The sequence below is a fragment of the Acidimicrobiales bacterium genome (assembly GCA_041394265.1).
GTDB lineage: Bacteria > Actinomycetota > Acidimicrobiia > Acidimicrobiales > SZUA-35 > JBBQUN01.
In genome coordinates this window covers 3729797-3787467 of record JAWKIO010000005.1, presented here as the reverse complement: position 1 = coordinate 3787467, position 57671 = coordinate 3729797, and the positions used below count along the sequence as shown (strand labels likewise).

The following is a 57671-nucleotide window of genomic DNA, read 5'->3' as shown; positions in this document are numbered from 1 at the left end:
GGTTCGAAGCGACCGTCCAACGTGCCGACCGGACGACGAACGAATCGGGCCGAAGTGTGATCCGGCTCACAGATCTCGATGACGCGCAGGGTCCACACTGCTGACAGCCCCCCATGGGGCTTGCGAAGCTCCGGAGACGGGCGGCGCAGACGGTGACCCACCGGTCCTCGCGAGGGAACGGACCGGTGGGTCACTCCACCGCTGTCGCCGACGGCACGTGCCCAGTGAGGATCGTTCTGGTTGGTAGCAGAGCGTCCGTGTGACCGGTTGCGGCAGCCGGCCACCCCACACGGGCACGTCGTCGTCGGCGATAGCGACTTTCTGCCGACGGCGGTGCCGATTAGGGTTCGCGACGGGACCGAATCACTGCTTGAACCAGGGGACTGCACATGACTGCCACCGAACCCGTCAACGACTGGGCGACCGACTTCGACATCTTCGACGCCGGTTTCGTGAAAGACCCGTATCCGATCTGGGGCGAGCTCCGGCCCACGTGTCCGGTTCCCCACAGCGAACGCTGGGGTGGGTCGCACATGCCGACCACCTTCGAGACGGTGACGGGCGTCGCTCGCGACGCTGAACACTTCTCGTCATTCTCGGTCAGCGTGGCACCGGTACCGACCAGCTACGACGCCGACGGCAACCGGATTCGCTCGATCATCGCGTCCGACGCCCCCGACCACGCTCCCGAGCGTCGACTCATGCTGCCCTTCTTTGCCCCGCACGCAGTCGAGCGCTTCCGCGAGCCCACTCGTGAGCTGTGCCGCCAACTGTTGCGCGGCGTGGTCGAGAAGGGCACCTTCGACGCCGCGGGCGAGTACGCCCGCCAGATTCCGCCTCGCGTCATCGCCGAGATCCTCGGGATCGACCCCGAGATGGGCGACGAGTTCGCCACCTGGGTCCAGGGCGTACTCGAGCTTGGCCTGCAAGACCCGGAAACCCGCGAGAAGTACCGCGTCATCATCGAGAACTTCTTCCTCGAGGAGATCGCACGTCGCCAGGAAGAGCCGGGCGACGACCTCATCTCGTTCCTGCTCAACGCCGACCTCGATGGTGAACCGGTGCCGATGCACGTCGTGCGAGGGAACATCAGCCTCATGCTCATCGCCGGTATCGACACCACATGGAGCTCGATCGGTTCGGCCATCTGGCACCTGGCGACACACCCCGAAGATCGTCAACGACTCGTCGACGAGCCCGAGCTGATCCCCACCGCCGTCGAGGAGTTCCTGCGGGCCTACTCCCCCGTCACCATGGCCCGCATCGCCAAGGAAGACACCGAGATCAACGGCTGTCCGGTCGCAAAGGGCGATCGCGTCCTGCTGTCGTTCCCTGCGGCAAACCGCGACCCCGAAGCGTTCGAAGATCCGGAGAAGGTGATCATCGATCGTGAGGTGAATCGGCACGTGGCCTTCGGCGCCGGGCCCCACCGTTGCGCCGGATCGAACCTGGCTCGGATGGAGATGGTCGTCGCCATCGAGGAGTTCCTGGCGATGATCCCCGAGTTCGAACTGGCCGACGCCGACGCCGTCACGTGGGCCGGTGGCCAGGTGCGCGGACCACGCAATCTCCCCGTCCGCTTCCCGGTGCAGGGTCTCGACCGAGGTCTGTGATCGGGGGCGAGCCACGACACGAAAGGATGAGCGACTGTTGCTCTTCGAGGGACTGAAGGTGCTCGACGTCGGCACGGTGATTGCCGGGCCGGTGTCGACCACCATGCTCGCCGACTTCGGGGCCGATGTGATCAAGGTGGAACCGCCGGGTGCCGGCGACTTGCTGCGTCACATCGGGCTTGCCACCACCATGCCGGATCACGAGGTCAACTATCTGTGGCATCTCGATGCACGGAACAAGCGCAGCATCCAGCTCGACCTGAAGCGGCCGGAAGCCATCGAGGTGCTGTGGCGACTGATCGACCAGGCCGATGTGTATGTCACCAATCAGCCGTTCCCGGTGCGCCGCTCGCTGGGGCTCGAGTACGCCGATGTCGCCGCCCGCCGGCCGTCGATCATCTACGGCTCGCTGACCGCCAATGGCGAGCACGGGCCTGACCGCGACGACAAGGGTTTCGACCTGGTGTCGTACTGGACGCGCAGCGGGTTGATGGACCTCGTCCGAGGCCCCGGTTCGAATCCCACCCACTCGCTGCCCGGGATGGGAGACCACCCCACGGCCGTGTCGCTGTTTGCCGGTTTGGTGATGGCGCTGCTGCATCGCGAGCGCACGGGCGAAGGCTCGCTCGTTTCGACCTCGCTCCTCGCGAACGGACTGTGGTCGTCGGCCGCGGTCACCCAGGGAGCGCTCACCGGCGCCGACATGGACGCCCACCGTCAACGCCAACAGGAGCCAGGCTTCCTCGGCAAGCTCTACGAAACCCGCGACGGTCGCTGGATCGGCATCACGATGGTCCGAGCCGGCAACGAGATCAAGCAGCTGTTCGCCGCGCTCGATGCCACCGACCTGCTCGACGACGAACGGTTCTCGACCACGCCGGCCCAGTACGAGCATCGCTCGGCGTTGAGCGCCGAGGTGGCGGCACGTTTCTCGCGCCGCACTGCTGCGGAGTGGATGGCGACCTTTGCCCAGCACGGAGTGCCTGCGGCGTTGGCGCCCCGGTCCGAAGACGCCGTCCGCGATCCTCAGCTCGAAGCAAACTCGATGGTGATCGACGGCGACCCCTCCACCGGTGTTGGCAAACTCATCAATCACCCCGTCCAGGTGTCGGCATTGAAGCGCGCCGACGTGCGGCGCGCTCCCGATCCCGGCGAACACACCGAGCAGATCCTGCGAGAGGCCGGCTTCGGGTCCGACGAGATCGATGAGCTGCTCAGCAACGGCGCGGCTTGGGCTGCGCGGACAGCCGCCCCGTAATGTTCATTGCATGCCCCCACTGACACCCGACGCCTCGGCGAACGATGCCGGCACCGCTGACGCCCCGTACTACCGTCCCGTCGCCGACGAGATCGAGATCTTCTCGGCAGCGTTCGCCGCTCGTCTACCGGTCCTGCTGAAGGGGCCGACGGGCTGCGGCAAGACCCGATTCGTCGAGTACATGGCGTGGCGGCTCTCCCAGGATCCAACGCAGCCGACGATCGGGCTCACCACCGTCGCCTGCCACGAAGACTTGACCGCCACCGACCTCGTCGGACGCTACCTGCTGTCGGGCGAAGAGACGGTCTGGATGGACGGGCCTCTCACCCGAGCCGTACGCCAGGGCGACATCTGCTATCTCGACGAGGTGGTCGAAGCCCGCAAGGACACCACCGTGGTCATCCACTCGCTCACCGATCACCGGCGGGTGCTTCCCATCGAGAAGACCTCGGAACAGGTGCACGCACACCCGGACTTCCTGCTCGTCATCTCGTACAACCCCGGCTACCAGTCGGTGGTCAAGGATCTCAAGCCCTCCACCCGCCAACGGTTCGTGAGCATCGAGTTCGACTATCCCGACGTCGACGCAGAGACCGAGATCGTGCGGACCGAATCGGGCACGACCGACGACATCGCTCGCTGCCTGGCAAGGATCGGCAACAAGACCCGCCACCTGCACGAGCGTGGCATCGAGGAAGGCGTCAGCACTCGGCTGCTGGTCTACGCCGGCACGCTCATCGCCGGCGGCATCTCACCTCGGCGGGCGTGCCAGAGTGCGATCGTGGAGGCCATCAGCGACGACCGCGACGTCCAACGGGCGGTGGCCGACATCGTCGACGTCGTGTTCCCGTGACCCTGGCGCTGACCGAGGCGCAGCGCAGCCTCGGTCTGTTCGCCGAAAGTCTCGCTGGTCAGGTCGTGCGAATCGAAGCTCGCGAGGACGATCGGCGGGGCTGGCCGTGGGATCTCGGGCTCCCCGACCCGCTCGTGGTGTCACTGGCGCCGGTCATGGACATCGGGAGCACCGACGAAGCGCAGCGGCGTGTGTACCGGCTCCAGGTGCTGCACCAGCTGTCGCTCGCCGAATTCGGTACCTTCGGCAACGACCATGACCACCTCGACCGGCATGCCGCGCCGAGGCATCCGCTCATCGTCGACTCCGATGTGGCCGAGGCTGCGGCCGCCATTGTCGTCCTGCTCGAACATCTCCGCGTGACCGAGGCCGTCAGAGCGTTCTATCCGGGCGCTCGACACGACCTCGACGACCTCCTGGCACTGGCTCTCGCCGAGGCCGAGAACGACTCGGTAGCGGCGGGCGAGCACGACGTCGCCGACGCGCTTCGCCGCTGCTGCCTCGGCGGCACGGCACTCGCCGGCGCGCCTGCTACGACCTCTCTCGATCCGGTGCTGCTCGCCACCATCGATGCGCATATCGATCCGCTGCGCTCGCCCGCCGCAACGCTGGACGACAGTGCGGCGACGGCGGTGGAGCTCGCAACGTTGCTCCTCTCCCCCAGCGCTCCGACACGACCGAGCGACGGCGAGCCCTTCGTTCCCAGGGTCGATGATCCCGACGAAGCCGACGCCGAGATCGAGTTTCCCGATCTCGAAGGCATCAGCACGAGTCCGCCACCGCTCGACGCCGAGGCCGATCGCACCAGCGACGACCTCGAGGGCTCGATCCAGAGCAGCCCGATCACCATCGCCGCCGAACTCGAGGCCCTCGAACGATCGACGGCAGCGGAGCCCCGCCGACCTCCGAGGGCCAATCGACGCGGCGTCGACCCCGATGACCGCACCTTCGTGTACGACGAGTGGAACCACCTCGAACGCTCGTACGAACGCTCGTGGTGCCGGGTCATCGAGCGGCGACTGGTCGGCGAGGATTCCGGATTCATCGATGAGGTCCGAGATCGCCATGCCCACCTCGGACGCCAGATCCGTCGCCAGTTCGCCATGCTTCGACCGGAGGAACGGGTCCGGGTCTACCGCCGTGACGACGGCGACGAGCTCGATCTCGACGCCGTGATCGAGGCCATCGTCGATCGTCGTTCCGGGGCAGCGGCCGACGACCGACTCAACATCCGCCGAGACCGGGCCGTCCGTGAAGTGGCAACCGCGTTCCTCGTCGACCTGAGCGCCTCGACCAGCTCACCGGCAGAGGAGGTACCGCCACCACTGTTCGACGAGGACGACGACGATCCCTTCGACGACCCGTTCAAGCCACGACCAGTCGCCTACGACGAGACCCCCGTTCGCCGAGTCATCGACGTCGCCAAGGACGCAGTCGCTCTGATGTGTGACGCGCTCGGCCAGCTCGGCGACCGCCACGCCGTCTACGGGTTCTCGGGCCAGAGCCGGCACGAGGTGGAGTTCCGGGTGGGCAAGGAGTTCGACGATCGGACCGCTGGGTCGACCTGGGCCGGCATCGGCGCCATGCAACCGCTGAGCTACACCCGTATGGGTCCGGCCATTCGTCATGCCGCGAGCAAGCTCGCCAAGCAGGAAGCCAGGACGAAGCTGCTGATCGTGATCTCCGATGGGTACCCGCAGGACATCGACTACGGACCCGATCGCCGCGACAAGACCTATGGACTCCACGACACGGCGAAGGCGATCGAAGAGGCGGCACAGCTTGGGGTCGATACGTTCTGCGTCACGATCGATCCCGCCGGTCACGACTACCTCCGAGTGATGTCGCCCGAGCACCGCTATCTGGTGATCGACGATGTCGAGTCACTCCCGGCCGAGCTCGCCAAGCTCTACCTCAGCCTGGCCGGTCCGACCGCTCGCCACTCGTCACCGGTGCCAACGACTGACTGACCGAGGTTTCCCATCGCTGCGTCGGGGTACCGACGCCCGATGCCGACGATCTCGCCCCAACGCTCGACTCGCCAGCGGAATGTGCCGGCCTCGTCACCGGTTCGTGACGAGGTGGACCCCTTCGACGACCTGATCGCCAACTACGAACGAGTCCGAGCGCTCACCGAAGCACTGGCCGCACCACTCTCGGCCGAAGACCAGACCTCACAGTCGATGCCTGACACCAGCCCGACCAAGTGGCACCGGGCGCACGTCACCTGGTTCTTCGAAACCTTCGTGCTCGAGCAGTACGAGCGGGGTTTCGTACCGTTCGACCCCTCGTTTCGCATGCTCTTCAACAGCTATTACGAAGCGGTCGGACCAAAGTACCCGCGGCCCCAACGCGGCTTGGTCACCCGCCCGGGAGCGGCCGAGGTCACCGACTACCGAGCCGACGTCGACCGCCGCATGGTGGCGACACTGCTCGATCACCCCCGCTGCGCTGCAGAAGGCGCCGACACCGCCGACACGCTGCGGGAGCTCGTGACGCTCGGGCTCCATCACGAGCAACAGCATCAAGAACTGCTGCTGATGGACATCAAGCACTTGCTGTCACTCCATCCGAACGGTGAGGCCTATCGGCCGCAGAAGGTTCCCGACTCATCGGTGCCGGAACCGATCCGATGGCTTGCGCTCGACGGTGGTCTGGTGGAGGTCGGTCACGACGGCGCCGGGTTTGCGTTCGACAACGAAGGGCCCCGACACCGTCAGTACCTCGAACCGTTCGCCATCGCCGACCGTCTCGTCTCTGTCGCCGAATGGAAGAAGTTCATCGCCGACGGTGGTTACCGACGACCCGAGCTGTGGCTCTCCGACGGCTGGCACACGGTGCAGTCGAAGGCGTGGGAGCGCCCGATCTACTGGCTCGACGACGCCGCGACGGCCCATACCCTCGGCGGCGTACGTCGCCTGCACGACGCCGAGCCGGTCTCACACATCAGCCTGTACGAGGCCGATGCCTTCGCTCGCTGGGCCGAAGCACGCTTGCCAACCGAGTTCGAGTGGGAGCATGCGGTGGCATCTCGTGGTCTGAGCGGCTGCGACCGGACCAAGCTCGATCTCGACGTTCTCGAGCCGTTGCCCGCCGCCCGGCACGGGGGCGGGCCTGATCTACAGCAGGCCTTTAGCCACTGCTGGCAGTGGACTGCGAGTGCCTACTCGCCCTACCCGGGCTTCGTGGCTCCGGCCGGTGCCGTCGGCGAATACAACGCCAAGTTCATGTCTGGTCAGGTCGTGCTGCGCGGAAGCTCGTCACTGACTCCACCGGGGCACGCCCGTCTCACCTACCGCAACTTCTTCCCACCATCCGCTCGCTGGCCCATGACGGGCCTCCGACTCGCCCGAGGAACCGCTTCGTGATGTCACCCACCGCCGCCATGCCGCCCATCACCATGTCGATCGACGCACCGACCTTCGATGTCCATCTCGATCCCGACTGGGCTGAGCACGCCTTCATCGCCGATGTGCGCGAGGGACTCGGCCATCGTCCGCTCCAACTCCCACCCCGCTGGCTGTACGACGATCGAGGCAGCGAACTGTTCGATCAGATCACCAGGCTCGAGGAGTACTACCCCACCGAGGCGGAACGATCGATTCTCGAGCGTGAGTCCGCCACCATCGCGAACATCACCGGCGCCGACACCATCATCGAGCTGGGGTCCGGCACCTCGGACAAGACCCACACGTTGATCCGGTCCTTCCGCTCGACGGGACAACTGAAACGCTTCGTTCCGTTCGATGTGAGCGAGCAGACCCTACGCGATGCCGCATCGGCGCTGGCCGAGCAGTACCCCGGCCTGTGCCTGCACGGCATCGTCGGCGACTTCTCGCTCCACCTGTCGAAGCTGCCCACCGAAGGCCGCCCGATGGTCGCCTTTCTCGGGTCGACGATCGGCAATCTCTACGTCGACGAACGACGAGCGTTCCTCGAGATGCTCGCCGAGGCGTTGCCGACGGGAGGGTGGCTCCTCCTGGGTGTCGATCTCGTCAAACCTGCCGATCGTCTCGTGTCGGCGTATGACGACCCCCAGGGCGTGACCGCCGAGTTCACCCGCAATCTGCTGGCGGTCGTCAACCACCGTCTTGGCGCCGATTTTCAGCTGGACGGATTTGATCACGTGGCGCTGTGGGATCCGAGCCAGGAGCGAATGGATCTGCGGCTTCGGGCCAACGTCGACCACCACGTCACCATCCCCGGCGCGGCGATGGAGCTCGACATCCGCTCCGGCGAAGAGATCCGGGCGGAGGTCTCCACCAAGTTCCGCATTCCCAAGATCACGGCCGAGGTCGACGACGCCGGCTTCACGGTGCGGCAGGTGTGGACCGACCAGCCGGGCGACGTCGCCGTCATTCTCGCCTCGGTCGATGGACCGGACGTCGCGATCGGGCGTTGACGACGGCAGTCGGCCAAACGCACTGAGCTGATCGGGGAGCTTCTCGGGATCCGACGACTCAGGCCGGGTGAGACGCCCGCCACTGCGTTCGGGCGTCGGCCGCCGCAACCTCGAGGATCTGTGCGATCGTCGGGAAGGCGAAGACCTGCGACGCCGCCTGCTCGATCGTGGCTTCGAGATGTACCCAAGCCGTCACGATGGCGATCAGCTCATCGGCGAGCGGGCCGACGATCGAGCCGCCGACGACCACGCCGGTCTCGGCGTCGATGGTGAGCACCGCCATCCCGCGATCGAGTCGGTCGGTAGCGTGTCGGGCGATGTCGTCCACACGTCCGACGCCTCGAATGGTCTGTCGGCCTTCGGCTTCATGGGCGTCGACGGATCGTCCCACATGAGCGGCCGGGGGATCGGTGAAGACGGCGTGGGGCATGACCGGATCGGCCATCGGAGCCGGGCCACCGAGGATCGATGCTGCGACGATCGCCGCCTCGACGTTGGCGCCGTGCGTCCACGGCGACCGACCGTTCAGGTCGCCGATGAGACGGAGCCACGGGTGGCCAGACACCGCGAAGCTCTCGTCGAGCTCGGGAACCTCATCGGTCGACAGCCCCAAAGCGTCCAGTCCGACATCGCCGAGCCGAGGCGACTGACCAGCGGCGATGAGCACGCGATCGGCGGTGAGCATGGTGCCGTCGCGGAGGTGAATCGTCGCGCTCGCCGTGCCGGCGATGCGGGCAACGCTGACGACATCGGCCGACAGCCGCAACTCGAGTCCGGCCGTGCCGATCGCACTCGCGTAGTGCTCCGCCACCTCGGCGTCGTGGTCCGGGAGCAGTCGATCGCCGGCCTCGAGCAGCGTGACTCGGGATCCGAAACTCCGATACACATCACCCAGTTCGCAGCCGATCGGTCCCGCTCCGACGATCACGATCCGCTCGGGCCGCTCCGACGACGTGAGGGCATCCTCGGAGGTCCAGTAGTCGATCTGATCGAGTCCGGGGATGGGTGGCAGCGATGGTGCGCTGCCGGTGGCGATGATCACGTGGTCGACGGTCCAGATCGTGCCGTCGGCCACCACCTGGCGTGGGCCGGCGAGCGCTGCCCTTTCACGGACCAGCACGAGTCCGCGCTCCACGAGATCGGTGGCGTGCTCGGCGTCGTCTCGATGGTTGGCGACGCGGTCTCGATGGTCGATCGCCAGTCGCCATGCGTCAGCGGAGCGTGCGCCGGGCCGGTGCGCCTGGTGGAGGAGCGCCTTGCTGGGCATGCAGGCGGTGAATGGGCACTCACCTCCGACGAGACCGGGTTCGAAGCCGACAACGGAGCGACCGGCGTCGCGCAGTCGTCCGGCGAGTGCTTCCCCAGCGGAACCCAGACCGATGATGGCGACATCGGCGCTCCGACCGGCCGTGCCGGATGAGGGCGCTGCCATCTATCGCTCGACCAGTTCGGCGAGGCCGTCGTCGGCGAACCCATCGACGTGGAAGATGACGCCCATGCCGTCGGCCAGCCGTTCATCAGGGACCGATGGGACGACCATGACCGGCACACCCTGGCCGATTGCCGACCGGAGCACGACGTCGACGAGACGTCCGCTCTCGATGTGCGGGTGCTCACCACCGATGTCGGGGGTGGCCAGCGCCGCATCGGCGAGGTCGTAGCCGATGTGTGCAGGGTCGGCACCGAACCAGCCGTGGCGTTCGTCGTCGGGATCGTCGTGGACGAGCAGCATCGACGCTCGCCCTGAGCGGAGCGCCTGCACGCTGGCGACGACGCCGTCGGCACCGGCACCGTGGCTCTCGAAGTAGCGGTAGAGCCGCAGGGCCTCGACGACACGTCGGGCGGAGCGGTCGGCAACGTGGCGCACCATTTCCTCCGCCAGCTCCGCATCGGACTGCCGCTCGTCGTCGATGTCGATCCGGAGCACCGGACAGAACAGACGACCGTCCCTCACGACGAGCGGGTGGATGGCGTCGAGCGTGCTGGGGCTGCCGACGATCAGCACCAGCGAGGTATCGGTGAGATGGGCCACCCGAGCGATCAGCTCGGCGGCACCGTCGGGGTTGTGCCCAATCAGGGTTTCCCGCACTACCTCGCCGTGGCGGGGCGACGCGATGAGTGTCATCCCCGACCGATCGAGCACCGCAACGACGTGGTGCAGCAAGGACTGCTCCGACTCGAGGAACGGTCCGATCCGCGGCACCCCGGCAACGTCGACCACGTCGTGGGTCGGCGGGTCGGGAAAGGTCGTGGCAACGAGTGGACCTGCCGACGAAGCGAGGCAGGCGAACAGGGCATCGTCGCTCTTCTGCGCCACCTCGACGAGGTCGGCCACCTGCTCCACCACGGTCGACGGCACCACGTCACGATCCACGGACGCCAGAAACCGCTCACGCGCCGGCACCGTCGGCCCCACGAGGTCGAGGTAGACCGAGAGGTGCGGTCCGTCGCTCAGCACGACCTCTCGAAGCTCGTCGAGGAGCTCGCGGCGGGGCCGACGGGTCGGGAACCCCACGACTCAGATCCGCCCTTCGCCGTTCGTGGTGGCGCCGATTCGAGTCATCTCGCGATACTCGGCTTCCACATCGGGCTGCTGCGGTGCATTGCGCTCGGCAGCTGCGGCCTCCTCCTTGGTGGGGCCACGCCCGGCAACATGGGCAGCCGTCGCGTCCCGATCGGCGGTGCGGTCACGCCCGCCCGCATTCTCGATGTGCGAACGCACGAACCACTGGAACAGTTCGAGCTTGGCGCTCTGGCCGATCAGGAGGTCCTCGGTGATGGGATCGACCGTCCCCGTCCCCTCGATCGCTGCCCGGTGGTCGGCGATGACACCGTCGTAGACCGAGTCGAGTGCATCGAGGTGCTGTTCGACCGAGGCTCGCCCGAGTTGATAGTCGTCCCAGGTACGGGTCTCCACGACATGCCCGGGCGTGCCGTTCGGCGTCCCGCCAAGAATGGCGATGCGCTCGGCGACCTCGTCGGTCATGAGCCGCACGGCGTCGACCTGCTCGTCGAGCATCTCGTGCACAGCGATGAAGTTGGGTCCCATCACATTCCAGTGGATGTGCTTGAGGACGAGCTGGGTGTCGATCAGGCCGACGAGGCGGTCTTCGAGGTGCTGGATTGCCTCCGTCGCCTTCGATGCTTCGAGTCCGGGAACCGATGTGTGTGCCATGAGCGTCACCTTTCGCTATAGGGGATGTGTGAGGGGCCGAACCCTGCCGGGTTCGAGCTGCTCCCGTCCTCCCCCACCCCACCGCACCCCAAACCCGCCTTCCCCGTTCTGTGCGTCACACTCCCCACTCGATCCGTTCTGTGCGTCAAACTTCCCGCCAAGAACCGTTCTGTGCGTCAAACTTCCCGCAGACGACGCGTTTGACGCACAGTTCGGAGATCGCGACGTGTTTGACGCACAGTTCCGGTGGCTCGACCGACCAAGGTCGAGTGTCGAGGTCGGTCGGACATCGACGTCGGGTGGGTGGCGAGCGGCGAGGTCAGCCGGCAGCGAAGGCCAGGACCACCGGCAGGGTGACGAGCGAGGCCAGCGTGGTCATGACGACCGCCGACGTCACTCGCTCGGTCTCGAGGTCGTGCTCCATCGCCAGCACCATGCAGAACACCGCCGGCGGCATGGCCGACTGAATGGCCACCGCCCAGAGCAGATCACCATCGAGGCCGACCAGCCGGGCCACGGTCGTCGCGGCGAGTGGCGCCACCACCAGCTTCGCCACGATCGTGACACCGAGGTCGGGCGTACGGGCGCGCAGGCCAGTTATCGCGAGCTGGAGACCCAGCGTGAACAGCATCACCGGGATCAGGGCGCCGGCAAGAAGGCCGATCGAACGCTCGACGACCAACGGTGGCGCCACGTCGACGGCCCCGGTCAGCATGGCGATGATCGCGGCGATCGCCATCGGCGCGAGCACCGCCCGCCGAACCGCTCCCACCACCCCGACCGTCTGCCCAGCCGCCAGCCCCACCCCGAGGGTGATCCCGAGCACGTTGATCACCAGCATGAGGATGCCGGCCGCCGGTAGCGCGTCGTCGCCGAGCGCGAAGACCGTGATCGCCAAACCGGCGTTGCCGACATTGCCGTAGGCGCTGGTCACCACGGAGGCCGCGGTCACCGACGAGGTCGATCCGATCGCCCGATTCCCAGCGACGGCGGCCAGCACTGCGGCCACCATGCCGACCACACCGGCGATGCACAGGCGAAGCACGGTCGAAGAGTCCAGACCGTTGTCCTGCAACAGCTGGAACACGAATGCCGGGCCGAGGATCCAGTACGCCAACGACGACAGCGAGCCGGCGACGATGCCCAGTCGTGGCCCGGCATACGCACCGACGGCGACGATGAGGACCACTGGCCCGAGGACGTCGATGAGGAGCGAGAGCGTGGACACGAGCCCGCGAGCCTATTCGCCCGCCCCTTCTGTGCGTCAGACTTCCCGCCCGTACCCGTTCTGTGCGTCAAACTTCCCGCTGGCGACGCGAATGACGCACAGTTCGGGATTGGCGGTGATTTTGACGCACAGAACGGGCGGGGTAGAACCTCGGGCATGACCGAGGAACAGGGCACCGCCGAGCGACAGGGCATGGCTGAGCAACAGGGAACGAGCCGACCGCCGGACAGCACCGACTTCGAGGGGCGGGCCGAGCTCGAGGAGCTGCTCGAATCACTGCTGGCGCCGGAGTGGGTGGACGCGGCGCGAAGAAGTGACGAGGGCGCCATGCTCGAGGCCAAGGCCGCAGCCGACAACCCTGCGATCGTGCGGGAGCTCGGCGCCCACGGGTGGGTCGCACCGCACTACGCACCCGAACACGGTGGCCGAGGTCTGTCACGGCCCGACGCCCAGGCGGCGCTCACGTTGCTCGCAGATTGGGAGGTGCCGCACGTTCCCCGCGGCTCCGGGCTGCCGCTGGCCGCGCCCACCATCCAGCAGTGGTCGAGCGACGAGACCAAGCGACGTCTCCTACCCCCACTCCTGCGCGGCGACGAGCGCTGGTGCCAGCTCTTCTCCGAACCCGGCGCCGGCTCTGACATGGCGTCGCTCGCCACCTCGGCCGTCCGCGACGGTGACGAGTGGATCATCAACGGTCAGAAGGTGTGGACCACGTTCGGTCACGAGTCCGAGATGGCGATGCTGCTCGCCCGCACCGATCCCGATCAGCCCAAACACAAAGGCATCACCTACTTCGGACTCGATATGCAGGCCCCCGGCGTGGAGGTCCGGCCGCTGGTGAACATGGCCGGTCAGCTCGAGTTCAACGAGGTGTTCCTCACCGACGTCCGAGTCCACGACCTGCTCCGCATCAGTCCGATTGGCGAGGGCTGGGGGGCGTCGCTCACAACGCTCGGAGCCGAACGCCATGCGTTGTCCGGGACGAAGAAGAAGAAGCGCAAGTCGTCCGACGAGATCCTCGGCGGCAAGCCGTTCGACGAGGTGCGAGCGAGAGCGGTCGAGAACGGCGCCGCACTCGATCCGGTCGCCCGCCAGCGTCTCGTCACCGACTATGCGGCGGGACAGGTCCTGTCGCTGACCAGCGCACGCGCCCGGGCCAAAGCCGCAGCAGGTCAGCAGGTCGGCCCGGAGGGATCGATCTCGAAGATCGCCAAGGCCGCATCGAACCAGGCACTGCAGGAGTCGGCGATGTCGTTCCTCGGCGCCGACGCGACTGCCTGGGAGTCCGACGACACCGACGCCGCCGAGTGGATCGAGCAGTTCCTGCGCACCAGGGCCAACTCGATCGAGGGCGGCACGTCCGAGATCCAGCGGAACATCGTGGGCGAGCGAGTCCTCGGGCTGCCCCGTGAACCCGACCCCTTCAAGGGACAGGACTGGCGCTCGATCCCTCGCTGATCCTGCCCGCCAGCGCCGGGCGGCGAGCGGCAGCCACCGCCGCGATCCGGCCTCGCGCACACGCAGCTGCTACACCATGTCGATGTTCGCTCGTCGACTGCTCCTCCCGATCGAGGCCGGACAAGCGGTGAGGCAGACCATCGGCATCCTCGATGACCACGGCGCCTCCGAGGAACCGGTGCGTGCCACGCTGCTCGAGTACCGGGTCTGGCAGACCTGGAGCAACGAGGAGTGGGAGGCCATGGACGGGCCCGAGCGCGAGATCGAGCTCGAGATCGAAGACGCCGCCCTCCTGTTGGAGGGGCTTGCGTTCACCGAGGCGATGAGCGTCGACCTGCCGTGGTTCGAGATGGTGCAGTGGACCGTCGACTTCATGACCCAACAGCTACGCCCGGCATGGACCGAGGAGGAGTGGACGCTCCTCGCCCGAGGATGACGCACACCGGGTCTGTGTGACCGAGGTACTGTTCGGACGGTGATGCTCGATGACCACCTGCGGGGCACCGACGCCCTGGTAGCGCTCGATGACGCGTACGCTGCTGCCTGGGCGATCCGCGATCGCTCCCTGCTGGAGCTGTGCGCCCGGCGCATGGCCATGCTGCGACGCCACGAGCCGACGCTGGCTGCCATGACCCCGGCCGAACAACGAGCGCTTGCGTCGTGGCCGACCGACGTGCACCTCGACGATGTCGGGCGGGCGGCCCTCGCGTTCACTGAACAGTGGATCGTCGATGTCGCCTCGCTCTCCGACGAGCAGGCTGATGCACTGTGTTCGGTGCTCGGTGATCAGCGGTTCGCCGACTTCGTCACTGCGCTGCTGATCGTCGAGCAACGGATGAGTCTCGAACTGTTCCTGGACCGGGTGCTCTGAGATGGCGACACCACGTCGACCCCGAGTTGCCGCCGGTACCCGCGCCGGCACAGCGTTGAAGGACGCCCTCGCCGACTTCGCCGCGGCTGCGGTGCGCAACGATGCGATCGACCCGGTCACCACCGAACTCGTGCGGCTGCGTTGCGCGACCTACCACGACTGTCACACCTGACTGTCGCTGCGCTCGGCAGTTGCCGAACAGCACGGGTTCGACGAGCACCTCGCCGCACACGTCACCGAAGGACCCCCTCGACTCGATGGTCTGACAGCGGCGCAACGCGTCGCACTCGAATTGGCCGACGCCCTCCTCTCGGACCCGGCCGGAGCAACACCACAACTCCGTGCACGCCTGGCCCAGCACTACCGCCCCGACCAGATCATCGAGCTCACGCTCGACGTGATGAAGTGGAGCTATCAGAAGATCCCTGTCGCACTCGGCACCGATCTCGAGGTCGTGCCAGGCCAGCTGAGTGCCTTGCGCTTCGACGCCGACGGCCGCTACCTCCCTCCGCCCACCACCTGAGGTGTGCGAGACTTCGGCATGGATCTGCAGCCGCTGCCCAACGACGCACTGGCCACGTCGTACCTCCGTCACTGGCAGCTGTCCACCGGCATCGAGACGGGCGAGCCGGACGAGTTGCGGGCGCTACGCCCCGTCGCCGACGAGATCGACGACGCGGCCGACAGCGGCACCCTCCCGATCGGCGTGCTCGACGCGTTGATCCAGCACCCGCACGGTTCGCCGTCCTTCCGGGCCTACGTGGCTGCCGGGCCCGTCGAACAGATCCTCACGACCCACGCCGACCGCTACGCCGACGAACTCGCCGAGCGCTGCCGCCGCGACGAGCGGTGGGCCGAGACCCTGGCAGCCGTCTGGCTCGACAAGAAGCAGTGGCGTCGGCTTCCCGACGACCTGCGTCGGGTCATCCCCCAGCCCAAACGCTGACCGAACGCTCGGCTGCCGAGCCCACCTCTGGCGAACTCTCGGCCCACGGGCCCAGTTCCGGGCTCCCCAGCCGAGAGTTCGCAAAGGGTGGGCTCTGGGGCCGAGCGTTGGCAGAGGGGTGAGCTGTGGGACGGGTGTTCGACGGCGGGATGGGCTCGCTGTCGGCCGCATCAGTGGGTGATCATGCCGCCAGTGACGTTGAAGGCCTGGCCGGTGCAGTACGCCGAAGCGGGCGAGGCGAGGAACATGACCATGTTGGCGACGTCGTCCGGCGTGGCGAGCCGGCCGAGCGGCGACCGTGCCGACCACTCGGCGATCTGCTCGGCGGTACGGGTATCGGCCCCCATCTCGGTGAGCACGTAGCCGGGGCACACTGCGTTCACGTTGATGCCGTGGCGACCGAGCTCGGCGGCGCTGACCTGGGTGAGCGAAATCACTGCGGCCTTCGAGGCGGCATAGTGCGCTTGGCCGGCAGCGCCGACCTTGCCGCCCATGCTCGCCATGTTGACGACGCAGCCACCAGAGCCAGCAGCGATCATGGCCCGAGCCGCAGCCTGGGTGGTGAGCAGCATCGACCGAGTGTTGACCGCGAACATCTCGTCCCATTCGTCGGGTTCGATCTCGAGAAGTGGGGTGATACGGAAGATGCCGGCGTTGTTGACCAGCACGTCGATGCCACCGAGCAGGCCGATCGCTTGGTCCATGGCGACTGCCACCGACGACGGCTCGGACAACTCGACCTCGACTCGGACCACTTCGGCATCGAGCTCGGCGTCGATGAAGGAGCGATCGAGTGCGGCAACTGCGGCGCCCGCCGCCCGGAAGCGGTCGACGATGGCGGCGCCGATGCCGCGTGCACCGCCGGTGACCACGACTCGGGCGTCGCCGATCGACACGGCGGCCTGCTCGCCGCCAATCGACACCGCGGTGGGCTCATCGCCGGACGCACGGGGGTCGCTGACTGGCATCGACACAGCGTAGGTCGTCGGGTCAGCTCCCGGCCGACGGGTCGGTCATCGGCAGCGAGGGATCGGCCGACCATTCCATGAGGCTGCCGTCGTAGACTGCCACGCCCTCATGCCCGAGCAGCGCCAAGCAGAACGCGTCGACGGTCGCAGCGATGGCACCGCCGCAGTACGTGATGATCGAGTCGTGCTGGAGGAGCCCGGCCTCGCTCAGCAGTCGGCGCATCGTGTCGGCATCGACGAAGGCTGCGGTCTCCTCGGTGATCATCGAGCGGAAGGGTACGTTCACCGCACCGGTGATATGGCCACCACGAGGACCGTAGGCCGTGCCGGTGCCATCAAAGCTGTCGGCCGTGAGCGCATCGACGATACAGGTGGGGGCCGTGGTGGCAGCGAGGACGTCGTCCTTGGTCGCTCGCACCCGCTCCCACCCCGAGGCGACGGCGAACGGTGATGTACCGGTGCGAGGCACTGCGTCCTCCGTGCTCAGCGGTCGGCCCTCGGCCTCCCACTGCTCGATCCCTCCGTGCAGGATGGCGCAGTCCACGCCCATGTGGTGCAGAGTCCACCACGCACGGGTGCACCACATCGTGCCCGAATCGATGCCGGCCCGAGGCGTGCGAGCGACGATCACCACCCGGGTGTCGTTCTCGATGCCGAAGCCGGCCATGGTCGCCACGAACGAGGCCTCGCTCAGCCACATCCAGGGCAGCTCGGCCTCGGGGGCGGACAGCACGCCCTTCCCGGCAGCCGAGTCGAAGAACAACGAGCCGGGGATGTGGCCGAGGTCGTAGCACTCGGCCCGTGCGCGGTTCTCGAGCTTCGAGGTCAACTTGGCGGTGACATCGAGCACCACCACCTCATCGAGGTGCGCGGCCAGCCAGTCGGTGGTGACCAGATACTCGGGATGGGCGAAGTCCACGGCCGTTCTCCTCAGCGTGTGGTGGGACGACGGATGAGCCGACCCGGTCGCTCGCCGGTGTCGGCGCCATCGGCCCGCGTCTGGACGCCGTTGACGAACGTGGCGACGTAGCCCGTGACCGGCTGGAGGAACCGCCAACCACCGGCCGGGAGGTCGTTGGTGGCGACCGGACGGTGCACGGCGAGGCGGTCGAGATCGACCACGTTGACGTCGGCCCGCATCCCCGGCTCCAGCGTCCCTCGGTCGGTGAGGCCGTAGAGACGAGCATTGCGCCGAGTCTGTTTCTCGACGAGGAACTCGATCGGCAGCCGTTCACCCCGGGACCGGTCTCGGACCCAGTGGGTCAACTGCGTGGTCGGCGCGGTGCCGTCGCAGATCAGCTTCACGTGGGCGCCTGCATCGGCCAATCCCGTGACGGTGGCGGGGTGCACCAGCATCTCCCGGATGGCATCGAGGTTGCCGTCGACGTAGCCGGCACCCATCAGTGACGCCACATTGGTGCCGTCGCCTTCGGTGAGGAAGTCGTACATGGCCTCTTCGAGGCTGACACCGAGCGCCGCGGCCCGAGCCTCGAAACTCTGGTCGGCATCGGGCTCGTAGTCAGGTCGGTGGTCAGCTGGGAACATGCGACCGATCGAGAGTTGGAGGCTGAGGTACAGGCTCTCCATCGACCCCTCGTTGTGGGGTGCGATGTCGTCGTCGGCCAGGACCGCCGCCTTCACCTCCGGATCTCGCATCGCTGCTGCTCGCTCCGCAACCGGGAGATCGGCGAGCTCGAGATAGCGACGGCGCCGCATGAACGGGTGATAGCCGCCGAGGTTCGACAGCAGCCCGATCGGACGGGACGCGACCTGCGGATACAGCTGCGCGCCGGCGGCGTTCTGCGCCTCGGCAAAGGCCAGGACCTCTCGCCACGCCTCGGGATAGTCACGGCTCTGCACCGTGGTGAACGTGGTCTTGACGCCGCTGGTGCGAGAGATTTCGGCCAGCAGCGCGAGTTCGTGCTCCTGTGAGAACCGCTCACCACCGAAGGCCGCCATGGCACCGATGGATGCCGAGGTGATCGCCTCGAACACCCCGCCGCCACCGTCGACCATGCCCTGCACGAGTTCGGACAACTCCTCGTTGGTGGCGTAGGTGCCGGGGACGGCGGTGCCGTCGATCGAGCGGTGGAAGATCGTCCGAGACGTGGAGAAGCCGAGCACACCGGCTGCTGCCGCCTCGGCGACGACGCGACGCATCTCGGCAATGTCGGCCTCGGTGGCGTCGTCGTTGCGGACGCCTCGCTCCCCCATCACGGCGAAACGAAGCGCACCGTGCGCGAGCTGCGCACCGACGTCGAGGGCGTAGGACCGCTGACCGAGGAAGTCGAGGTACTCCGGGAAACTCGACCACGCGCCCCACGGCACACCCTCGTGCAATGCGCTGCCGGGGATGTCTTCGACCCCCTCCATGAGTTCGATCAGCGTCTGCTCCTCGCCGGGTGGGCACGGGGCAAAGCCGACGCCACAGTTCCCCATCACGAGCGACGTGACGCCGTTGGAGAACGACGGATCGAGGGTGTCGTCCCATGTCGCCTGCCCGTCGAAGTGGGTGTGCACGTCGACCCAGCCGGGAGCAACGATGGCGCCATCGGCATCGACCACTCGGCTGCCGTCGAGTCCGGGACCGACGGCGGTGATCCGTCCACCATCGATGCCCACATCGGCCGACCGCTGCGGCGTGCCGGTGCCGTCGACGACGACACCGCCCTTGATGACCACCTCATGTCCCATACTTCGTCCCCTTGTCGTGCTACTCATGCTCGAGCTGACGTGGCTCGAGTTTGGCACGTTCGGGCCACTGCCACCCCAACGACGGTAAATGTCCGTACAATGCGCTCCATGTTTGCACCTCGCTCGCTCGCCGCCGTCCTCGTCGCTCTCCTCACCCTCGCCTCGGCCTGCGGAGGTTCGTCCTCCGACGCAACGGCCAGTCCCGACGCCGGCACGAGTGCCGCCGCAGCCGACGACAGTGCATCCGAGGGCACACCGGGCGTGCGGGTCGTCAGCGTCGACGACGCACTGGCCATCGCCGAGAACCCGCCTGCCGACCTGGTGATCCTCGACGTGCGCACGGCCGACGAGTTCGCCGAGGGACACCTCGAAGGGGCGATGATGATCGACTTCTACGCCGAGGACTTCGCTGCCCAGCTCGGCGAGCTCGATCCCACCGTGCCCTACTTGCTGTACTGCCGCTCGGGCAATCGCAGCGGTCAGGCCGCCGCCATGATGGCCGACCTCGGTTTCGTCGACGTGGCCGATGTCGACGGTGGGATCAGCGCCTGGACGGGCAAGGGCTTCCCGGTGGTCAAGTGAGCTCGCCGTCCGATCGCCCCGATCCCGCCGCCGTCTGGGAGGCCCGCTACGGCGCCGACGACGACTACTGGTACGGCACCGAACCCAACGACTTCCTCGCGGCGTCGGCTGTCACCCTCCCGATCGGCGACGTCCTGTGTCTGGCCGACGGCGAGGGCCGCAACGGCGTCCACCTGGCCAGGCTCGGTCACCGGGTCACGTCGGTCGACCTGACCTCGTCGGGCATGGCCAAGGCCGCCCGGTTGGCGGCCGACCGTGGCGTGCCGCTCACCACCGTCGTCGCCGACCTTGCCACCTTCGACCTGGGCGTTGCGAGGTGGGACCTGATCGTTTCGATCTTCGCCCACACCCCACCTCCGATCCGGGCTCGAGTCCACGGCGCACTCGCCACCGCCCTGCGGCCCGGCGGCCGCCTCATCCTCGAGGCGTACACGCCGGACCAGATCGGCCGAGGCACCGGCGGTCCACCCGTCCCCGAACTGACGATGACCCTCGCCGGTCTCCGCAACGAACTCGTTGGACTCACGATCGAGCACGGCGAGGAATTCGTCCGGCCGGTGATCGAGGGTCCTGGCCACACCGGTGATGGTGCGGTCGTGCAAGTGCTCGCCAGCCGCCCCGGCTGACTCGATCAGTCCTCGATCTCGACGTCGCTGACCGTGGAGTCCTCGGCATCGATGGTCTGCTCGAAGTCCTCGTTGAACGAGTCCTCGGTGTCGAACGAATCATCGATCGAGTTGTCGGTCTCGAAGCTGTCGACGATGTCGGTCTCGATCTCGACATCGACCGACTCGTCGACATTGAACGAGTCGTTGGTCGAGTTGTCGACAACCGCCGTGCCCTCGACGCTCTCGTCGTTGAACGAATCGTTCACCGAGTTGTCGATCGTGGTGTCGTTGTCCTGATTGGCGTTGGACCCGCCGCCGAAGGCGATCTGGGTGTCGCCGTCGCCCCCGATCGCTGCGTCCTCGGCATCGACCACGTCGCCCGAACCGAAGCCGGCGTTGACATCGTCGGATCCCTGGACGGTCTGATTGCCGTCGCCGATCACGGCGTCGCCGTCGACGTCGATGTCGGAGTCGACGTTGCCATCACCGATCGTGTTGCCACTGCCCTCGATGTTGTTGACGATGTTGTCGTCGCCGACGACCGCGCCCTCGGCCGAACCATCGGCGATGATCCCCTCGTTCACACCGGTCGACACGACACCGTCGTTCGCTCCGTCGAACGCCACGGCGCCATCACCGGTTGCGATGTTGGCATCGTCGATGTCGTCGCCGGCCGCCACTGCGGCGTCGCCGGTGGCGACACCGGTCTGGTCGCCACCCGCTGCTGCCGAACCAGCGCCCTGGGCGCTGACGTTGGTCGACTCGTCGGTGACCTCGAGATCACCATGGACCTCGCCCTCCACGTCGAGGTCGACGTGACGGGCGTTGTCGACGATGTTCTGAGTGATCTCGGTATTGGTCTCGTAGACGGTCGAGACGTAGCGATTGACGGTCTCCTCGACGACGTCCATGGGCGGCGGGGTTGGCGGCACCACCGCAGGCGGAACCGCCACCGGCGTCGAGCCACCAGGTGTGGCGGCGACCGGTATCGCCGACGGCCCGGCGGGCGCCGGGGTCGACCCACCAGGTGCCGACGAGGATACCTCGGGCTTCGGCGCGCTCGGAGCGCCGGGAGCCTGCGGGCTCGAGGGCGACGGCGAAGGTGCCAACGGACGTCCGGCGACCTGCGGCGGCATCATGCCCTTCGCCACATCGAGCACCATCTCACCGAACTCCTGGGTGGCGGCGACCTCGGGGTCGACGTCGTTGAAGGCCAGCCAGCCCTCGGGGTCCTTCGAGTACTCGAGCGCTTCGGACTCGTCGCCGAACAGCTTCTCGAAGGCCTGGACGACCACGTCGCGTGCGGTATCGGGCGCGCTCGAATCGGGTTCGGGTGTGGGCTCGGCCGCCGGTGGCGGCTCCTCGATCACCTCGGCGACCGTGACCGGCGCAGGCTCGGGCGCCTCCACTGGTTCCGGGGCGTCAGTACCGGTGTTGATCACGCCATTGTTCTCGCCGTCGAAGGCGACTGCGCCATCGCCGGTGGCGATGTTCGAGTCTTCGATGGTCCCGCCGGCCGCAACCGCACCATCGCCGGTGGCCACACCGATCTGGTCACCGCCCGCCGCCGAACCGGCGCCGGAGGCGGTCACGTTGACGGACTCATCGCTCACTTCGGTGTCGCCATGAACTTCACCATCGATGTTGAGATTGATGGTCCGGCTGTTGTCGACCTGGTGGTCCTCGACGACGGTGACCTCGTCGATCGCTTCGCCCGCCTCGGGCGCGTCAGCAGTCAGTTCTTCAGCCATGTCGTTCCCTCCGAACACTCCGGCACGTAGCGGCGCTGTCGATCACCGGCACGCTGCTTCCCCCTCGGGATGCCATGTCACTTTGACACGTTCTCCCTGCCCGTACCAGGGGGAGACCCCCGTCGCGTTCGCGCCGATCACGGGGATCATGGCGCAGCGGTCGAACGAGGGAGTCAGAGGGCTCGAGCGGGAACGCCGGCCACGGTCGCACCATCCGGCACGTCCTTTCGCACCAGCGCCCCGGCGCCGACGGTGACGTCGCGTCCGATACGCACGCCAGGCATCACCGTGGCACCAGCAAACACCGTCGACCGGTCACCAATCTCGACACCACCGCAAAGCGTTGCCGACGGGCTGATCGTGACCAGATCGCCGAGGCGGTCGTCGTGACTCAGCACCGCGCCGGTGTGGACAAGGCAGCCCTGGCCGACGATGACGTTCGCCGTGATCCGCACACCCGGCGACACGATGGTGCCAGCTCCCAGCTCGACCCATGGCCCGATCGTGGTGTCGGCGTGAACGAGCGTCGGGCGGTGGTGAAGGTCCTGCAGTGCTTGGGCTCGGTCGGCGATCGAGCCACCGGCAACGACGAGTCCGATCCGTCGCTCATCGAGGTTCGAGCCCGGAGCCAGGCCCGACCGCTCCTCGAGATCGTCGAGCGACGGGGCCACCGGCACACCGACTCGGCGGGCGAGTTCGCCGACCAGATCGACCGATCCCGCGGCAACGACACCCACGATCTCCGTCTGCGTCGAGCCCTCCGCCGGGTTCGCCACGATGGCGATCACCTCACCCAGGTAGCCGGAGGTGGCGACGACGATGACGGGCACGACCATGGGCGGATCGTAGTCATGGTGCGGCCACGGCTCGACCGACCGAGCGAAACCTCCCGCAGGGCTCCCACCAGCGACAGCGAAGGACTATGTTCGGGCGGAACACAGTTGGGATCGACGGACGCTCCCACCTGACCGGGAAAAGGACACCTCGACACATGCTGCGGAATCAGAACGACGCGAAGGCCAACCGCATTCATTCCATCGACCTGTTCAAGGAGGCCGACAAGAAGGCCATCGAACATCTCGAGCAGGCTGCCGACGAGGTCACGGTCAAGGCCGGCACGGTCGTCATCACCCAGGGCCAGCGCCACAACGAGGGCTACCTCCTGCTCGAGGGCACCGTCGCCGTTGAGGTCGACGGTGAGCACGTCGCCGACATCGGCGCCGTCGAGGTCTTCGGCGAAATCGGCCTCTTCGCCAACACCCCAGCGTCGGCCACGATCCGGGCCACCACCGACCTCAGCCTGATGGTCATCCCACACAACCGCTTCGACCAGATCCTCGACGACAACCCGGCCCTCACCAAGGCCGTCGCCAAGAAGCTCGCGATGCGGCTGCACGAGATGGACGCGCACCACGGCGAGGGTCGCCACTAGCGCGAACCTCGACCCGGTCATCGACGTGCCGAGCCCCCAGAGCTCGGGCTTGTTGCTCTACCGCTGGCAAGGCGAACGGGTTCAGCTGCTGATCGCCCACATGGGCGGGCCCTACTGGGCGAAGAAGCATGAACATGCCTGGTCGGTGCCCAAGGGACTCCACGAAGCGGATGAAGTCGATGCACTGGCCGTGGCCGAGCGCGAGTTCGCCGAGGAGATGGGTTCACCACCGCCCAGCGGCCCGACGCTCGACCTCGGGTCGAAGCGAGCCAGCGGCAAGACGCTCACGATCTTCGCCCGAGAGGGCGACTTCGACGAGACGTCGATCGTGAGCAATCACTTCGAACTCGAGTGGCCTCCGCGATCCGGGCAGATCCGGTCGTTCCCCGAGGTCGATCGGGTCGCCTGGGTCGACGACGATGAGGCGAGACAGCTGCTGGTGAAGGGCCAGGTCGAGTTCGTCGACCGGCTCCTCGCTGCTGTCTCGCCCCGATGACCGTCGGGATCAGGTGCGCTCGATGATGATGGCGGGCGCCATGCCGCCTGCGGCGCACATGGTGACCAAGCCGTAGCGCTGATCGCGGCGCTCGAGCTCGTCGAGCACGGTGCCGATGAGGATCGAGCCGGTGGCACCGATCGGATGGCCAAGCGCCATGGCGCCGCCGTTGACGTTGACCTTGTCGCGATCGAGCTTGAGGTCGCGCATGAACTTCTCCGACACGACGGCAAACGCTTCGTTGATCTCGAACAGGTCGATGTCGTCGATCGTGAGCCCGGCCTTCTCCAGGACCTTGCGGGCGGCCGGAACGGGAGCGTTCAACATGAGGGTGGGATCGTCGCCCATGTTGGCCATGGCAACGATGCGGCCCCGGGCCTTGAGGCCGTGCTTGGCTGCGTAGTCGGGGCTGGCCAACAAGATGGCAGCGGCACCGTCGACCACGCCCGACGAGTTCCCGGCGTGATGAACGTGTTCGATCTCGAGGTCGGGGAACTTCTGGGCGACGAGCTGACGGAAGGTGATGCCGTCCTCGCCCATCGGGTGGTCGGCAACGGCACCGAAGACCGGCTGCAGCTGGGCCAGCTTCTCGACCGTGGTGCCCGGGCGTGGGAACTCCTCGTGATCGAGGGCGAGCGAACCATCGAGGTTGTAGACCGGCACCACGCTCTTGTCGAAGCGGCCCTCGGCGATGGCCTTGGCTGCCCGAGCCTGGGACTCGGCGGCGTGGGCGTCGAGCGCCTCACGCGAGATCTTCTCGAGCGTGGCGATGGCGTCGGCGGCGACACCCTGGTGCGGCTGAGGGTGGATGTCGCGCAGATGCTGGTTGTTGGCGCCGAGGCCGAGCGCCCCGGTCTTCGGCAACGACATCAACTCGGTGCCACCGGCGATCACGAGATCTTCCATGCCGCTCATGACCATGCCGGCGGCGAAGTTCACGCTGGTGATGCCGGAACCACAGAACCGGTCGAGCGTTACGCCGCTGGCCTTGGTGTCGTAGCCGGCATCGAGGGCCGCCATCCGACCGATGTCACCACCCTGTTCGGCGACCTGCGCACTGGTGCCCCAGACGATGTCATCGACCTCGGAGGTATCGAGATTGTTGCGGTCGGCAAGTGCTTTGAGCACGGTTGCCGCCACGTGCTGGGGATGCAGATGGGCGAGTGAGCCCTTCCCCTGTTTGCCGATTCCACGCGGGGTTCGGCAGGCATCGATGATCAGGGCCTCAGGCACAACATTCTCCTCGTTCTGGTGCATGCGGCCGTTCGGAGGCCGTTCGCACATGCTTGGAGCAAACCGCGGCGGTGTCAAAACACGCCGACGACGCATCACGGGCCGCCGACGGCCGGCGCTCGCTCCCCCACGATCGGCTGGGCCTCGCTACCGTGGTCATGTCGGGGCCGTCTCGGCCCGTCACCGAATCCGAAGGACTCCCGTGCTCTGCGTCGTCTCGCCTGCAAAATCGCTCGACTACGAATCCCCGCTCGCCACGAAGAAGCGGAGCGAACCGATGATGCTCGAACGGGCCGGCGAGTTGGTGACGATCATGCGCACCAAGTCGGTCGACGACCTGCGCCAGCTCATGTCGATCTCGCAGCCGCTGGCCGAGCTCAACTTCGAGCGGTTCCAGGATTGGGAGCCGCCGTTCACACCCAAGAACGCTCGACCGGCCGTGCTCGCGTTCAACGGCGACACCTACCAGGGCCTCGATGCCGCGAACCGGTTCACCGAGCGGGACTTCACCCACGCTCAGAAAACGCTGCGCATCCTCTCCGGTCTCTACGGCGTGCTGCGCCCGCTCGACCTGATCCAGCCCTACCGGCTCGAGATGGGGTCGAAGGTCGCGAACCGCGCAGGACGTGACCTCTACGCGTACTGGCGACCCACGGTGACCGAGCAGCTCAATAGCGACCTCGCTGCCAGCCCCGGCGCCAACGCGCTCATCAACCTGGCGTCGACCGAGTACTTCGGGGCGGTCGACACGGCTGCGGTCGACGGCAAGGTCGTGACACCCATCTTCCTCGACGCCGATGCCGACGGCGAGTACCGAACCGTCGGCTTCTTCGCCAAGCGGGCACGGGGAACGATGGCCGGATGGATCATCACCGAGCGCATCAAGTCGGTGCGGGCGCTGCGCGAATTCACCGGCATGGGCTACCGCTTCGATCCCGAACGTTCGACGACTGATCAACCGGTCTTCGTGCGCTCGGGTCAGTAGCCCGAGGCGGCGACCGTCGCGTCGGGGCGACCGGGCCTCGCCCAAGGCTCAGAACAGCGACTCCTGCACCACAACCTCGGTCGAGCCGTGGTCGCCCAACTCGAGTTCGAGTCCGAACAATCGCCCGAGGTCGGCGACGAAGACATCCCCGTTGACGCGATTCCCGCCCGGACGACCAAAGGCCACGGCCCGGCCGACCACATCGAGGATCTCGAGCTGGTGGGCATCTTGGTCGAGCGGTAGCGGATAGCGATGCACGCGATCCCAGATCGGATGGTCGTGTGACGGCGCCAGCCAGTCGGTGTCGGCCGCGACGAACCTTGCATCGCCGGCGTGCTCGATGAGCCGATGCACCTTTGCGGCTGCCGCGTCGATGGCAGCCGCCAGTACGTGCTCCCGCTCGGCAGCCTCGAGCGCACTCGAGACGGCGAGTCCATCGAGTTTGCGTGTGATCGAGACCGACTGTGGGATGTCGAGCACCTCGGTGACGGCATCCTCGAGCTGACGGACAGCGACGCCGTCCGTCGCGTCGGCCACGAGGCAAGCTCGCCACGCTCCCTGTTCGGCCAGACGTTGCTGGGCCCGGGACGCCGTGGTGGTGCCCACTTTGAGCGAACCGTCACGAAAGCCTGCCAGGTAGAGGTGGTTCGGTTGCTGGAGGTGTTCGCGCACTGCCGGATCGATCATCGAGAGCTCGCGGGTGTGAGCGTGGTGCAGGCTGGCAGCGAACGTCGCCTCCGCCGCCGAGCACCGATCGCACCGCTTGCTGCCGGGCAGTGGCGGGCGGGTGCAGTCGAGGTAGTCGACCTTTGCGTTCCGGAACGGGACATGACCGAGGCAGACGCGTCGACCGGTCGGGCGGTAGTGCAACGACATCCCGACCAGCGGCTCGAGCACCGATGTCGATGATCGGCCGCGTCGCAGCCGGACTTCGGCCTGGCCCGACCGCCAAGAGACACCGAGGAGTACCGCCACATCGGCGGGTGGCATCGGTCCGAGATCGTTGCCTCCCGGTTCCAGCGAGACGCGGCGGGTCAGGTCGGCGGTCGGGTCGAGGCTGTCGTGATAGTCGGGGCGATCGAGGTGTTTGATGGTTTCGAGTATGGCCCAGGCGACGGGTGGCGCCGCGTTCGCCGAACCGGTCTGGTCGCCTGTTGTAGGGTGCGCTCGTGCCCGAGCAACTGCAGCACTACGAGGTCGGCAACGTCTCGATCACTCAGGTCGTCGAGCGAGTCACGGCGGTGCCTCGCGACGCCATCGTTCCTGACATCACCGACCACCACCTCGACACCGCGCCCTGGACAGCTCCGTATTTCACCGACGATGGGCGCCTGCTGTTGTCGAACCACACGTTCGTCGTGCGCAGTGACGACACCGTCATCGTGGTCGACACCTGTGTCGGTACGGCGCTCCCCCGCCCACTCCCAGGCGACGATACGTTCCTCGATCGCCTTCGCAATGCGATCGACGGGGGCCTCGATGCGGTCGACGTCGTGCTGTGCACGCACCTCCACTTCGATCACGTCGGGTGGAACACGGTGCGGGTTGACGATCGTTGGGTGCCGACGTTCCCGAACGCTCGCTATCTCATCGCCGCCACCGAACTCGACCATGTGCGTCGCGACGATCACATGGGTGTCCTCGAACCGTCGGTCCAACCGCTCCTCGACGCCGGCCTGGTCGATGCCGTAGCCACCGACCACCGGGTGACCTCCGAGGTACGACTGCTACCGACACCGGGGCACACGCCCGGACACGTCTCGGTGACGATCGAGTCGGCAGGCCGGCGTGCGACCATCACGGGCGACGCCGTCCACTCACCGCTGCAGTTCACCTACCCCGAGCTGGCCGCCTCTCGATTCGATCACGACAGCATGCAGTCCACCGAGACCCGACGGGCGTTGATCGAGGCCCACGCCGACGTCGACGTGCTCGTGCTGGGCACGCACTTCGCTCCGCCGGCAGCCGGCCATCTCCACACGGTCGACGGCACCGTCCGGTTCCTCGGCCAGGCCACACCGCCGGCGGGTTGACCGGCTATGCCGAGGCTGCCATCGACTCCGAGCGATGGTGGCCCGACGACCCGGTGAGCACCACCGGCGGAGCCTGCGGTGCAACCGAGTCGGGCAGCGGATCGGAGGCGTAGACGTCGACGTAGGTCTGGCCCGACAGCTCGGCGACCTCAAACATCACCTCGTCGGTGATCTGGCGCAGCACACGACGATCGTCTTGCCGATTGCGATAGCGGCTCACATCGATCGGCCGACCGATGTGGATCTCGCAGGGCACACCGGTGACCGGCTTGACCGTGTCGACCGGCTGGATGCGGTCGGTGCCGCGGATGCCGACCGGGATGATCGGCGCACCGGTGCGCAGGGCGAGACGTGCCGCCCCGGTGCGCCCCTTGTGCAGGTAGCCGGTGCGGGTGCGGGTGCCCTCGGGGTAGATGAGGAACAGGTCGCCACGTTCCAGCGATGCCGCAGCGGCGTCGAGCGCTGCTTGGCTGGCGGACCCGCCGGCGCGATCGATCGGGATCATGCCAGTGGCGGGGAACAGGAACTTGGTCTTCCAGCTGTCCATGTAGTCGGACTTGCCGACCGCAAGGGTGCGCCTCGGCATGAGTGTGGTGATGAACACCGAGTCGATGAACGCCACGTGGTTCGGCGTGATGAGCGCCGGGCCGGTCTTCGGGATGTTCTCCAGCCCGACGACCTTCAGGTCCCACAGCTTGTGCGCGAGCGGCTGCATGACCTTCTTGAACGGGGCCTGGAGCCAGCCCGTCTCGAGACTCATGGCTTCACCTCCGATGCTCCGGTGGCGATCGTTCGTGCGGGTCCCCCTCGACTCGTCATCTCAGATCAGGTCCCTTCGGATCGGCTTGCCACTCGGCGCGATCGGCAACTGATCGACGACATGGAGTTCGCTCGGACACTTGTAGCGAGCGATCTCCATTCGACAGAAGTCGACCACGTCGTCGAGGGTCGGCGCCGTTGCCCCGTTGGCCAACGTGACGTAGGCGACGATGCGTTCGCCGCGTGCGTCGTCGTCGCGTCCGACGACGACGCACTGATCGATCGAGGGGTGCTGCGCCACCACCTCTTCCACTTCGAACGGATAGACGTTGAACCCGGACACGATGATGAGGTCCTTGGCCCGGTCGACGAGGTAGAGGAAGCCGTCTTCGCTCATGACGCCGACGTCACCGGTGCGAAGCCAACCCTCGTCGTCGAGTACGGACTTGGTGGCCTCCTCGTCACCCCAGTAGCCGGCGAACACGTTCGGGCCCCGCACCTTGACGGCTCCGGAGTCGTCGAATGGTGCGACCTTGTCGTCGTAGTCGACGACCACGACCTCGATGCCGGGGAACGCCATCCCCACCGACCCTTGCCGGACCGGGCCGCCGATCGATGCCGTGGCCAACGAAGCCGTCTCGGTGAGGCCGTAGCCCTCTCGCAGTTCGACGCCGAACCGGTTCTTGAAGTCGTTGAACAGCGCCTTGGGCAGCGCCGACGCCCCGCTGGTCATGCGCTGGATGGTCGCGAACGTGGTGCCATCGACCGCTTCGTTGTCGACCAGGGCTCGCCACATGGGCGGCACGCCGGGGAACAGGGTGACACCGTGCTCGACGACGAGGTCGGCGGCCCCCACCGGATCGAACCGGCCCATGAGCACGACCGTACCCCCGGCTCGCAGCGTCGTGAAGAGGCACACGTTGAGCCCGTAGACGTGCGAGAGCGGCAGGGCGACGAGGTTCACCGTCTCGGGACCGACACTGGCGTCGGCGTGGGCCATCAGGGCCTCTTGGACGAAACGCAGGTTGCGATGGGTGAGCATGGCTGCCTTCGGCGGACCGGCGGTGCCGCTCGTGAACAGCGTGATGGCCACATCGTCGGGCGACGAATCGTGGGGTTCGGCGTAGGGCGCATCGGCCAGGGCGTCCACACCGGGAACGATCGTGCCCGCCGGGGTGGCGAGATCGATGGCCAGGCCGGCCGGTGGTTCGCTGCCGACCAGGAGCAACCGGGCGTCGACGGTGGCGATCTGGCGCTCGAGCTCGTGCAGCGGGCTCGAAGGATTGAGCACCGTGGCGATCATCCCGCCGCTGGCGACCGCCAGAAGCGACACCACCGACGACCTGGTGTTGCCGCAGAGAATGGCGACCCGATCACCTGGTGCGACGCCGGCGGCGACGAGGCCGGCTCGGGTCTGATCTCGCAGAACCCGCAGTTCGGCGTAGGTGGTGTGTTGGCCACCCTCGATCAGCGCCGTGGCGTCATCGGGGTGTCCGTCGAGAATTGAGACAATGGTCACATCTGACACGGTACACCACGCTCGGTGAGGCGACGATTCGTTGATCTCGATTTGTCGTCATGCCGGTGTTGTGGTTGCGTCCCACCATGCAGACCCCGCCGCTGACGAACTCGCAGCCCGCCACCGACATCCTCGACCCGGCCTGGTGGCAGTCGAACCCCCAAGACGACTTCCGTGCACTCCGGGCGCACCCCGGACTCTGGCGGGACGAACGGAGCGGGATGTGGCTCGCCGCTCGGCACGCCGACATCCTCGCCGTCGAGCGCGATGCCGAGACCTTCGCCAGCCGTGAAGGCGACGCCGGCCAGTACCGACTCCAGCCGTCGGAGTACGAGGCGACCATGATCTCGAACAACGATCCCGTTCACCTCGAACAGCGCCGCATGATCAATCGCCGCTTCACGCCGCGCGCGGTGCGCACCCACGTCGACCACTACCAGGCCCTGGTCGACGGGCTGGTCGATGCCGCTATCGCCGAGCACGAGCAGTCCGGTTCGGTCGAGGTCGTGGACGCGCTCGCCGCCCAGTTGCCCTGCCGAGTGACCGCCGAGCTGATCGGCTTTGGCGAGGAACGCTGGCCCGAGGTCAAGAGCTGGTCCGAACGCCAGATGCGGATCGACTCCCGCTACGACGATCCGGCGATCTACGAGGATCTCAACAACAGCATCTCGGAGTGGGCCGTCGTCATGCAGGAGTTGCTGCCCGAGCGGGCCGCCGCGCCGGCCGACGATCTGTTCTCCGATTGGCTGGCTGCCGGCATGGCGCCGATGACCATGGTGCAAGAGACCGGGCTCATGATCGCCGGCGGTGCCGAGACGACCCGCACGGTCATCGCCCACGGGCTACGTGCGTTCGTCGATCACCCAGACCAGTGGGAGTACCTCGCCGAGGATCCCTCACGGGTAGCACTGGCCGTCGAGGAACTGATCCGCTGGGTCACCCCGCTGAACAACATGTTCCGCATCGCCACCGTCGACACCGAGATCGCAGGAACACCGATCGCTGCCGGCGACCGGGTCGTATTGGTGTATCCGGCGGCGAATCGTGACGAGACCGTGTTCGACGACCCCTATCGATTCGACGTCACCCGCGACCCCAACCCCCACCTGTCGTTCGGGCACGGCACCCACTTCTGCCTGGGCGCCAACCTGGCCCGCGTCGAGTTGCGGCTGTTGTTCGAGACGCTCGTCCGGCGCGTGACCGGCCTGCGAGTCGTGACCGAGCCCAACGTCGAGCCGAACATCTTCGCCCGGGCCGTCACCCGCTTCGACCTGGCCTTCACCCTCCGCTGACCCCCACCGAACTCGAGCCCCCGCCCCGCCGCGCCCCAAGCGACCCGAACTCGAGACGAGGAGCGACAACCCCCACCGAAGTCGAGACCCAGAGCGACAAACTCCTCCGAACTGGAGACGAGGAGCGACACTTCTGTCGCCGCGGGTCTCGAGAACGATGGGGTGTGTCGCTTGGGGTCTCAGCTACTGACGGAGGACGGCGACGGGGACCTCACCCGAGCGGTCGAGATCGACCGACAGACCGACCAGGTCGTCGGACAGGAGGGCCGTGAGGGTGTCGGCGTCGGTGATGGCAGCGAAGGTACGACTGCCGGTGGGATCGAGTACGGCCACGACCGCTCGCTCGGGCGACCCGTCGTGGGTGAAGACCACCGAGTAGGTCTCGATGGTTCCCTCGGTCGCCGGCTCGACCGGATCGTCCCGCTTCGGAAGGGAATCGACGGCGTCCTGCACTCGTTCGGAGCGGTAGGGACCATCGGACGGATACGACGCAACGACCGCCGCCGAGTGCTTCGTGAAAAAGCCGCCGTTGCCGGTGAGCACCGCGACCTGCTCGCCTTCTGCCGCTCGCAGCAACTCGACCGACCGGGCGAGTGCGTGCAAGCAGTAGCTGTTCAGCGGGCCGCCGAAGAACGTGAGACCACCGGTGATGGTCCAGGCGCGGTCGGGGTCGATGCCGAGCTCGCGCTGGGCCACCTGTACCGCTGCGGGGAAACACGAGTAGAGGTCGAGCAGGTCGGCGTCGTCGACCGTGATCCCTGCGAGTTCGGTCGCCTTGGTGACCGACAGTCGCATGGCCGGCGACTCGGCGAGCGACCACCGACTCGTGAGGTACCAGTGGTCGGCGGCGCCGCTCCCCGACCACGGGAAGACCCAGTGCTCGCGTGGCACGCCAACGGCCTCGGCGACCTCGGCGGAACAGATGACCACTGCGGCCGCCTGGTCGACATTGATGTTCGACGTCATCAGCTTCGGGTAGGGGCTCGACACCATCCGGTTCCCTGGCCCGACGGTGCGAATCTCCTCGGCGGTGCTGGGGTCGGTGAACCACGCCGAGGGGTTGTCGGCTGCGACCGCACTCCCCTTTGCCCAGAGCTCCGCGACACGCTCGATGTGCTCCTGCGGGGCCTCGCCGCGATCGTGGCGCAGCGCCGTCTCGGCCATGGCGTAGAAGCTGACGGCGGAGCTGACGCCGGCGGCCCGCTCGGTCTCGGTCAGCATTTCCTTGCCGGCGACGCCGTACATGTGATCGGGCGCAGCGCCCTCGCGCTCGGTGATGAACTCGGAGTCTCGGCCGGCCGCTCGGTCGGCGCGTCGGGTACGCAAGGTTTCGGCCGAGCAGATCACGGCTACGTCGAGGTCGCCGTTCTGGATGTCTCTCGCCGTGGCGGCCAACAGGTCGTAGACCTCGTTCCCACCGATGGGTGTCATGGTGGTGGTGACCCGCCCCTCACCCTCGACGGGGAGCGACAATCGCTCGGCCACGGCATACCCAGGGTCGACATAGGGCCAGATCCCGCCGACCACCCGGATGGACTGGATCCGCTCTCGGACCGACGGTGTGCCGGTGTCGGCCAACGCCGCCTCGGCGACACGAGTCATGAACTCGACCGGCTCGGCCTTGCCGCTGCGGTCGTTGAGTTGGGCGGCACCGATCAGGACGGGCGTCCGGGGGTCCATCAGGATCTCCGTTGGGTTGATTCGCCGGCGTGGCGGGCGATGGTTCGAACGGTGGGCTGGTTCCCATCGATGGCACAGTGCCGGTGGGAGACAGTGACCGTAGTGAGCGCGCCGCCTGATTACGAGCTGAGCCAGTGCGGGGGCTCCTGCCCACCTGGGCTAGCCTTCCCGGCGTTCGATCCCGGCTGACGACCGTTCGCCGACGACCAATGAAGGTGCCGAGATGTCCACGATCAACGACGAGACCCACGAACTGTTCCGCGACAGCTTCCGCTCGTTCGTCAACGACCGCATGCTCCCCCACTACGACCAATGGGAGGCCGACGGCATCATGGACCGATCCGTCTATGCCGAGGCCGGCAAGCACGGGTTCGTCGGAATGGCGATTCCGGAGCAGTACGGCGGCGGTGGCACCAAGGACTTCCGATTCAACGCTGTCATCAGTGAAGAGCTGGCGAACGCCGGCATCGGGGGCGCCGGGCTGGGCATTGGCCTGCACAACGACATCACGACGCCGTACTTCATCGAGTACTGCAACGAGGAGCAGGCGGCGCGCTGGTTGCCGGGTATCGCGAGCGGCGAGCTCATCACGGCGATCGCCATGACCGAGCCGGGAACCGGCTCCGACCTCGCCTCGATCGCCACCAGCGCCGTACGAGATGGCGACGAGTTCGTCATCAACGGGGCCAAGACCTTCATCACCAACGGCATCAACTCCGACGTCGTCATCGTCGTCTGCCGCACCGGTGAGGGCCGGGCCGGACTGTCGCTGATCGTGGTCGAGCGAGGGATGCCCGGCTTCGAGCGAGGGCGCAACCTCGACAAGATCGGCCAACACTCCGCCGACACTGCCGAGCTGTTCTTCTCCGACGTGCGGGTGCCGGTGGCCAACCTCCTGGGTGAAGAGGGCCGGGGCCTCGAGTATCTGTCGTCGAACCTGGCCCAGGAGCGGTTGTCGATCGGGGTCAACGGGCTCCATACCGCCCGGGCCGCGTTCCGATGGACGGTGGACTACGTGAAGGAACGCACGGCGTTCGGCAAGGCGATCGGGTCGTTTCAGAACACCAAGTTCGTGCTGGCCGAGGTGAAGACCGAGATCGACGTCACCGTGCCGTTCATCGAGCAGTGCATCACGAAGCTCAACGCCGGGGAGCTGTCGGCCGCCGAGGCCGCCCAGGCCAAGCTGTGGGCCTCGGAGCTGCAGGGCCGCACGCTCGATCGCTGCCTCCAGTTCTTCGGCGGCTACGGCTACACCTCGGAATACCCGATCGGTCGGGCCTACGCCGATGCCCGGGTCACCCGCATCTACGGCGGCACGTCCGAGATCATGAAGACGATCATCGCCAAGGAAATCCTCTAACCCAGCCCCGACGGCCACCCGCCCAACCTCAGGGCCTCGCAACATCTCCAGAAAACCTCAGGGGCTGCCAGCAGCCGGCTGCTGGTAGCCCCTGAGGTTTTCTGTGATTGCTGGCAGCCCCTGCACCTTTCGCAGGGCCTCGTGCCGGGGGCAGTGGGCCGGACGCTAGGAGGCGGGGGCGACCCAGAACGAGGTGCTGTGGGCGACGAGGGTGCCGTCGGCGTCGAAGATGCAGGAGCCGGCGCCCCGTTTGCGACCGTCCCAGTCGTCGGGATGGAGGCCGTTCCACGACACGACGGCGTACGACGCCTCGACTCGGACATCATCGAGGATTTCGACTTCGTACTGGACCGTCACTGCGCCGGAGCGATCGGGGTCCTGGCCGACATAGAAGCCCGACGAGCAATCGAGTACCGCCCAGATGGTCGGGGCATCGACGACACCGTCGGCATCTCCGACCCACGACGGCGGCGTCCAGTCGGTGGCATAGCGACCGGTGCCGTCGAGCAGCGGTCCGCTGTGGACACACATCGACTCGGGATGCGTTCCACACGAGAAGCAGAGCGGCGCCGGGTGGTCGGCCGAGCGGTACCGCGAACGAGCGTCGGCGGCGCCCTCGATCGACACCGGTTCGGTGGTGGCGAACTGCCGCGGCGCCGGGCGACCTTCGGAGACCACCCGCCACTCCCCCGCCTCATCGAGGCCAACCTGCCAGTGATCGTGGCCGACCTCGACCACCGACAGTTCCGTCTCGAGCGGAGCCGGTGAGCGAAGGCTCACCGTGAGCGCCCGGCCCACCGACGCTTCGAAGCGCGCCGAGGTCCATCCACCCTGACCGATCCCGGTCTGACCCTGAGCCCAGGTCGGGATCACGAACGAATCGAGCGGTGGGGCCGGCGGCGTCATGGACGACGATCCTGGTGCCGCCAACCGTGGCGCGCAAGTACCGACCACCGGGCGCGATCGATGCCCGGCGTTGCCGGCATCACGAGCCGAGGGCGTCACACGGGGCGCCCGACCGGCGGACGTGTCGACCGTACCGATCGACGGCGGGCCGCCGATCGCGTTGGGCGCTGCGCTTGCGTCAGCCGAAGCGCTCGGATCAGTACAGCCGCTTGGCGATCTCTTCGAGCATGACCTCGGTGGCCCCACCACCGATCGGCAGGATCCGGGCATCGCGGGTCATGCGCTCGATCGTCGACTCCCGCATGTAGCCGATGCCGCCGTGGAACTGGAGGCAGTCGTACATGACGTCGTTGACGACCTCGCATCCCCACGCCTTCACTCCCGACATGGCCCGCACGTTGTCGACGCCCTGATCACCCATCCACGCCGCGTGATACATCGACGCCCGCACGGCATCGACCTTGGCCTGGTTCATGGCCAACCGCTGACGGATCGCACCGAGGTCGAACAGCCGCCCACCGAACGCGGCCCGGTCCTGGCAGTACGACGCGGTCATGTCGATCGCGGCCTGGGCTGCGCCGACGCCCATGCCGACCAGCACCATCCGCTCGTTCTGGAAGTTCTTCATGGTCTCGTAGAAGCCGCGGTGCACGGTGCCGAGCACGGCGGTGTCGGGCACCCACACGTCATCGAGGACCAACTCGGCGGTGTCGGAACAACGCCACCCGTGCTTGTCGAGCTTGGTCGCCACGGAGAATCCTTCGGTGCCCTTGGGCACGAGGAACATCGTGATGCCGTAGCGGTTGTCGGGATCGGTCTTGGCCGCGACGATCGTGAGGTCGCCGTAGACGCCATTGGTGATGTAGGTCTTGGTGCCGTTGATCCGCCAGCCATCGCCGTCCTTCACGGCCGAGGTGCGGATGCCGGCGACGTCGGATCCGGCATCGGGCTCCGTGACGCCGATCGAAAGAATCGTCTCACCCGCCAGCACGCTGGGCGCCCACTCGGCGAGCTGGTCGTCATTGGCCGAGTTGAACAGGTGCGGGCCGGCCATGTCGGTATGGACGAGCACGGTCACGTCGAACCCGGCATACGTCGAAGCCCCGAGTGCCTCCGAGAACGTGGCCGACGCGAGCATGCCCATACCGAGGCCACCAACGGATTCGGGAACCCGAAGGCCGAGCATGCCGAGACCGCCCATCTTCGTGAGCACCTCGCGAGGCACCTTGCCCGCCTCTTCCCAGGCGTCGCCGTTGGGGACGACCTCCTTGGTGACGAACTCGACGGTCTGGTCGTAGATCGCCTCGAGCTCGTCGGTCATGTAGGCGTTGCGCTTGGCGATCGGGCGTTGGCTGGTGGAGCTCATGAGTGGACCTCTTCGAAGGTGACGAGAACTTGGTGGGACACGGTCTGATCGCCCGGCTTCACCCGGACCTCGGCGACGACGCCGGGCCCGGTGGCCTTCAGCGAGTGGAGCATCTTCATGGCTTCCACCACCACGACGACGTCGCCACCGTTGACGTGGTCGCCGGGAGCGACCGGGGCCTCGGTGACCACGGCCGGGAACGGTGAGGTGATGGCGCCGGCGTGGCCGTGACCGACCTCGGCCGATGGCGCCCAGAAGTCGGTGCGGGGCACGACACGGAAGGTGTGGGTCATGCCATCGACGTTGACCGCAACCGACGACTGCCCGAGCGCATCGACCCGATGCGTACTGGCTGCGCTGCGTGACGCTGCAGCAGCGTCGACAAGAGCCTCCGACGGCTCGACGCTGAACGTCTCGCCGGACTGATGCTCGAGGTGGAGCGGGCGCCGAGTGCGATGCGGGGTGAGCGAGAAGTCGGGCAGTTGGGTCCACGGACCCGAGGCCGCCTTGGACCGTTCGTGCGCTCGCCACACATCGGCGGCACGCTGCGCCGCGGCGGCGATGTCGACGTCGGTCGGGATGTCGGTGTCGTCGAGGAAACGAGTGGTGACCCGTCCGTCGACGACCGGCGGTTGGTCGATCAGCCAACGATGGAAACCGGCATTCGTGACGAGCCCGCCCACGATCAGACCGTCGAGACAGCGTCGCAGGCGGGCCAGTGCGGTGGCTCGATCGGCACCGTCGACGATCAGCTTGGCCACCATGGCGTCGTAGTGCGGCGACACCACCGACCCCTCGACCACACCGGCGTCCCAGCGGGCTTCGCCCGGAACAACCAGATGTGTGATGGTGCCGGTCTGGGGGAAGAAGCCGGCCGCTGGGTCCTCGGCGTTGATGCGGGCCTCGATGGCATGGCCGGTGAGCACCACGTCGTCCTGTGACAGCGACAGCGGCTCGCCGGCGGCGGAACGGATCTGCAGTTCGACGAGATCGAGACCGGTGACGAACTCGGTGACGGGATGTTCGACCTGGAGACGAGTGTTCATCTCGAGGAAGAAGTAGTCGCCGGTCTCGTCGTCGACGATGAACTCGACCGTGCCGGCAGAGTCGTAGCCGATCGACGCTGCCAGCGCCGTGGCACTCGCTCGCAGTCCGGCTCGGGTGTCGTCGGGCAAGTTCGGCGCCGGCGCCTCCTCGAGCAGCTTCTGATAGCGACGCTGCACCGAGCACTCGCGGGTGCCGAGGTTGATCTGGTGCCCGTGCTTGTCACCGACGACCTGCACCTCGACGTGCCGGGGCCGCTGGATGTAGCGCTCCACGATCATGGCGGCGTCGCCGAACGAGCGCTCGGCTTCGGTCATGGCCTCACCGAGCGCCTCGCCGAACCCGGCCGGTTCGTGCACGATTCGGATGCCCTTGCCGCCACCTCCGGCCGCAGCCTTGACCAAGACCGGGAACCCGATGCGTTCGGCCGCTGCGGCGAGATCGGCGGGATCCTGCGATTCGTCGAAGCCGGGAATGATCGGTACCCCGGCGTCGGCGGCGAGACGGCGGGCCTCGATCTTGGAACCCATGCGTTCGACGGCGTCGGGGTGCGGTCCGATCCAGATCATGCCGGCCTCGGCGACGGCTCGGGCGAAGCCGGTGTTCTCCGACAGGAACCCATAGCCGGGGTGGACGGCGGTGGCGCCGGTGTCGGCGGCTGCAGCCAGGAGACGCTCGATCGACAGGTACGAGGAGGCAAGATCGGCCGGCCCGATCCGGACGGCGAGACTCGCCTCGGCGACGAACGGCGCGTTGGCATCGGGATCGGCGTAGACGGCGACGGTCTCGTGACCGAGCCGATGGGCGGTGCGGATGACCCGGCGAGCGATCTCGCCCCGGTTGGCAATGAGGATTCTCACGTCGTCACATCCTGTACACGAGGCCGCGGCCTGGGCCCGGTTCGTCTTGTCGGGCGGCAAGCGCCAGGCACAGGCCGAGCGTGTCGCGGGTGTGGATCGGGTCGATCAGGCCGTCGTCCCAGAGTCGTGAGGTGGCGTAGTACGGGTCGGACTGCATCTCGTACTGGCCGCGGATCTCGGCCCGGATGGCGGCGATCTCTTCCTCGGTGGTCTCGGCCCCCTTGAGACCGCCGAGCCGAATGTCGACCAGCACCGTCTCGGCGGTGTCGGCAGCCATCGTGGCGATCCGGGAGTTCGGCCAGGCAAACAGGAACCGGGGCTGGAAGCCGCGACCGCACATGCCGTAGTTGCCGGCGCCGTAGGCGCCACCGGTCAGCACCGTGTAGCGGGGCACGGTGGCGTTTGCGACCGCTGCCACCATCTTCGCCCCGTTCTTGGCGATGCCGCCGGACTCGGAGTCCTTGCCGACCATGTAGCCGGAGGTGTTCTGCAGGAAGAGCAACGGGATCCGACGCTGCTCGCACATCTCGATGAAGTGGGTGGCCTTCAGGGCCGACTCCGAGAAGATGATTCCGTTGTTGGCAATGATCCCGACCTGGTGGCCCCAGATCCGGGCGAAGCCGCACACGATCGATTCGCCCCACTCCGGCTTGAACTCGGCGAAGCGGGAACCATCGACCAGTCGAGCGATGATGTCGCGGGCGTCGAACGGAATCCGGTCGTCGGCCGAGATGATCCCGTAGAGGTCCTCGGCCGGGTAGAGCGGCGGTTCCGGCTCGATCCAGTCGAGCCAGTCCTGGCGTTCGTCGATGCGCCGCTGGTTCGTGGTCTCGCAGATCTCACGCAACTTGGCGTAGGCCTCGGCCTCGGTATCGGTGCGGTAGTCGCTCACTCCCGAGATGCGGGTGTGGAGCTCGGCACCGCCCAGGTCGTCGGGTTCGACGATCTCGCCGAGTGCCGCCTTCACGATCGGGGGACCGCCGAGGAAGATGCGACCGATGCCTTCGACCATGATCACTTCGTCGGACAGCGCTGGTACATAGGCTCCGCCGGCGGTGCAGCCGCCGAGGACCACCGAGAGTTGGGGCAGCCCCTGGGCCGACAGTCGCGCTTGCCGATAGAACGAGCCGCCGAAGTGGTCCTTGTCGGGGAAGATCTCGTCTTGCAGCGGGAGGAAGGCGCCACCGGAATCCACCAGGTAGATCACGCCGAGTTCGTTCTCCTCGGCGATCTGCTGCGCTCGCACGTGCTTCTTGATCGACACCGGAAGGAGTGAGCCACCCTTCACGGTCGCATCGTTGGCGATGAACACGTACGGCACACCGTGGACGAGTCCGATGCCGGTGACGAGCCCGCCGCCCGGCGCCGAGTCGTCGTACTGGCCGTAGCCACTCAACGTCGAGAACTCCATGAATGGCGTGCCGTGATCGGTGACCATGGCGATGCGGTCGCGCACCATCACCTTCCCGCGAGCAAGATGGCGCTCGATGCTGCGATCGCGCCCGTGACCGCCGTCGATGGCCCACTGCATCCGCTCGGCGAGCGTGTCGGCAAGGGCCCGGTAGGCCTCGGTGTTGGCGGCGAAAGCGGCGGCATCGCGATCGACTCGGCTGACAACAGGCTGCATCACTGCACCTGCCTTTCCTGACGGGTGACACCGAACCAGAACTGGTCGGTGACCACGTTGGCGAAGTGGTCGAGGTTGCCTCGACCGGCATCGAACCATTCGATCGATGAATTCATGGCGCCGAACAGCACGAGGCGGAGGATGCTGATCTCGTCGGCCGGGCGTTCGGGCAGTAGTTCGGCCAACAGCGCCGTCCACTTCGCCTCGTAGGCGTCTCGGAACGGCACGACGGCGACCCGCACCGCTTCCGGAGCGGTCCGGAAGGTGGTGATGTGCAGCGAGGTGTAGGGGTAGTGACCGTGCAGCACCTCGAGGTGACCGACGACGTGGGCAAGGAGCCGAGACCGGTGCGCCGCCTCGTCGGACGCCGACGAGACGGCCGACCACTCGAGTTCGACGAGCTCGAACCGGTCGGTCATCAACTCGATCCCTCGCTCCAACACGCTGACCAACAGGTCGTCCTTGGAGGCGAAGTGGTAGTAGAGCGAACCGGCCTTCATGTCGATGTCGGCGGCAATGACTCGCAGCGAGGTCTCGGCGAAGCCGCGTTCGGCGAACAAACGCGCCGACGAGTCGAGAATCCGTTCCCTCCCACTGGCGGCGCTTCCGTCGATCACGGCGACAACCTACCTAACGACTGTTAGGTTGTCCAGTCGTATCCGGAGGCCGGGCGTCCTCCCTGTTCAGCGACTCAGTGGTTGTTGCGGGGAACGCCTCGGGCGGCGATCCGCTGGTAGGCGACCGCCGGTTTCAGCACCATGCCGCGGTCGAGTCGGTCGACCATGCTCCGCTGGATCTCCTGCCACGGCGTCTGATGGTCGGGATAGGCGAAGCCTCCGGCCGCTTCGAGGTCAGTCAGCCGCGCCGCCAGTTCGGCGTCGTCGACCAGCAGGTCGACGCGCCGCTTTGCGAGGTCGATCCGCACCCGGTCACCGCTGCGCAGCACGGCGAGTCCGGAGTTCTCGGCGGCTTCAGGCGAAGCGTTGAGGATCGACGGCGAACCGGAGGTGCCCGACTGGCGACCGTCGCCGACGCACGGCAGGGCGGTCACTCCCCGCTTGAGCAGTGACGCCGGCGCCCGCATGTTCACGACCTCGGCCGAACCCGGGTAGCCGATGGGCCCGGTGCCCCGCATGAACAGGATCGAGTATTCGTCGGCGCCGAGCGCCTCGTCGTCGATCCGCTCGTGGAAGTCCTCGGGCCCGTCGAACACGATCGCATTGCCGACGAACGCCTCGGGATCGTCGGGGTTGCTCAGGTAGCGATCCCGGAACTCGGGCGAGATCACCGACGTCTTCATGATCGCGGTCTCGAACAGGTTGCCGGTCATCACAAGGAAGCCTGCGTCGCCCACCAGCGGCTGGTCGAACGGCCGGATCGCGTCGGTGTCCCCGGAGCGGGCGTCGGCACAGTTCTCGGCGAGCGTTCGCCCGTTGACGGTCATGGCGTCGGTGCGGATGAGGTCGTGCGCCAGCAACTCGTGGACGACCGCCGGCAGACCTCCGGCCCGGTGGTACTCCTCACCCAGATAGACCCCGGCGGGTTGCATGTTCACCAACAGCGGCACGTGATGCCCGATGGTCTCCCAATCGGCGAGATCGAGCTCGACACCGACGTGCCGAGCGATGGCGTTGACGTGGATGGGAGCGTTGGTCGAGCCCCCGATCGCGGAGCAGACCACGATCGCGTTCTCGAACGACGACCGGGTCATGACATCCGACGGCTTGAGGTCGTCCCGCACCATGTCGACGATCCGGCGGCCGGTCGCGTAGGCGCACTGGCCGCGCTCTCGGTAGGGGCCTGGAATCGACGCGGCGCCCGGCAGGGTCATGCCCAGCGCCTCGGCCAGCGCGTTCATCGTCGACGCCGTGCCCATGGTGTTGCAGTGCCCGACCGACGGCGCCGATGACGCCACCAACTCCATGAACCCGTCGTAGTCGACCTCGCCCCGAGCGAGGAGCTCTCGTGCCTTCCAAACGATGGTGCCCGATCCGGTCCGCTCGCCGTCGTGCCAGCCGTTGAGCATCGGCCCACCCGGCAGCGCAATGGCCGGGATGTCGACCGTCGCCGCCGCCATCAGCATGGCCGGCGTGGTCTTGTCACAGCCGGTCGTGAGGACCACTCCGTCGAGCGGATACCCGTGCAGCACCTCGACCAGCGAGAGGTAGGCGAGGTTGCGGTCGACCGCTGCCGTCGGGCGCTTGCCGGTCTCCTGGATCGGGTGGGTGGGGAACTCGAACGCGATGCCACCGTTGGCCGTGATGCCGTCGCGGACCCGCTTCGCCAGTTCGAGGTGATGCCGGTTGCAGGGCGAGAGATCCGACCCGGACTGGGCGATCCCGATGATCGGGCGACCCGACTGAAGCTCGTCTCGGGTCAGGCCGAAATTCAGGTAGCGCTCGATGTAGAGCGCCGTCATCGGCGGATCGTCGGGGTTGTCGAACCACGCCTGCGATCGCAATCTCGTCGTCATCGACGCGACCGTAGCCCGCACCGGCCGAACGTGACGGCGATCACCAGCGCGACCGGAGTTGACGAACCGCGGATAGAACCAGGGTGATGAGTGCCTTCGGCGATGCGATCACCGCACTCGGTCTCACGGTCCTCTCCGAGACCGGCGACAAGAGCCAGCTCCTGCTCATTGCCCTGGCCGCTCGATGGCGGCGCGCTCCGGTCGCCGTTGGTGGCGTTCTCGGCATCACCGGCGTCCAACTCCTGGCCGTCGCTGCCGGTGGTCTTCTGAGTTCTCGTGCCGATGGGCAGCTGGCGACGACCATCGCCGTCGTCGTCGGTATCGTCTTCGTCGTTCTCGGCCTGGTTGCGCTCGCATCCGCTCGTGCCCCCGAACAAGCGGAGCCGGACGACGAGGCCCTCGTCAACGAACGGCGGTCGGCGTCGTGGCTCTCGACGGTCGGCCTCACGGCGGGATTGCTGTTCGCGGCCGAGCTCGGCGACAAGACGATGTTCACCACTGCGGCGCTCTCGGCGGTCCGTTCACCGGTCGCTGTGCTCGTCGGGGCCAGCGCAGCGTTTGCGATCCTGGCCACGATCGCCGTGCTGATCGGTGGCGCCTTCGCCGACCGGGTGCCCGAACGCGCTCTCAAGGTGCTTGCCGGAGGCGCGTTTCTGGTGACCGGCGTGGTCACGATCATCACCGCCTGATCGCTCGGTCGGGCGCACCGCCCTGCGCCGACGGATGCGTTGGCCCCGAGTCGGGGCGTACGCTCCGACGATGACCGAAGGATCGAGCCACATCTTCACCCGGGCGACGGATCGGCCCCTGGCCGTTCACGCCACCGGGCGCACCGTTCTGGCCAGCGACGGCAAGCACTACCTCGACGGAGCGGGCGGGGCGATCGCGAACTCGATCGGTCACGGCCACCCCGCCGTCGTCGCGGCGATGGCGGAACAGGCGGCCTCGGTCGACTACGTCCACGCCACCCAGTTCGGGTCGCTGGCCCTCGAGCGCTACACCGATGCGGTCGCTCCGCTCGTGCCGATTGACGACGTCAGGATCTTTCCGGTGAGCGGCGGCAGTGAGGCCAACGAGACGGCGTTCAAACTGGCTCGCGCCTACCACCTTGCCCGCGGCGAGGACCGCCACCTCATCGCTGCCCGCCACGGCGCGTATCACGGCAACACCCGAGGCGTCCTCGATGCCTCGGACCGACCGGCATTGAGCAGTGGCTACGAACCGTGGATCGGCCAGACCGTCCGGGTCCCGATGGCCAACCCCTATCGAGACACACGGTCGGGAGCGGAGATCGTCGCCGAGACCGAGGACACGCTGAGGTCCGTCGGGATCGAGTCGGTCGCCGCCTTCATCGCCGAGCCAGTGAGCGGCGCAACGCTCGGCGCGATGGTGCCTCCCGACGACTACTGGCCCGCTCTCGCCGACATGTGCCGCCGCCACGGCATCCTCCTCATCGCCGACGAGGTGATGACCGGCTTCGGTCGCACCGGCAAGTGGTTCGCCTGCGAGCACTGGGGGGTGCGTCCCGACATCATCACCGCGGGCAAGGGCGCGTCGAGCGGCTATTGGCCACTCGGGCTGTGCATGGCCTCCGGCGAGATCTTCGACACCGTCGAACGAGCGGCCAACTTCGTCCATGGCTTCACCTGGTCACATCATCCGATCGGCGCCGCTGTCGCCAACGCCGTCCTCGGCGTGCTCAAGCAGGAGTACCTCGTCGACACCGCCGGCCCGAAGGGCGAGCATCTCCGCTCACTGCTGACCAACCGGCTCGGCGATCACCCGAACGTGGGTGACATCCGCGGCCTCGGTCTGTTGTGCGCGGTCGAGTTCGTCGCCGATCGGGCAACAAAGGCGCCGTTCGACCAGCCCGGTACGGCACAACGGGTCACCGACGCCTGCTTCGACCATGCCCTCACGGTCTACCCCTGCGGCTCGGCGGTTGACGGCGCAATTGGCGACGCCGTATTGATCGGACCACCCCTGTCGGTCACCACCGACGAACTCACCGAGATGGCCGACCGCCTGGCCGCCGGGGTGGCCGACGCGCTCCCGATCGTCTGAGCACCTCAGCACTCACTCGATCCCACGCGCCACTCACACGACGGTGGTGAACGACATTCCGGCGTGGTCCTCGAGTCGCTCGACGAGCCGTTCCCCAATCGCGGTCGACGGTGTCCAGAAGCCGCCACCGGCGTCGTCCTCGTCGTCTTCGACCAGGCAGAACGCGACCTCGGCCAGCATCCGCGCCGTGGCGCCGTAGCCCGGATCTCGGTCACCGGTGACAGAGATCTGGAGCTGCTCGCCAGCTGCGGTCTCGCCGAAGAACCGAAGGTCGAATGAGCCAGCTTCCTGTTGCTCGAGGCTCGGTCCTTCGCCCGGCTTCGGCAGCACCCGATCGTTCAGCAGCTGTCGGACGGGACCGATCGCAGTGAGAGCGAACAGGCTGGCGAGTCCGCCCGAGACGGCCACCGCCTTGGCCATGCCGATCGGACCGTCGCCCATCAACATGGCCTCGTCGTAGCGGAAGTCGTCACCCCAGGGGCGCCCTTGCAAGGCATGGCTCCGGTGGACGACCCGGGTGTTGATGCCCGCCATCACGAAGGGGGCCACCCACTGCCCGGACGCATCGTCGTGCACCGGCGTGATCACGTTCGGCTGTTCGACACCGTCGCGCATTCCCTCGGGCGCCAGCGCATAGGGATTGGCCATCAGCTTGCGGAGCTCGGGATCGTGGGAGGTCTCCTCGACCACGTTCATCAGACTGGCGATGGTGCCGCCACTCGCTCCGCCCGCCATGTGCTTCACGCGCATCGCCACCGTCGTGCACGGCGCACCGAAGCGCTCCTCAGCCTCGGCCTGGAGGACCGCAACGCCGAGATCGGAGGGGATCGAGTCGAACCCGCACGAATGGACGATGCGGGCACCGCTGGCCTCGGCCGTCGCCTGGTGTGCGTCGATCATGCGACGCATCCACTGCGGCTCGCCGGTGAGATCGCAATAGTCGGTACCGGCCGCCGCACACGCCGCCACCAGCTCCGAGCCGTACAACGCATAGGGCCCGACGGTCGACACCACCACGTGCGCCGATGCGGCGAGTGCCGCCATGTCAGTGGGACTCGTGGCGTCGGCCACGATGCGTTCGACCGACGCGCCAGTCGCCTCGGCCACCTCGGCCAGCTTCTTCGCACTGCGCCCAGCGATGGCCCACTGGAGCTGATCGGGATCGGACTCGGGTCCGCCGACGCCGTGTCGCTCGACCAGCACCCGGCACAGGATCTGTCCGACGAAGCTGGTGGCGCCGAACACGATCAGGTCGAGGCGCCGATCGTCGTCTCGGGTCACGGGCACCGGCGTGGCATCATCCTTCGCCATGCACCGATTCTAGATCGCACGTGCGCTGGGTCGAGACCGCTCGTGTGCCGGTCCACCTGGTCGGGTGCCGTCAGGCAGCAGCGGCGACGAGGGCTTCGAGCACGGGCACCTTGGCCTTGCACCGCGCCACGTCTCGATCCGACAGCAGGCCACGTTCGTTCCATCCCAGCAGCACCTGCACGGACTGAGCGGTCCAGAGGGGGTCGTCAAGCGCTTCGAGGAGGGCGTCGAGCACGAAGGTCGGCTCGTTGCAGATCTCGCTCAACGGCTCGAGGACGTCGTGCGGCGGCGCGGCGTGTTGCGGCTGAGACAGTTCGAGATGCAGCACGCGGCGCAGCGCAAGCCATGACTCGGGACGGCGCTGGCGGGCCAGGGCAGCAATCACCAGCGGTCCGAGCTCAGAGGGAAGGTAGGGGTAGATCCGCTCGAATCGTGACGCCGAGAGGCCCCCGAGATCGGTCTGGAGCAGCGTCAGTGCCTGGCGGCCGGCGTCCGGTCCGCCGGCGTCGATGAGGTCGGGGATGAACGTCACGAGCGTTCCGAGGTCGGCGAGTGACATCGTCTCAGGGTCGAGCTCGCACAATTCGGCCAACGCCCGCCTGCGGGTCTCGACGAACGGCGAACGACAACGGAGGAGCAGGCGGAGAAGCGATGACGTGGCCATTGCCGGAAGGCATCGGCACGGTGGAGCCCCGGCTTGACACGAATCGACGAAGTCGATCGCATGACACCGACTCGACGCAGTCGATCGCATGACACTGAACTGACGGCGAGCGCCTACGCTGCGCCGATGGACGGCGTGGCAGCGGATGTGGAGATGGAGAAGACCGTTCTGCCTGCAGTGATTCTGGCGTACGACGGGATCGCCGCCGACGAGGCGGGTGTCGTCGCCGAGGTCCTGACGAATGCCGGCACCCCCGTGATCGTTGCTGCCGTGCAGGTGCACGACGTCACCAGCTTTCACGGAAAGGTCCGGGCGTCCCGCTCGGCTGACGAGCTCGGTCCGTGCTCCGCCCTCATCGTTCCCGGCGGGATGGGTGTCCGAACGGCGGCCGCCGACGAGCGGTTGCTCGAGTCGGTTCGCAATCTCGCATCGCAGAGCACCTGGTTGGGTGCCACCTCGACCGGTTCGGTGTTGCTGGCTGCTGCTGGCCTGGCCAACGGGGCGCGAGCGACGACGCACTGGCTGGCGCAGGATCTCCTCGAGATGTGGGGCATCACACCCGTCGACCAGCCGTTCGTCGAGCACGGCCGGCTGCTCACCGCCTCCGGTCTGGGTTCGTCGGCAACGCTTGCGTTCCGGCTCGTCGGCGCGCTACACGGCGTCGAAGCCGAGCAACGAGCGAGGGACCGCTACCGGTCGTCATCGACGCCAACGCCGCCGCGCGGCCAGCGATTCTGGGGTTGGGGCAAGCGCCGCCATCGCATCGTCGAGCGGCCGGAGCCGGCCTTCGTCGATCGGGCGAGCGAGGTGGTACTGCTCGACCTGGACGCACGATCCGAGCGCTGACCTGAGCATGGTCCCGCCAACCGAGGCGGCAACGGCGTCAGTTGCGGCGCCCGCGCGCTGGCTTGGCGTCGCCGCTCGCCCGCTTCTGGATGTTGGCCCACTCATCCTTGAGTCCGACCGTCTGGTGGAAACGCAGCTCACCATCGAGCGGGGTGTCGGCGGCGAAGTAGCCGAGCCGCTCGAACTGCACGACCTGGCCGGGGACTGCGTCGGCGAGCGCTGGCTCGAGCTTGGCGTGTCGCTCGACCCGGGACTGGGGGTTGAGTGATGCGAACACGTCGTCGCCATCAGCCCCCGGGGTCGGATCGGTGAACAAGCGTCCGTATTCGTAGACCACGGCGTCGACTGCCGTGGGCGCCGACACCCAGTGCATCGTGGACTTCACCTTGCGACCGTCGGGGGCCGCGCCGCCCTTGGTCTCGGGGTCGTAGGTGGCGAGGACCTCGATCACATTGCCGTCGTCATCGGTGATGGCCTCGGTGGCGGTGACGAAGAAGCCGGCACGCAGTCGGACCTCACGACCGGGCGTGAGCCGGTAGTACTTCGGCGGCGGGTCGAGTTCGAAGTCGGCCTTCTCGATCCACAGCGACCCGGTGAACGGCACCTCGCGTGACCCGGCGGCAGGGTCTTCGGGGTTGTTGGGCACCTCGACCATCACGACCTCACCCTCGGGCCAGTTGGTGATGGTGAGCTTGATCGGATCGAGGACCGCCATGCGACGCAGCGCGGTCTGGTTGAGCTCGGTGCGGATGAACGATTCGAGGAGTTCGATGTCGTGGATGGCGTTGGTCTTCGCCACGCTGATCTTGTCCATGAACGCCCGGATAGCGGCCGGCGGGTAGCCCTTGCGACGCATGCCCCGCAGCGTTGGCATACGCGGATCGTCCCATCCGTCGACGTGGCCGTCTTCGACGAGCTGACGGAGTTTGCGCTTCGAGGTGATCGTATGGGTCAGGTTGAGGCGGGCGAACTCGGTCTGCTCGGGCGCGACGTCGGGCAGTTCGAGCTGGGCCAGACACCAGTCGTAGAGCGGCCGGTGGTCGGTGAACTCGAGCGTGCAGATAGAGTGGGTGACCAGCTCGATGGCGTCGGACTGGCCGTGCGCCCAGTCATACGTCGGGTAGATGATCCAGTCGTCATGCGTTCGGACGTGCGGCACTCGGCGGATGCGATAGAGCACCGGATCGCGCAGCTGCATGTTGTCGCTCTGCATGTCGATCTTGGCCCGGAGGACCTTCTCGCTGTCGGCGAAGGCACCGTCTCGCATCTGACGAAGCAGACCGAGGTTCTCCTCGACCGAACGGTTGCGGTAGGGGCTCTCGATCCCCGGCTTGCCGAACCCACCGCGCTGGGCGGAGATGGTCTCGGCATCCTGGTCGTCGACGTAGGCGAGGCCCTTGCTGACGAGGTCTTCGGCCCAGGCGTAGATCTGGGGGAAGTAGTCCGACGCGTAGCGGACCTCGGCGGGGGTGTACCCCAGCCAGGCGACGTCGTCGATGATCGCGTCGATGTACTCGTGATCTTCGGTCTCGGGATTGGTGTCGTCGAACCGGAGCATGCAGATGCCGCCGAATTCGGCCGCCAGCTCGAAGTTCAGGCAGATCGCCTTGGCGTGGCCGATGTGCAGATAGCCGTTCGGCTCGGGCGGAAAGCGGGTCTGGACCCGACCGCCGTACTTGCCCGATGCCAGGTCGGCACGGATCTTGTCCCGGATGAAATCGGTACCGGTGGACTCGCCGAGGCCGTCGGCACCAGTTGCAGTCGAGGTCATGCCTCCAGAGCTAGCAGCTCTTGGCGAGATTGCGACGCGACGCTCCCCATTTCCACCGAGCGAGGTCGCCTTGCAAGGCGGCAGGATGGGACGACAATCAACTCGCGGTGGGTGGCGAGCTGCAACTATCGTCACCGGGGCCACAGCACGAGGCGGAGCAGATGAAGATCCCAGCAACACTGCGCAAGGTCACCAACCACGATGCGCCGATGGCCGACACCACATCGGGCGTCGTGCGTGGCAGCTATCGACGAAAGCGCACGATCGCTCGCTACCAGGGCATTCCCTACGCTGCCTCGACCGCCGGCGAGCGTCGCTGGCGGCCACCTGCTCCCCCCGAGCCATGGACCGGCGTCCGCTCATGCACCCGGCCGAGCCCGATGGCCTACCAGCGGGCGGCCAACATGCAGGCGTTCTTCGACGAGCTGGTCACCGGGGTCGGGATCCCGCCGGCGAAGAAGCGGGCAATGGCGCTCGCCCTCAAACTGCCCCGTCCGCAGAGCGAGGACTGTCTGACCGTCAACGTGCAGCATCCGGTGGGTGCCAGCGGGCTCCCGGTGATGATGTGGATCCACGGTGGCGATCAGACCGACGGCAGCGGCACCGATCCCTTCTACACCGCTCCCGACCTTGCCGAGCGAGGCTGCGTGCTCGTCACGTTCAACTACCGCCTCGGACTCTTCGGCTGGTTCGCTCATCCCGAATTGGCCGAAGAATCGGCGAACCAACCGTCGCTGGGCGATGGCCGACCCGAGGGGCACGACGTCTCGGGTAACTACGGCCTACTCGACCAGATCGCCGCGCTCGAATGGGTGCGCGACAACATCGCTTCGTTCGGCGGCGACCCCGGACAGGTCACGATCTTCGGCGAGTCGGCCGGCGGCCAAGGGGTGCTCAACCTCATGACGGCTCCGGCAGCCCGCAGCTTGTTCCACCGAGCGATCGCCCAGAGCCCGAGCGACTCCGCTCGCTGGCTGCACCAGCGCAAACCGATGCTCGACTTCCCACCGGCCGAGGCATCCGGCCGTGCCTTTGCCGACCTTGCCGTCGGCGAGGCGGCGGATCAGTTGGCACGACTGCGAGCCATGGATGCCGACGCGCTCCATGCGCTGTATCAGTCCCACCCCGAACTGGGCCGAGGCTTCTACCCGAGCATCGACGGCGTCGTGCTTCCGGTCACGCCGATGACGGCCTTCTCCCGCCAACAGCAAGCGCCGGTCCCGCTGCTGATCGGCTACAACGCCGACGAGGCGTCACTCTTCCGGTCGGTCGTACACCCTGCCGGCGCCGAGTTCCCCCCGCCCCCCGATGGTCCCGAGTCGCTCGACCCCACCGAGATCCGCGACACGTTCGTCGCCTCGTTCGGCTCGGCCGAAGCGGTCGACGAGTTGTTCACGCTGTATCCCGGGCTCCAGTTTGCACGGGAAGACGCACGAGTGCGATACCTCGGCGATCATCTCTTCGGCGTGCATGTCGATCACGCCAGCCGCCAGCACGCTTCCGCCGGTCACCCCGTCTTCCGCTACTACTTCACCGCCGAGCCGCCGTCGCCCCGACAGACGCTCGGAGCATTCCACTCGGCCGAGATCCCCTACGTGTTCGGGCGGAGCCTGCCGCTCTTCCCCGTGGCCGAGGACCAACACCTGCTGGTACGCGACATGGGCGATCGCTGGTTCGCGTTCGCAGCAACCGGTGTTCCCGACTTCCCCGGCCGCCCGTCGTGGCCGGCGTTCGAGAACGCGAACCCTCGCCACATGGTGTTCGATCGCCCGTCGGGCATCGTCGAACCGCTGACGCCCGAGCCCGCCTTCGATCTCCTGCGATCCCGCATTCAGCACCTCACCGCCGTGGCCGAGGCGACGGCGCCCGTCGCCACTCCCGCCCGATCACCGCTGATCGATCTGTCCGACTCCTCTCCCTCCTACGAACGAGCCATGCCGTGACCACCACCTTCGATGCACTCTCCCCCGCCGAGCGCGGCGTACTGCAACGTCGAACGCTCTTCTCGCTCGTGGGCGGTGTCCTCCCCGGCGGTGGAGCGTTGACGGCGGCCGTGGCTGCCAACGCACTCCTGGGTGAGGAGATCACTGGGCGGGCGTCGCTCGGCACGTTGGCGGCCGCCTTCCTCACCATCGGAGGGACGCTGGCCACGACCCCGCTCGCCAGCTACACCTCGCGCCACGGACGGCGGCGCGGGCTTCGACTCGGCTGGGCCATCGGGTTCCTCGGCGCCATCAGCGCGTTCCTCGCTGCGGCGTTCGGCCTCTACCCGTTCCTGTTGATCGGCACACTGGCGATGGGCGCCGGTCAGGCCGCCAACCTCTCGGCTCGCTATGCCGCTGCCGATCTCGCCGACGAAACGAACCGGGCCAAGCAGATCGGCAAGCTGGTGTGGACATCGAGCTTCAGTTCGGCACTCGGACCCACGATCGCCCTCGGCGCCATGTCCGCGTTCGCCGTGTGGCTGGGACTCAATGAGTACGCGGGGCCGTACCTGATGGGCATCGTCCTGTTCGCCGTCGCCGCCTTCATGGTCGATCGCACCCTCCGGCCCGACCCGCTCGAGGTCATCGGTGGACTGCTACCGCCCGACGCCGACGCTCCAACGGGGATCGGCGCCATCCGGGCGCAGTTCGTGCGAGCCGGGGTCGGTATCCGCAAGATCTTCGTACTCCCCGCGGCGCGCCTGGCGATGGTGTCAATGCTCGTCGGCCAGGCGGTGATGGTCGGTGTGATGACCGCCACGCCACTCCACATGAAGTCCGGTGCCCACGAGATCCGCGTGATCGGCTTCGTCATCTCGGTGCACATCATCGGGATGTACTTCCTGTCGCCCATCGTCGGATGGTTGGTCGATCGTTTCGGTTCACGTCCTGTCATCGCCGCCGGCGGCGTGATCCTGTTCATCGGGTCCGAGATGGCGTCGCACACCCGAGCCGAGGACTCACTCGGGGTGTTCGTCGGCCTGTTCCTGGTCGGGGTCGGGTGGAGCTTCGGCCTCATCGCCGGCAGCTCGCTGCTCACCTCATCGTTCACCGTGGCCGAGCGGGTTCCCATCCAGGGTGCCGCCGACCTCGTCATGAGCGGTGCCGGTGCGATCGCCGCGTTGTCCGCCGGTGTGGTCTACGAGTTCGGCAGCTATCACGCGCTCAGCCACTATGCGGGTCTTGCTGCGGTCGGCATGGCGGCCTACGCGGTCTGGCGGATCCTGCGATCACGTGATCCCCAGACCGCCGTCGCCGTGTGAGCTCCACCGACCCAATGACATCGCCAACCCCGACCTACTCGACGCTGCTGTTCGACTTCGACCACACCCTGTTCGACTCCGACGCCTCCGAGGCAGGAGCATTCGCGGCGACACTGGCATCCCACGGCATCGACGACCCGTTGGCCTACTTCGAGGAGTACCGCCGCATCAATCGTGCGCTGTGGCACGGCGTCGAGCAGGGCAGCAGGCGACCCGACGAGGTCGGCGTGCTCCGCTTCGAGCAGTTGGCCACCTCGGTCGGATTCGACGTCGACCCGACGGTCATGGCCGCCACCTACCTTGGCGAGCTCGGGGCGAACGGCGACCTCTTCCCCGACGCCCGCAAGGTGCTCGAACATCTCTGCGAGCGGGCGACGCTCGCCATCGTCACGAACGCAATCAGTTCGGTCCAGCGGGCCCGCCTGGACCGTCTCGACCTCGACGACTACTTCGCAACGATCGTGATCTCCTCGGAGGTGGGAGTGTCGAAGCCCGACCCGGCGATCTTCGACATCGCATTCGATCGACTCGGTCGACCCCACACCGACGCAACGTTGATGATCGGCGACAGCCTTTCTTCCGACATGCGTGGCGGGGCAAACGCTGGGATCGCCACCTGCTGGTACAACCCCTCCGGAGCGCTCCGCTCCAACGATCACGTCACCCACGAGGTGTCGCACCTCACCCAGCTCGCATCGTTCGTTCCCCCGGATCGCTTCGGCTGACTCTGCTACCTTTCCCGCGGCTGGTGCCCCTCACCGGCGGTTTCGATGGAGGTAGGTGACGTGCGCCTGGTCACGGTGTCGGCAAGCTACGGGTCCGGCGGGAGCATCATCTCGCCGATGCTCGCCGAACGGCTCGGCGTGCCGTTCCTCGACCGCCCGGTCGCAGCCAAGACCACGACGGCCATCGACACCGCCGCGCACGACGAGGCGGCGCGGCCCGACGAAGACGTCTCACAGAGCATCTGGAGCCGCATCCTCGAGGCGCTCGCCGCCGTACCCGACGAATACGGCACACATCTCAACGTCCCTCCCGGCGGAAGTGGCAGTGAGCTGCGCCAGGAGGCCGAACGACGGTTGTCCACCTTCGCAGCTGCCAATCAGGGTGGCGTGGTGCTCGGCTACGCAGGCGCCCTCGTGCTCGACGGGGCCTACCGAGTGCGGCTCGATGGGCCGGCCGACCGTCGACTTGCCGGTGGGATGAAGGTCGAACGGCTCGACGAGGCGACCGCACGAGCTCGGCTCGAAAAGACCGATCGTGTCCGCGCCGGCTACTGGAAACGGCTCTACCAGCGAGACATCCGAGACCCTGCGGCCTACGACCTCATGATCGACTCGACCCTCATGGCGCCCGAAGCGGTCGTCGAGGTGATCGCCACCGCCTTCAACGGGTTCCTCGCCGCCCGAGGCTGATGCCACTGGCACCGGCTGGGGCCGCCATACTGCATCGATGTCGTACCAAGAGCCCGAGTTCTTGCCGTGGGACGGCCGACGAGTGCCGGTCACCCTTCTCGGTGGCTATCTGGGCGCGGGCAAGACCACGCTGATCAACGAGCTCCTGCGCCGATCCGACCGCCCGATCGCCGTGCTGGTCAACGACGTCGGCGCGGTCAACGTCGACGCCAAGCTCTTGCGACCTCGCAACCGCAACACCATCGAGTTCACCGATGGCTGCGTCTGCTGCAGCTTGAGCGATGGGCTCGGTCGAGCGTTCGACGAGCTCCGGGCGCAAGAGCAGCCGCCCGACCATGTCGTGCTCGAACTGTCGGGGGTGGCCGAGCCGTCGCGCGTCGTGCCGTGGACCGCGAGCGCCGGGTTCCGCCTCGACGGCGTCGTCGTGCTGGTCGATGCCGAGCAGTTCTGCGAGCTCGAATCGCATGACGTGATCGGCAACACCATGCGGAGCCAGGTCGGCGCTGCTGATCTGCTGGTGTTGACCAAGCTCGATCTGGCATCGGACGTCGAGGCCGAGCACACCCGGCAACGGCTCGAACAGCTTGCGCCGGCGACACCGATCGTCGACGCCGATGCGGACGCCGCGGGAACACTGCTCGCGCTCGGTGCCCGCCATCCCGAGGGCGAGGCGGCGCTGCCTGCCCCGACACTGTTCGACGCCCATCGCACCGAGATCGTCCCTCTCCCCCACCCGATCGAGCGGCCCGCACTCGAGGAGCTGCTGGCCGGTCTTCCCGCCGACACCCTGCGGGCCAAGGGGATCGCCGAGACGACGTCGGGGGAACAGCTCGTCATCCAGGTCGTAGGCCGCCGACGTTCGGTCGTCCCCCTGCTCCCGTCCGAACGTTCCGAGCCGACCGACCTCGTCGTGATCCGCCCGGCCGAACGATGAACCGCCCAGTCGAGGCCGAGCACGATCGATCAGAGCGACACTGCGTGCTTCGATGCGCCTGGTTGCTTCCTCACGACGGGCGCCGTGGCCCTGATCGTTTCGGGATCGTGCCGTGTCGCGTCCTCGCCGGAACCCCGACGCCGAAGTGGAGGCTGATTGGATGACCCGGTATCGCTGAACGACAGCGCCAGGATCTCGTCCGGATCCAGGCGGTAGCGCAGCCGCCAGGTGAAACGGCGATGTCCGAGATCACAGAAGGACCCGACCACGGGTCCGAGGCATTGGAACGACGCCTGCTCGAGCTGCATCGAGCGGACGAAGACCTCCGGCGAAGCGGCCGAGGCACGAGTGTTCCGGCCCTGCCGTGGGACTCGACCGACGAGAGAGTCGAGGAGTGCCCGATGCGATCGAAGCAGGTCAGTCAGCGGGGCGCCCGGTTGCGCGTTCACGACGAGTTGCTCGTGAGGGAGCATGGTCTGATCCGCAGTGACCACGATCCGCCGGTCGTCGAGTTCGGTCAATACGGTGACGGAGCCGCTCACCCGACCGACCGCGACCGTGACCAGTCGGTTGTCGGACTGGAAGATGTCGAACACCATGGCCGGATCGACTGCGTCGCCCTCCCCCGGCACACGGCCGATGACGACCGCCGGGCGGAGTCCGTAACGGTCGAGCGGCTCGGTCACCGGATGTGGGGCGCCGTCGGGACGCACGGCCCGGAATCGCAAGGACTGCTCGGTGTAGCGACCGAGGTAGCGCCGATGCAGCGGGTTGCACTCGATGGCCAGGACCAGCCGCAGCGCAACGGCAATCTGGGCGACGAACAGCGCAGCGACGACGTCGCTCGGCCGAAGCGGCTCGGAGCCGAGACGCCCGCTGGCTGACAGGTCGAACGCTCGCCCGGCAGCAGCGCCGTCGGTCTCGATGCGAAGCCCGCCCCGCACGAGCGCCAGCAGACAGAGCGCGGCAAAGACCGCAGCGAACAGGCGAACGGTTCGCTGATAGATCGAGCGCACGATCGTGCGCCGGAGCCATCGCATCTGACGATCCACACCTCGACTATCGGCCTGACCACCGTCGAGGTGAGGGTTCGCCGGTGCTGGCCCGGCAACCGTGGCCATCCGGGGCACTCCTCATTGTCAGGTCGCAGCTGCCGACGGTCTCACCATGCTCGCTGTCATCTTCGGCGCCCTCGCCGGCCTGTCCTACGGCGCGGCCGACTTCTCCGGCGCCGTGGCCAGCAAGAAGACGAGTGCGACCGTGGTCACCGTCGCGATGCAGGTCGTCAGCCTTCTCGCGCTCTTCGGTGTGCTCGCCATCTTCCCTGAGGATCAGCGGCTGGTGAGCGACCTCGTCTGGGCCGGACTGGGCGGCATCGGCATTGCCGTCGGACTCACCACCTTCTATCAGGCACTGGCGATCGGGCCCATGTCGACCGCCGCGGCGCTCACGGCACTCATCGGCTCGCTCGTGCCGCTGTTGGCAAGTCTTGCGCTCGGCGAACGCCCCGGCCCGATCACGATGGGCGGCATCCTGTTGTCGATTCCGGCGGTGATGCTCGTCTCGGCCGGCGCGGCCGACGGCGGTGCGAGCGGCCGCATGGCGGCGCCCCGCGAACGAGTCCGGCTCGCCAACGAAGCGGGCAAGACCCGGGCGCTGTCGGTGATGGCCGGCCTCGGCTTCGGCGCCTTCTTCGTTGCCCTGTCTCGGACTTCCGAGGACGGTGGTCTGTTTCCGCTGCTCGGTGCCCGCGGTGCCTCCATCGCCGTCTTGTGCCTGATGCTGACCGTGACCCAGACCTGGGAGCCGGTCGACAAGACGGCCTGGAAGCCGGTGATCGTCGCCGGTGTCCTCGACTGTGCCGCCAATGCGCTCTATCTCACGGCGCTGCAGCAAGGCCAGCTGTCGTGGGTCGCTGCTCTGACCTCGCTCTATCCCGTCAGCACC

The 57671-nt window shown here is 67.3% G+C and carries 54 protein-coding genes (2 of these 54 running past the window's edge); 30 read left to right on the top strand and 24 right to left on the bottom strand.

Features of this window, described 5'->3' with window-relative positions; all coding sequences use genetic code 11:
* The 7 genes from R2733_18360 to egtD form a co-directional block, all read left to right on the top strand.
* Window positions 1–104, top strand: the end of a protein-coding gene (locus tag R2733_18360; protein MEZ5378473.1) for a hypothetical protein. It extends 259 nt beyond the left edge of the window; 104 of the gene's 363 nt are visible here — the last part of the coding sequence; the start codon falls outside the window, past its left edge; its stop codon occupies window positions 102–104.
* Between the two features lie 285 nt (window positions 105–389).
* Window positions 390–1613, top strand: a complete 1224-nt coding sequence (locus R2733_18355; GenBank protein MEZ5378472.1) for a cytochrome P450 — start codon at window positions 390–392, stop codon at window positions 1611–1613.
* Window positions 1614–1650: 37 nt separating this feature from the next.
* Complete coding sequence (locus R2733_18350; protein ID MEZ5378471.1) at window positions 1651–2871, top strand: CoA transferase; 1221 nt, start codon at window positions 1651–1653, stop codon at window positions 2869–2871.
* Between the two features lie 10 nt (window positions 2872–2881).
* The gene (locus R2733_18345) at window positions 2882–3724 is read left to right on the top strand and encodes a CbbQ/NirQ/NorQ/GpvN family protein (protein ID MEZ5378470.1); all 843 of its coding nucleotides are present in this window, start codon (window positions 2882–2884) and stop codon (window positions 3722–3724) included.
* Entirely contained in the window at window positions 3721–5694 is a 1974-nt protein-coding gene (locus tag R2733_18340) for a VWA domain-containing protein (GenBank protein ID MEZ5378469.1), read from the top strand. The genes R2733_18345 and R2733_18340 overlap by 4 nt, the downstream gene beginning before the upstream one ends.
* Window positions 5695–5733: 39 nt before the next feature.
* Complete coding sequence (gene egtB, locus R2733_18335) at window positions 5734–7092, top strand: ergothioneine biosynthesis protein EgtB (GenBank protein MEZ5378468.1); 1359 nt, start codon at window positions 5734–5736, stop codon at window positions 7090–7092.
* Window positions 7092–8126 carry an L-histidine N(alpha)-methyltransferase gene (gene egtD / locus R2733_18330; GenBank protein ID MEZ5378467.1) on the top strand — a complete coding sequence of 345 codons (1035 nt, stop codon included), beginning with the start codon at window positions 7092–7094 and terminating at the stop codon, window positions 8124–8126. The genes egtB and egtD overlap by 1 nt, the downstream gene beginning before the upstream one ends.
* A gap of 58 nt (window positions 8127–8184) precedes the next feature.
* Here the strand turns inward: egtD and R2733_18325 are convergent, their stop codons facing one another.
* The 4 genes from R2733_18325 to R2733_18310 form a co-directional block, all read right to left on the bottom strand.
* Window positions 8185–9558: an NAD(P)/FAD-dependent oxidoreductase gene (locus R2733_18325; GenBank protein ID MEZ5378466.1), complete on the bottom strand. Its 1374-nt coding sequence runs from the start codon at window positions 9556–9558 to the stop codon at window positions 8185–8187.
* On the bottom strand, window positions 9559–10641 hold the full coding sequence (locus R2733_18320; GenBank protein ID MEZ5378465.1) for a hypothetical protein: 1083 nt from the start codon (window positions 10639–10641) through the stop codon (window positions 9559–9561).
* Window positions 10642–10644: 3 nt separating this feature from the next.
* Window positions 10645–11301 (bottom strand): DNA starvation/stationary phase protection protein, encoded by a 657-nt coding sequence (locus R2733_18315; GenBank protein MEZ5378464.1) that lies wholly within the window; start codon window positions 11299–11301, stop codon window positions 10645–10647.
* 319 nt (window positions 11302–11620) lie between these two features.
* Entirely contained in the window at window positions 11621–12529 is a 909-nt protein-coding gene (locus R2733_18310; protein ID MEZ5378463.1) for an AEC family transporter, read from the bottom strand.
* 156 nt (window positions 12530–12685) lie between these two features.
* Between R2733_18310 and R2733_18305 the strand changes: the two genes are divergently transcribed.
* The 6 genes from R2733_18305 to R2733_18280 all read left to right on the top strand — a co-directional run bounded on the left by R2733_18305 (window position 12686) and on the right by R2733_18280 (window position 15804).
* Window positions 12686–13987 (top strand): acyl-CoA dehydrogenase family protein, encoded by a 1302-nt coding sequence (locus R2733_18305; GenBank protein MEZ5378462.1) that lies wholly within the window; start codon window positions 12686–12688, stop codon window positions 13985–13987.
* Between the two features lie 82 nt (window positions 13988–14069).
* On the top strand, window positions 14070–14423 hold the full coding sequence (locus tag R2733_18300; GenBank protein ID MEZ5378461.1) for a hypothetical protein: 354 nt from the start codon (window positions 14070–14072) through the stop codon (window positions 14421–14423).
* A gap of 39 nt (window positions 14424–14462) precedes the next feature.
* Complete coding sequence (locus R2733_18295; GenBank protein MEZ5378460.1) at window positions 14463–14858, top strand: hypothetical protein; 396 nt, start codon at window positions 14463–14465, stop codon at window positions 14856–14858.
* Window position 14859: 1 nt separating this feature from the next.
* Window positions 14860–15030: a hypothetical protein gene (locus R2733_18290; GenBank protein MEZ5378459.1), complete on the top strand. Its 171-nt coding sequence runs from the start codon at window positions 14860–14862 to the stop codon at window positions 15028–15030.
* Between the two features lie 120 nt (window positions 15031–15150).
* Entirely contained in the window at window positions 15151–15381 is a 231-nt protein-coding gene (locus R2733_18285) for a hypothetical protein (GenBank protein ID MEZ5378458.1), read from the top strand.
* 18 nt (window positions 15382–15399) lie between these two features.
* On the top strand, window positions 15400–15804 hold the full coding sequence (locus R2733_18280) for a hypothetical protein (protein ID MEZ5378457.1): 405 nt from the start codon (window positions 15400–15402) through the stop codon (window positions 15802–15804).
* Between the two features lie 170 nt (window positions 15805–15974).
* Here R2733_18280 and R2733_18275 read toward each other — a convergent pair whose 3' ends face one another.
* The 3 genes from R2733_18275 to R2733_18265 are packed head-to-tail and all read right to left on the bottom strand — an operon-like array spanning window position 15975 to window position 19466.
* Complete coding sequence (locus R2733_18275; GenBank protein MEZ5378456.1) at window positions 15975–16772, bottom strand: SDR family NAD(P)-dependent oxidoreductase; 798 nt, start codon at window positions 16770–16772, stop codon at window positions 15975–15977.
* Window positions 16773–16794: 22 nt separating this feature from the next.
* Window positions 16795–17691, bottom strand: a complete 897-nt coding sequence (locus R2733_18270; GenBank protein MEZ5378455.1) for a rhodanese-like domain-containing protein — start codon at window positions 17689–17691, stop codon at window positions 16795–16797.
* A gap of 11 nt (window positions 17692–17702) precedes the next feature.
* A complete protein-coding gene (locus R2733_18265; GenBank protein ID MEZ5378454.1) occupies window positions 17703–19466 on the bottom strand; it encodes an amidohydrolase family protein in 1764 nt (587 codons plus the stop codon).
* A 108-nt stretch (window positions 19467–19574) separates the two neighbouring features.
* Here R2733_18265 and R2733_18260 point away from each other — a divergent pair, with 108 nt between their 5' ends.
* On the top strand, window positions 19575–20048 hold the full coding sequence (locus tag R2733_18260; GenBank protein MEZ5378453.1) for a rhodanese-like domain-containing protein: 474 nt from the start codon (window positions 19575–19577) through the stop codon (window positions 20046–20048).
* On the top strand, window positions 20045–20674 hold the full coding sequence (locus tag R2733_18255; protein ID MEZ5378452.1) for a class I SAM-dependent methyltransferase: 630 nt from the start codon (window positions 20045–20047) through the stop codon (window positions 20672–20674). Before R2733_18260 ends, R2733_18255 begins: the two co-directional genes overlap by 4 nt.
* Before the next feature lie 5 nt (window positions 20675–20679).
* Here R2733_18255 and R2733_18250 read toward each other — a convergent pair whose 3' ends face one another.
* Together R2733_18250 and R2733_18245 are read right to left on the bottom strand one after the other, a co-directional pair.
* The gene (locus tag R2733_18250) at window positions 20680–22407 is read right to left on the bottom strand and encodes a hypothetical protein (protein MEZ5378451.1); all 1728 of its coding nucleotides are present in this window, start codon (window positions 22405–22407) and stop codon (window positions 20680–20682) included.
* Between the two features lie 173 nt (window positions 22408–22580).
* Window positions 22581–23243, bottom strand: a complete 663-nt coding sequence (locus tag R2733_18245) for a hypothetical protein (protein ID MEZ5378450.1) — start codon at window positions 23241–23243, stop codon at window positions 22581–22583.
* A gap of 155 nt (window positions 23244–23398) precedes the next feature.
* On the opposite strand from R2733_18245, the gene R2733_18240 reads away from it, so the two are divergent.
* Both R2733_18240 and R2733_18235 read left to right on the top strand, forming a co-directional pair.
* A complete protein-coding gene (locus R2733_18240) occupies window positions 23399–23839 on the top strand; it encodes a cyclic nucleotide-binding domain-containing protein (GenBank protein ID MEZ5378449.1) in 441 nt (146 codons plus the stop codon).
* 25 nt (window positions 23840–23864) lie between these two features.
* Entirely contained in the window at window positions 23865–24335 is a 471-nt protein-coding gene (locus tag R2733_18235) for an NUDIX domain-containing protein (protein MEZ5378448.1), read from the top strand.
* Window positions 24336–24344: 9 nt separating this feature from the next.
* On the opposite strand, the gene R2733_18230 is transcribed toward R2733_18235, so the two are convergent.
* Entirely contained in the window at window positions 24345–25568 is a 1224-nt protein-coding gene (locus R2733_18230) for an acetyl-CoA C-acetyltransferase (protein MEZ5378447.1), read from the bottom strand.
* On the opposite strand from R2733_18230, the gene yaaA reads away from it, so the two are divergent.
* A complete protein-coding gene (gene yaaA / locus R2733_18225) occupies window positions 25549–26553 on the top strand; it encodes a peroxide stress protein YaaA (protein ID MEZ5378446.1) in 1005 nt (334 codons plus the stop codon). The two genes, R2733_18230 and yaaA, sit on opposite strands and share 20 nt — an antisense overlap.
* A 48-nt stretch (window positions 26554–26601) precedes the next feature.
* Here yaaA and R2733_18220 read toward each other — a convergent pair whose 3' ends face one another.
* Window positions 26602–27543, bottom strand: coding sequence for a DUF2797 domain-containing protein (locus R2733_18220; GenBank protein MEZ5378445.1), 942 nt, complete (start codon window positions 27541–27543; stop codon window positions 26602–26604).
* 179 nt (window positions 27544–27722) lie between these two features.
* On the opposite strand from R2733_18220, the gene R2733_18215 reads away from it, so the two are divergent.
* A complete protein-coding gene (locus R2733_18215; GenBank protein MEZ5378444.1) occupies window positions 27723–28586 on the top strand; it encodes an MBL fold metallo-hydrolase in 864 nt (287 codons plus the stop codon).
* A gap of 4 nt (window positions 28587–28590) precedes the next feature.
* On the opposite strand, the gene R2733_18210 is transcribed toward R2733_18215, so the two are convergent.
* Entirely contained in the window at window positions 28591–29346 is a 756-nt protein-coding gene (locus R2733_18210) for a lysophospholipid acyltransferase family protein (protein ID MEZ5378443.1), read from the bottom strand.
* 60 nt (window positions 29347–29406) lie between these two features.
* Complete coding sequence (locus tag R2733_18205) at window positions 29407–30864, bottom strand: AMP-binding protein (GenBank protein MEZ5378442.1); 1458 nt, start codon at window positions 30862–30864, stop codon at window positions 29407–29409.
* An 86-nt stretch (window positions 30865–30950) separates the two neighbouring features.
* Here R2733_18205 and R2733_18200 point away from each other — a divergent pair, with 86 nt between their 5' ends.
* A complete protein-coding gene (locus R2733_18200) occupies window positions 30951–32156 on the top strand; it encodes a cytochrome P450 (protein ID MEZ5378441.1) in 1206 nt (401 codons plus the stop codon).
* Between the two features lie 183 nt (window positions 32157–32339).
* Here the strand turns inward: R2733_18200 and R2733_18195 are convergent, their stop codons facing one another.
* Complete coding sequence (locus R2733_18195) at window positions 32340–33836, bottom strand: hypothetical protein (protein MEZ5378440.1); 1497 nt, start codon at window positions 33834–33836, stop codon at window positions 32340–32342.
* 223 nt (window positions 33837–34059) lie between these two features.
* Here R2733_18195 and R2733_18190 point away from each other — a divergent pair, with 223 nt between their 5' ends.
* Window positions 34060–35196, top strand: a complete 1137-nt coding sequence (locus R2733_18190) for an acyl-CoA dehydrogenase family protein (protein ID MEZ5378439.1) — start codon at window positions 34060–34062, stop codon at window positions 35194–35196.
* Window positions 35197–35361: 165 nt separating this feature from the next.
* Here the strand turns inward: R2733_18190 and R2733_18185 are convergent, their stop codons facing one another.
* From R2733_18185 to R2733_18160, 6 genes are all read right to left on the bottom strand, one after another.
* Entirely contained in the window at window positions 35362–36102 is a 741-nt protein-coding gene (locus R2733_18185) for a hypothetical protein (GenBank protein ID MEZ5378438.1), read from the bottom strand.
* Between the two features lie 196 nt (window positions 36103–36298).
* Window positions 36299–37468: an acyl-CoA dehydrogenase family protein gene (locus R2733_18180; protein ID MEZ5378437.1), complete on the bottom strand. Its 1170-nt coding sequence runs from the start codon at window positions 37466–37468 to the stop codon at window positions 36299–36301.
* Complete coding sequence (locus R2733_18175) at window positions 37465–39372, bottom strand: biotin carboxylase N-terminal domain-containing protein (protein MEZ5378436.1); 1908 nt, start codon at window positions 39370–39372, stop codon at window positions 37465–37467. Before R2733_18175 ends, R2733_18180 begins: the two co-directional genes overlap by 4 nt.
* Window positions 39373–39376: 4 nt before the next feature.
* A complete protein-coding gene (locus R2733_18170; protein ID MEZ5378435.1) occupies window positions 39377–40999 on the bottom strand; it encodes a carboxyl transferase domain-containing protein in 1623 nt (540 codons plus the stop codon).
* Window positions 40999–41616 carry a TetR/AcrR family transcriptional regulator gene (locus tag R2733_18165; protein ID MEZ5378434.1) on the bottom strand — a complete coding sequence of 206 codons (618 nt, stop codon included), beginning with the start codon at window positions 41614–41616 and terminating at the stop codon, window positions 40999–41001. The genes R2733_18170 and R2733_18165 overlap by 1 nt, the downstream gene beginning before the upstream one ends.
* A gap of 74 nt (window positions 41617–41690) precedes the next feature.
* Entirely contained in the window at window positions 41691–43472 is a 1782-nt protein-coding gene (locus R2733_18160; GenBank protein ID MEZ5378433.1) for an IlvD/Edd family dehydratase, read from the bottom strand.
* Window positions 43473–43558: 86 nt separating this feature from the next.
* Here R2733_18160 and R2733_18155 point away from each other — a divergent pair, with 86 nt between their 5' ends.
* Window positions 43559–44161 carry a TMEM165/GDT1 family protein gene (locus R2733_18155; GenBank protein ID MEZ5378432.1) on the top strand — a complete coding sequence of 201 codons (603 nt, stop codon included), beginning with the start codon at window positions 43559–43561 and terminating at the stop codon, window positions 44159–44161.
* Between the two features lie 70 nt (window positions 44162–44231).
* Window positions 44232–45536: an aminotransferase class III-fold pyridoxal phosphate-dependent enzyme gene (locus R2733_18150; protein MEZ5378431.1), complete on the top strand. Its 1305-nt coding sequence runs from the start codon at window positions 44232–44234 to the stop codon at window positions 45534–45536.
* 33 nt (window positions 45537–45569) lie between these two features.
* Here R2733_18150 and R2733_18145 read toward each other — a convergent pair whose 3' ends face one another.
* Window positions 45570–46847, bottom strand: coding sequence for a saccharopine dehydrogenase NADP-binding domain-containing protein (locus R2733_18145; GenBank protein ID MEZ5378430.1), 1278 nt, complete (start codon window positions 46845–46847; stop codon window positions 45570–45572).
* Window positions 46848–46917: 70 nt separating this feature from the next.
* Window positions 46918–47406: a hypothetical protein gene (locus R2733_18140; GenBank protein ID MEZ5378429.1), complete on the bottom strand. Its 489-nt coding sequence runs from the start codon at window positions 47404–47406 to the stop codon at window positions 46918–46920.
* A 231-nt stretch (window positions 47407–47637) separates the two neighbouring features.
* Here R2733_18140 and R2733_18135 point away from each other — a divergent pair, with 231 nt between their 5' ends.
* Window positions 47638–48357, top strand: coding sequence for a DJ-1/PfpI family protein (locus R2733_18135; GenBank protein MEZ5378428.1), 720 nt, complete (start codon window positions 47638–47640; stop codon window positions 48355–48357).
* 37 nt (window positions 48358–48394) lie between these two features.
* Here the strand turns inward: R2733_18135 and R2733_18130 are convergent, their stop codons facing one another.
* Window positions 48395–50128, bottom strand: coding sequence for a glutamine--tRNA ligase/YqeY domain fusion protein (locus R2733_18130; GenBank protein MEZ5378427.1), 1734 nt, complete (start codon window positions 50126–50128; stop codon window positions 48395–48397).
* A 161-nt stretch (window positions 50129–50289) separates the two neighbouring features.
* Between R2733_18130 and R2733_18125 the strand changes: the two genes are divergently transcribed.
* The 5 genes from R2733_18125 to R2733_18105 are packed head-to-tail and all read left to right on the top strand — an operon-like array spanning window position 50290 to window position 55724.
* Complete coding sequence (locus tag R2733_18125) at window positions 50290–52071, top strand: carboxylesterase family protein (protein ID MEZ5378426.1); 1782 nt, start codon at window positions 50290–50292, stop codon at window positions 52069–52071.
* The gene (locus tag R2733_18120; protein ID MEZ5378425.1) at window positions 52068–53375 is read left to right on the top strand and encodes an MFS transporter; all 1308 of its coding nucleotides are present in this window, start codon (window positions 52068–52070) and stop codon (window positions 53373–53375) included. Before R2733_18125 ends, R2733_18120 begins: the two co-directional genes overlap by 4 nt.
* A 14-nt stretch (window positions 53376–53389) precedes the next feature.
* Window positions 53390–54100, top strand: coding sequence for a YjjG family noncanonical pyrimidine nucleotidase (locus R2733_18115; GenBank protein ID MEZ5378424.1), 711 nt, complete (start codon window positions 53390–53392; stop codon window positions 54098–54100).
* Between the two features lie 60 nt (window positions 54101–54160).
* Entirely contained in the window at window positions 54161–54790 is a 630-nt protein-coding gene (locus R2733_18110) for a cytidylate kinase-like family protein (protein ID MEZ5378423.1), read from the top strand.
* 37 nt (window positions 54791–54827) lie between these two features.
* On the top strand, window positions 54828–55724 hold the full coding sequence (locus R2733_18105) for a GTP-binding protein (GenBank protein ID MEZ5378422.1): 897 nt from the start codon (window positions 54828–54830) through the stop codon (window positions 55722–55724).
* Window positions 55725–55753: 29 nt separating this feature from the next.
* Here the strand turns inward: R2733_18105 and R2733_18100 are convergent, their stop codons facing one another.
* A complete protein-coding gene (locus R2733_18100; GenBank protein ID MEZ5378421.1) occupies window positions 55754–56764 on the bottom strand; it encodes a hypothetical protein in 1011 nt (336 codons plus the stop codon).
* Between the two features lie 127 nt (window positions 56765–56891).
* Here R2733_18100 and R2733_18095 point away from each other — a divergent pair, with 127 nt between their 5' ends.
* A protein-coding gene (locus tag R2733_18095; protein MEZ5378420.1) for a DMT family transporter crosses the window boundary here: on the top strand, window positions 56892–57671 show its 5' portion. It continues 105 nt past the right edge of the window; 780 of the gene's 885 nt are visible here — the first part of the coding sequence; it begins with the start codon at window positions 56892–56894; its stop codon lies off the right edge, out of view.

Bases quoted from the DNA above. Each gene is read 5' to 3' on its own strand.
- R2733_18355 (MEZ5378472.1), top strand. From the start codon at position 390: ATGACTGCCACCGAACCCGTCAACGACTGGGCGACCGACTTCGACATC.
- R2733_18345 (MEZ5378470.1), top strand. From the start codon at position 2,882: ATGCCCCCACTGACACCCGACGCCTCGGCGAACGATGCCGGCACCGCT.
- egtB (MEZ5378468.1), top strand. From the start codon at position 5,734: ATGCCGACGATCTCGCCCCAACGCTCGACTCGCCAGCGGAATGTGCCG.
- egtD (MEZ5378467.1), top strand. From the start codon at position 7,092: ATGTCACCCACCGCCGCCATGCCGCCCATCACCATGTCGATCGACGCA.
- R2733_18325 (MEZ5378466.1), bottom strand. From the start codon at position 9,558: ATGGCAGCGCCCTCATCCGGCACGGCCGGTCGGAGCGCCGATGTCGCC.
- R2733_18315 (MEZ5378464.1), bottom strand. From the start codon at position 11,301: ATGGCACACACATCGGTTCCCGGACTCGAAGCATCGAAGGCGACGGAG.
- R2733_18305 (MEZ5378462.1), top strand. From the start codon at position 12,686: ATGACCGAGGAACAGGGCACCGCCGAGCGACAGGGCATGGCTGAGCAA.
- R2733_18300 (MEZ5378461.1), top strand. From the start codon at position 14,070: ATGTTCGCTCGTCGACTGCTCCTCCCGATCGAGGCCGGACAAGCGGTG.
- R2733_18290 (MEZ5378459.1), top strand. From the start codon at position 14,860: ATGGCGACACCACGTCGACCCCGAGTTGCCGCCGGTACCCGCGCCGGC.
- R2733_18280 (MEZ5378457.1), top strand. From the start codon at position 15,400: ATGGATCTGCAGCCGCTGCCCAACGACGCACTGGCCACGTCGTACCTC.
- R2733_18275 (MEZ5378456.1), bottom strand. From the start codon at position 16,772: ATGCCAGTCAGCGACCCCCGTGCGTCCGGCGATGAGCCCACCGCGGTG.
- R2733_18265 (MEZ5378454.1), bottom strand. From the start codon at position 19,466: ATGGGACATGAGGTGGTCATCAAGGGCGGTGTCGTCGTCGACGGCACC.
- R2733_18260 (MEZ5378453.1), top strand. From the start codon at position 19,575: ATGTTTGCACCTCGCTCGCTCGCCGCCGTCCTCGTCGCTCTCCTCACC.
- R2733_18250 (MEZ5378451.1), bottom strand. From the start codon at position 22,407: ATGGCTGAAGAACTGACTGCTGACGCGCCCGAGGCGGGCGAAGCGATC.
- R2733_18245 (MEZ5378450.1), bottom strand. From the start codon at position 23,243: ATGGTCGTGCCCGTCATCGTCGTCGCCACCTCCGGCTACCTGGGTGAG.
- R2733_18240 (MEZ5378449.1), top strand. From the start codon at position 23,399: ATGCTGCGGAATCAGAACGACGCGAAGGCCAACCGCATTCATTCCATC.
- yaaA (MEZ5378446.1), top strand. From the start codon at position 25,549: ATGATCAGGGCCTCAGGCACAACATTCTCCTCGTTCTGGTGCATGCGG.
- R2733_18220 (MEZ5378445.1), bottom strand. From the start codon at position 27,543: ATGCCACCCGCCGATGTGGCGGTACTCCTCGGTGTCTCTTGGCGGTCG.
- R2733_18210 (MEZ5378443.1), bottom strand. From the start codon at position 29,346: ATGAGTCTCGAGACGGGCTGGCTCCAGGCCCCGTTCAAGAAGGTCATG.
- R2733_18200 (MEZ5378441.1), top strand. From the start codon at position 30,951: ATGCAGACCCCGCCGCTGACGAACTCGCAGCCCGCCACCGACATCCTC.
- R2733_18195 (MEZ5378440.1), bottom strand. From the start codon at position 33,836: ATGGACCCCCGGACGCCCGTCCTGATCGGTGCCGCCCAACTCAACGAC.
- R2733_18190 (MEZ5378439.1), top strand. From the start codon at position 34,060: ATGTCCACGATCAACGACGAGACCCACGAACTGTTCCGCGACAGCTTC.
- R2733_18185 (MEZ5378438.1), bottom strand. From the start codon at position 36,102: ATGACGCCGCCGGCCCCACCGCTCGATTCGTTCGTGATCCCGACCTGG.
- R2733_18180 (MEZ5378437.1), bottom strand. From the start codon at position 37,468: ATGAGCTCCACCAGCCAACGCCCGATCGCCAAGCGCAACGCCTACATG.
- R2733_18170 (MEZ5378435.1), bottom strand. From the start codon at position 40,999: ATGCAGCCTGTTGTCAGCCGAGTCGATCGCGATGCCGCCGCTTTCGCC.
- R2733_18160 (MEZ5378433.1), bottom strand. From the start codon at position 43,472: ATGACGACGAGATTGCGATCGCAGGCGTGGTTCGACAACCCCGACGAT.
- R2733_18155 (MEZ5378432.1), top strand. From the start codon at position 43,559: ATGAGTGCCTTCGGCGATGCGATCACCGCACTCGGTCTCACGGTCCTC.
- R2733_18150 (MEZ5378431.1), top strand. From the start codon at position 44,232: ATGACCGAAGGATCGAGCCACATCTTCACCCGGGCGACGGATCGGCCC.
- R2733_18145 (MEZ5378430.1), bottom strand. From the start codon at position 46,847: ATGGCGAAGGATGATGCCACGCCGGTGCCCGTGACCCGAGACGACGAT.
- R2733_18140 (MEZ5378429.1), bottom strand. From the start codon at position 47,406: ATGTCACTCGCCGACCTCGGAACGCTCGTGACGTTCATCCCCGACCTC.
- R2733_18135 (MEZ5378428.1), top strand. From the start codon at position 47,638: ATGGACGGCGTGGCAGCGGATGTGGAGATGGAGAAGACCGTTCTGCCT.
- R2733_18130 (MEZ5378427.1), bottom strand. From the start codon at position 50,128: ATGACCTCGACTGCAACTGGTGCCGACGGCCTCGGCGAGTCCACCGGT.
- R2733_18125 (MEZ5378426.1), top strand. From the start codon at position 50,290: ATGAAGATCCCAGCAACACTGCGCAAGGTCACCAACCACGATGCGCCG.
- R2733_18115 (MEZ5378424.1), top strand. From the start codon at position 53,390: ATGACATCGCCAACCCCGACCTACTCGACGCTGCTGTTCGACTTCGAC.
- R2733_18105 (MEZ5378422.1), top strand. From the start codon at position 54,828: ATGTCGTACCAAGAGCCCGAGTTCTTGCCGTGGGACGGCCGACGAGTG.
- R2733_18100 (MEZ5378421.1), bottom strand. From the start codon at position 56,764: ATGCGATGGCTCCGGCGCACGATCGTGCGCTCGATCTATCAGCGAACC.